Raw genomic sequence first — 57,671 nt, 5'->3', positions numbered from 1 at the left:
CAGTTCGTCGCCGTTGTAGAGGCGCCCCGCCGCGTCCACCATCTGGAGCCGATCCGCGTCACCATCCAACGCCACGCCGAAGTGCGCGTGGTTGGCCCGGACCGCCCGCACCAAGGCTTCGGGATGGGTCGCACCGACTTGGTGGTTGATGTTCAGGCCATCGGGGGAGCAGCCGATGGCCAACACTTCCGCGCCCAGTTCATGAAACACCTTGGGCGCGATGTGATACGCCGCGCCGTGGGCCGCATCCACCACGATCTTCACCCCCTTGAGGGTCAGATCCTGCGGAAACGTGCTCTTGCAAAATTCGATGTAGCGGCCTGCCGCATCCTCCAGGCGCCTCGCTTTGCCCAAAGAGGCAGAGTCCGCCCAGACGGGGGCTTCATCCAGCGCCGACTCCACCGCCATTTCCCACTCATCGGAGAGCTTCGTCCCTTGAGCGCTGAAGAACTTGATGCCATTGTCCGGATAGGCATTGTGGCTGGCGCTGATCACAACACCCAGGCTGGCGCGCTGGGCACGGGTCAGATACGCCACGCCGGGCGTGGGCAAAGGGCCCAGCAGTACCACATCCACCCCTGCAGAGTTGAAGCCGGACTCCAGCGCGCTCTCCAGCATGTAGCCGGAAATGCGCGTGTCCTTCCCGATCAACACCGTGGGCCGCTCTTCCTTGCGGCGCAAAACCCGGCCCACCGCATGCGCGAGCCGCAGCACAAAGTCGGGAGTGATGGGCGCCTGCCCTACGGTGCCGCGGATGCCATCCGTACCGAAATATCGACGTGTCATGATTTTTTGCCTCCGCCTGAAGGATATCCGCAGGCTAGAGTGAGGGTGGGGGAATTTGAGAGGCCTGCCAGACTTGCAATGCGGCGACGGTTTCGCGCACGTCGTGCACACGCACGATGCGCGCGCCACGCTCCACGGCCAACAACGCCGCGGCCACGCTCGGTACCATGCGCTCTGAAACCGGCCACTGCGTGACCGCACCGAGCGACGATTTGCGCGACCAGCCAGCCAGCCAGGGGTAGCCCGCGCGGGACAGCAAAGGCTGGCAGGCAAGGAGCGCGAAGTTCTGCTCCACAGTCTTGCCAAAGCCGATGCCGCAGTCCAGCACGATGCGACTCTTTTCGACCCCCAGCACATGTAAATCTAGGGCACATTGCTCTAAAAAAGATAGCACTTGAGAGACCACGTCTCCCTCCATCGGAGCCGCCTGCATGGTCTGGGGGTCGCGGTGCATGTGCATCAGGCACACCCCGCATGCAGGATGGCCGGCCACCACGGCCATGGCTCCGGGTTGCCGAAGGGCCCAGATGTCGTTGATGATGTCAGCGCCCAAGTCCAGCACCGCACGCATCACCTCGGGCTTGTAGGTGTCGATGGACAACGGCACGCCCAGGCCCACCGCCAACCGGACCAGAGGCAACACCCGAGCCAACTCCTCATCCAGCGAGACGGCGGGACTGCCTGGGCGGGTGGATTCCCCCCCGATGTCCAGAATGTCAGCCCCCTGCGCCAGCAGGCTTTCGCAGTGGCGCATCGCGTCCAGGGTGGTGGCGTGCCGCCCGCCATCGGAGAAGGAATCCGGAGTGGCATTCACGATACCCATGACCCGAGGCCGTGAGAGATCGATCTGGAATCGGCTGGTCTGCCAGTGCATCGACACGCTGGAATGATTTAAACGAGAAGAACACAAAAACGGGGCACACAGGCCCCGTTGTTGGTTGCAGCGTTCCGCCGCAGGCTCAAGCGGCCGAAGGAGCAGGTTCGGTCGTCACGGCCGGCGTGCCGCCGCCCGAATTATCCCCACCCGAAGATGGCGTGCGAGGCGTCCAATCCTTGGGAGGACGCGGAGGCTTGCCTGCCATGATGTCGTCGAGTTGCTCGGTGTCGATCGTCTCCCACTCCAGCAGCGCCTTGGCCATGGCATGCATCTTGTCGCTGTTGTCTTCGATCAGCTTGCGTGCCAGCGCGTATTGCTCGTCGATGATGCGGCGAACCTCGCCATCGACCTTTTCCATCGTCTGCTCGCTCATGTTGTTGGTCTTGGTCACCGAGCGGCCGAGGAAAACCTCGCCCTCGTTCTCGGCATAGACCATCGGGCCCAACGCCTCCGTCATGCCGTAACGCGTCACCATGTCCCGCGCGATCGAGGTGGCACGTTCGAAATCGTTGCTGGCGCCGGTGGTCATCTGGTTCATGAACACCTCTTCGGCAATCCGTCCGCCGAACAGCATGCTGATCTGGTTCAGCATGTACTCGCGGTCGTAGCTGTAGCGGTCCTTTTCGGGAAGGCTCATGGTCACGCCCAGTGCACGACCACGCGGAATGATGGTGACCTTGTGGACCGGATCGCACTTGGGCAGCAGCTTGCCGATCAGCGCGTGACCAGACTCGTGGTAGGCCGTATTGCGGCGCTCTTCCTCGGGCATCACCATGCTCTTGCGCTCGGGGCCCATGATGATCTTGTCCTTGGCCTTCTCGAAATCCTGCATCTCCACGGTGCGCGCACTGCGGCGTGCCGCCATCAAAGCCGCTTCGTTGCAAAGATTGGCCAGATCCGCGCCCGACATGCCGGGAGTTCCACGGGCGATGACGCTCGGGTTCACGTCCTGGCCGACGGGCACCTTTCGCATGTGCACGTTCAGAATCTGCTCACGGCCGCGGATATCGGGCAGCGTCACATACACCTGGCGGTCGAATCGGCCCGGGCGTAGCAAGGCAGCATCCAGGATGTCAGGGCGGTTGGTGGCGGCCACCACGATCACCCCGAGATTGGTCTCGAAGCCGTCCATCTCGACCAGCATCTGGTTCAAGGTCTGTTCGCGTTCGTCATTGCCACCACCCAGGCCAGCGCCGCGCTGGCGGCCCACCGCATCGATTTCATCAATGAAGATGATGCAGGGCGCATTCTTCTTGGCGTTCTCGAACATGTCGCGCACGCGGGCCGCGCCCACGCCCACGAACATTTCCACGAAGTCGGAGCCGGAAATGCTGAAGAAGGGAACCTTGGCTTCGCCGGCAATGGATTTCGCCAGCAGCGTCTTGCCCGTTCCCGGAGGGCCGACCAACAAAAGGCCCCGAGGAATGCGGCCACCGAGTTTCTGGAATTTCTGAGGGTCTTTCAGGAAGTCGACGACTTCCTTGACTTCTTCCTTGGCTTCGTCGCATCCTGCCACGTCGGCAAAGGTCACCTGATTGCTGTTCTCGTCCAGCATGCGGGCCTTGCTCTTGCCGAAGCTGAAAGCCCCGCCCTTACCGCCACCCTGCATCTGACGCATGAAGTACACCCACACGCCGATCAGCAGGAGCATGGGGCCCCAGCTGACGAGCAGGGTCATCAAAAGCGAGCCCTCTTCCCGTGGCTTGACGTCGAACTTGACGTTGTTGTTGATCAGATCGCCCACCAATCCGCGGTCCAGATAGGTCGCGGTGGTGCGCAATTTGCGGTCATCGGTGGTAGTGGCAATGATCTCCGTGCCACCCTGCCCTTCCTGGATCGTGGCGCTCTTGATCCGGTTGCTGCGCACCTCCTCCAGGAATTCGGAGTACCCCACGGAGCCCGCGCTGGCGCCTGAACGGGTGTCGAACTGTTTGAACACCGTAAAGAGCACCATGGCGATGACCAGCCACACGGCAATTTTTGAAAACCACTGATTGTTCAAGCGGGGCTCCAGAAGCAAAGGGGATAACGCCACGAACGTGTCATGGAGACGTCCTAGCGCATTTAGGGCGCATTTTAGGCGTTTCAAGGTGGAAGGCGGTGCGATTTACCCCAGCAGAGGCCATGGTCAACCCACGGGAAGACTGCATTGGCATGGGTTGTAACCGCTGACGAACCGCGTTCATACTGTTCAAGCCTGCTTTTTCAAGCCGATTCCCACCAAAAAAGTCTCGGAAGATTTGTCCCGCGAGGCTTTGGGCTTGATGGGCTTGACCACCTTGAATGTTTCCTTGAACAACTGCACCAGCTGCGCATACCCGCTGCCATGGAACAGCTTGACCACGAGCGCTCCTTCGGGTTTGAGGTGCTGCACGGCGAATTCGACAGCCAGTTCGATCAGGTGGGAAATGCGCGCCGCGTCGGCGGACTCGATTCCGGACAGATTGGGGGCCATGTCGGAAACCACCACGTCGACAGCCCGCCCCTGGACGGCTTCCTGCAACTGCGCCAGAACATCGTCCTCCCGGAAATCGCCCTGGAGAAAGCCGACCCCTTCGATCGGCTCCATGGGCAGCAGATCCAGGGCGATGATGGTGCCGTTGAGTTGGCCGACTGCCGCGCCTCCTGGCGACATGCGACGCCGCAGGTACTGGCTCCAGGCCCCTGGCGAGGAGCCCAGGTCAACCACGATGTGCCCTGGCTTGATCAGCCCCAGCTGCTCGTCGATTTCCTTGAGTTTGTAAGCGGCACGGGCGCGATAGCCCTCTTTCTGGGCGAGCTTGACGTAGGTGTCGTTGACATGGTCATGGAGCCATGCCTTGTTCACCTTCTTGCTTTTCGTGTTTGTTTTCATCCTGCCTCGATAATACGGCCCATGCCCCAAATTCAATTGACTCCCGCAGAGCGCCGGGAACACCGCGCCAATGCCCACCATCTGGACCCCGTCGTCCTGATCGGCGGCGATGGGTTGACCCCCGCTGTCCAAAAAGAAATCAACGCTGCCCTCAATGCCCACGGATTGATCAAAGTCCGCGTCTTCAGCGACGACCGGACATCGCGCGAACAGATTTACCAGACATTGGCGGCAGAACTCAACGCTGCACCCATCCAACACATCGGCAAGTTGCTGGTACTCTGGCGCCCGCAGCCTCCCAAGGAGCGCACCGTCGACGAAGATCGCATGCCCGGCCCTCGCGATGTGAAAGTGCTCAAATTCAGCAAGCGCGGCGGCCAGCGGCCCGAGATCAAGCAGTTGCGCGTCCTTGGCAACCAGCGATTGACGCCCGGCGGCCAGATCAAGCGGGCCAAGAAGCCCAAGCAGAAATCCGTCAAGAAGCGCCAGGCCGATTGATGGGCTCCAGCACGGCGCGAACGCGCCACGTGATCTGCATGAAATGGGGCACCAAATACGGCCCCGAATATGTGAACCGGCTTTACGCCATGGTCCGGCGTCATCTCACTGGCGATTTTCGCTTTGTCTGCCTGACGGATGATTCGACGAGCATCCGGGCCGAAGTGCAATGCCTTCCGATTCCCGCACTGGATCTGCCCGCCGGCATTCCGGAGCGCGGCTGGACCAAGCTCGCCACGTTCAGCGCCGATCTGCATGGCCTGTCAGGCACCGCACTGTTCCTGGACGTGGATGTCGTCGTCACCGGCAGCCTGGATGCCTTTTTCGAAGCGCCGGGCGAGTTCCTGATCATCCATGACTACAAACGGCCCTGGCGTATCACCGGCAATTCATCGGTGTATCGGTTCGAGATCGGTTCACACCCCGACGTACTCGAATACTTTCGCGGGCACTTCGATGCCATCCGCCGAAAATTTCGCAACGAACAGGCCTACCTTTCGGACTTCCTGCATCAGCAGGGCAAGCTGAGCTACTGGCCCGCAGGCTGGTGCCCCAGCTTCAAGTACCACTGCATTCCTGCTTGGCCTTCCAACTATTGGAGGCCGCCAATCATTCCGGCCGACGCGCGCATCGTGATCTTTCACGGTGAGTGCAACCCGCCCGATGCCCTGGCAGGCCGACGCAATCGCCGCTTTCGCCACATCCAGCCTGCCACCTGGGTGGCCGAGCACTGGAAAGAGTAAACGGGTAGTAAAAGGACCGTCCCCTGCGCCGAGAAATCAGCGCCGGGACGTTCGCCACAGGACGGCCAGAGCGCATCCCCACTGCAACGCGTACATCACGGTGCCCACGCTGTGCCACAGCCTTAGATTCTGGCGAGCGACGATGCGGGGCGATACGCCGTACTGCACCAGCAACGCCAGTAAAAGCCCACCGATCACGAAGACCAGCGCGGCCTGGGCCCAGTCCTCCTGCGTCTCCGCATGCCGTCGTTTGGACAACAGGAGAAGGCACACGCAGCAAGCGATCGAGACGAAGGTTTGTGCCTCGAAAAGGCGTGCGGCCATGTTGCCGGCCAGCGCCGATGTTGGCAAATGCACGAACAGGAGCGGTACGGCCAGGAACCCGATGGCCGACAGACTCCCCCACCACAATGCGGCGGCCAGAACGGGCACGCGGTCATACATGGCAGCGTCTTTCGCTCAGATGTAGCTCACGCCCACCACTTCATAGCGGCGCAGGCCACCGGGGGCCTGGACCTCGGCCGTGTCGCCCTCTTCCTTGCCGATCAGCGCGCGAGCGATGGGGCTGGACACATTGATGAGGCCCAGCTTCAGGTCGGCCTCGTCCTCGCCCACGATCTGGTAGGTGACGGCATCGCCGCTCTCTTCGTCTTCCAGCTTCACGGTGGCACCGAACACCACTTTGCCGCCCGCGTCCAGCGCGGTGGGGTCGATGATCTGCGCAGCGGACAACTTGCTCTCGACTTCCTGGATGCGGCCTTCGATGAAACCCTGTCGGTCTTTGGCGGCCTCGTACTCCGCGTTTTCGCTCAGATCGCCCTGGGCACGCGCCTCGGCGATGGCATTGATCACCGCAGGGCGTTCGACGGTCTTCAGACGGTGCAGCTCTTCCTTGAGCTTTTCAGCGCCGCGCTTGGTAATGGGAATGGTGGCCATTGAATCAGTCTCCACGTTCAATTCGACGCCGCGCAACGCGCGGCCCTCCTGGCGTCTTGCACACCCGTGGATGCACAAACGGACGCCCCAAAAGGAAACCGCCGCGCGTTGCCGCGCGGCGGTCTCTGGTCAGTGGCGATTATGCCGCGTTTGAGGCGGCCGGACGCTTGACCTGACTGTGCCGTTCAGGCCGTCAATTGCGCGTGCAGTTCCTGCACGGAATAGACGTCCAGATGGTCCAGGTGCTTCATGCCTTCCACGGCCGCCTCGGCGCCGAAGATGGTCGTGAAGGTGGTGACCCGGGCCTGCAGCGAACTCGTGCGGATCGCGCGGGAGTCGGCAATCGCATTGCGCCGCTCTTCCACCGTATTGATGACCATGACGATTTCGTCGTTCTTGATCATGTCCACGATGTGTGGGCGGCCTTCGGTCACCTTGTTCACCACGGTCACCGGCACGCCGGCCTCCGAGATCGCAGCGGCCGTGCCCTTGGTCGCCACCAGGTCGAAACCCAGGGCGACCAGTTGCCGGCCGATTTCCACCGCACGCGGCTTGTCGCTGTTCTTCACGGTGAGGAACACCTTGCCGGACGTCGGCAGCTTCGTGCCGGCCCCCAGCTGGCTCTTCACGAAAGCCTCGCCGAACGTCTTGCCCACTCCCATCACTTCGCCGGTGGACTTCATCTCCGGGCCGAGGATCGTGTCCACACCCGGGAACTTGACGAAGGGGAACACCGCCTCCTTCACGCTGAAATAAGGCGGCGTGACTTCCCGCGTGATGCCCTGGCTCGCCAGCGACTGCCCCGCCATGCAGCGGGCCGCCACCTTGGCCAACTGGATGCCCGTGGCCTTGCTGACGAAGGGCACCGTTCGGGATGCGCGCGGATTCACTTCGAGCACATAGATCACGTCCTTGCCATCCTTTTCCTGAATGGCGAACTGCACGTTCATCAAGCCCACCACGCTCAGGCCCTCGGCCATGGCCGCAGTCTGGCGCTTGAGTTCATCCACCGTGGCCTTGCTCAGGTAGTAAGGCGGCAAAGAGCAGGCCGAGTCGCCGCTGTGCACGCCGGCTTGCTCAATGTGCTCCATCACGCCCCCGATGAAAACCTTGCCTTCGGGGTCGCGCAGGCAATCCACATCGCACTCGATGGCATCGTTCAGGAAACGGTCCAGCAGCACGGGCGAGTCGTTGCTCACCTTGACGGCTTCGCGCATGTAGCGTTCCAGATCCCGCTGTTCGTGGACGATTTCCATGGCACGGCCACCCAGCACATAGCTGGGGCGCACGACCAGTGGATAGCCCAACGCGGCAGCCTTCTCCAGGGCCTCCGGCTCGGTGCGTGCCGTGGCGTTGGGCGGCTGGCGCAGCCCCAGGTCGTTGAGCAGTTTCTGAAAGCGCTCGCGGTCTTCCGCAGCATCGATCATGTCCGGGCTGGTGCCGATGATCGGCACGCCCTCGGCCTCCAGGCCGAGCGCCAGCTTCAGGGGCGTCTGACCACCATACTGCACGATCACGCCCGTGGGTTTTTCCTTGTCGACGATTTCCAGCACGTCTTCCAGCGTGAGCGGCTCGAAATAAAGCCGATCCGACGTGTCGTAGTCGGTCGAAACCGTTTCCGGATTGCAGTTGACCATGATGGTTTCATAGCCGTCCTCGCGCATGGCAAGTGCGGCGTGAACACAGCAGTAGTCGAACTCGATGCCTTGGCCGATGCGGTTGGGGCCACCGCCCAGCACCATGATCTTCTTGTTGGTGGTGGGCGCGGCTTCACACTCGTCCTCGTAGGTCGAGTACATGTAAGCCGTGTTCGTGGCGAACTCGGCGGCGCAGGTGTCCACCCGCTTGTAGACGGGACGCACGTTGAGTGCCCGGCGCGCCTCCCGCACGGCCTTTTCCTGCGTCCGCAGGAGCTTGGCCAGGCGGCGATCGGAAAAGCCCTTTTTCTTGAGCGCGCGCAGCGTACCGGCGTCGATGGCAGCCAGCGCGCCATCCCCCTTTTCATCGGTCAGCTTGTCCAGATCCAGTTCGATCTTCACGATCTCTTCGATCTGCACCAGGAACCATTTGTCGATCTTGGTGAGGTCATGCACCTCGTCGACCGACAGGCCCATGGCGAAGGCATCGCCCACATACCAGATGCGCTCGGGACCCGGCTCGCCCAGTTCCTTTTCCAGCAGTTCGCGGTCCTGCGTCTTTTCATTCATGCCGTCCACGCCGACTTCCAGGCCACGCAACGCCTTCTGGAAAGACTCCTGGAACGTGCGGCCCATGGCCATGACCTCGCCCACCGACTTCATCTGCGTGGTCAGGCGGCTGTCGGCCGTGGGGAACTTCTCGAATGCAAAACGTGGAATCTTGGTGACCACGTAGTCGATCGAGGGTTCGAACGATGCGGGCGTAGCGCCGCCCGTGATTTCGTTCTTCAGTTCGTCGAGCGTGTAGCCCACCGCGAGCTTCGCCGCGACCTTGGCGATCGGAAAGCCCGTGGCCTTCGATGCCAGGGCCGACGACCGCGATACGCGTGGATTCATCTCGATGACGATCATGCGACCGTCTTTCGGATTCACCGAGAACTGCACGTTGGAGCCACCGGTATCCACGCCGATCTCGCGCAGCACCGCGAGGGACGCGTTGCGCATGATCTGGTATTCCTTGTCGGTCAGCGTTTGCGCAGGCGCCACCGTGATCGAGTCGCCCGTGTGCACGCCCATCGGATCGAGGTTCTCGATCGAGCAGATGATGATGCAGTTGTCCGCCTTGTCGCGAACCACTTCCATCTCGTACTCTTTCCAGCCGAGCAGCGATTCTTCGATCAGCAGTTCGTTGGTGGGCGAAGCCTCCAGCCCGCGCTTGCAGATGGTCTCGAACTCTTCAGGGTTGTAGGCAATGCCGCCGCCGGTGCCGCCCAGCGTGAAGCTGGGACGGATCACCGTGGGAAAGCCCACGGTCTTTTGCACCGTCCACGCCTCGTCCATGCTGTGGGCGATGCCGGAGCGGGCCGAGCCCAGGCCAATGCGGGTCATCGCATCCTTGAACTTGAGGCGGTCTTCCGCCTTGTCGATCGCCTCGGGCGTGGCGCCAATCAGCTCCACCTTGTACTTGTGCAGCACGCCATTGCGCCACAGGTCGAGGGCGCAATTGAGCGCCGTCTGCCCGCCCATCGTCGGCAGGATCGCGTCGGGGCGCTCCTTGGCGATGATCTTCTCGACGGTCTGCCACGTGATGGGCTCGATGTAGGTCACATCGGCGGTGGCCGGGTCGGTCATGATCGTCGCAGGATTGCTGTTGATCAGGATGACTTTGTAACCTTCCTCGCGCAGGGCCTTGCAGGCCTGCACGCCGGAATAGTCGAATTCGCAGGCTTGGCCGATGATGATGGGCCCGGCGCCGATGATGAGGATCGATTTGAGGTCTGTGCGCTTCGGCATTATTTCTTCTCCATCAGCGCAGTGAAGCGGTCAAACAGGTAGGCGATGTCGTGCGGGCCGGGCGAGGCCTCGGGGTGGCCCTGGAAACAGAACGCGGGCTTGTCCGTGCGCTCCAGGCCCTGCAGCGTGCCGTCGAACAGGCTGATGTGCGTGGGGCGCAGCGTCGACGGCAGCGACTCCATCTCCACGGCAAACCCATGGTTCTGGCTGGTGATGCTGACACGGCCGTTGTCCAGGTCCTTCACGGGATGGTTCGCGCCATGGTGGCTGTTGTCCATCTTGAAGGTCTTCGCGCCGCTGGCCAGGGCCATGATCTGGTGGCCCAGGCAGATGCCGAAGGTGGGCACGCCGGCATCGATGATCTGGCGCGTGGCTTCGATGGCGTAGTCGCACGGCGCCGGATCGCCAGGGCCGTTGGACAGGAACACGCCATCGGGCTTCATGGCCAGCACCTCGGCTGCCGGGGTCTTGGCCGGAACCACGGTGAGTCGGCAGCCGCGCTCGGCCAGCATGCGCAGAATGTTCTTCTTCACGCCGTAGTCGTAGGCCACCACGTGAAAGCGCGGAGCGGCAAGGGTGCCGTAACCCGAACCGAGCTTCCACTCGGTCTGGTCCCACGGATAGGCCGCGGAGGTGCTCACCACCTGGGCCAGATCCAGGCCCTTCATGCTGGGTGCCGCCTTGGCGGCGGCCAGGGCCTCGTCGATGCGCGCCTGGGTCACCGCTTCGCCGGCCGCAAGCCCGACGATGGCGCCGTTCTGCGCTCCGTGGGTGCGCAAGATGCGCGTGAGCTTGCGGGTGTCGATGTTGGCGATGGCAACGGTCTTCTCGCGCACGAGGTACTGCGAGAGAGTTTCGGTGCTGCGGAAATTGCTGGCCAGCAACGGCAGGTCTTTGATGATCAAGCCTGCGGCATGGACCTTGTCGGCTTCGATGTCCTCGGTATTGACACCGTAGTTGCCGATGTGCGGATACGTCAGGGTGACGATCTGCTGGCAGTAGCTCGGGTCGGTGAGGATTTCCTGGTAGCCGGTGATCGCGGTGTTGAACACCACTTCGCCGACCGTGGTGCCGGTGGCACCAATCGAATTGCCGATAAAGACCGTGCCGTCTGCGAGCGCCAGGATGGCGGGCGGGAAGGATCCCTGTAGAGACAAAAGCACTGGGTTCTCCGAATGGTTACGGGTCGCCCGGAGTCCGCAGGAAGACATTCCTGAAGACTGCTGCTTGTTGGGGGATTGCTTTGGTTGCTGCCGGGCGACGTTTTTGCGGGAAAGCCTCCAATTGTAGCCTCACTGAAAGAGCATCCCGACTTCCGCGGCCCATTCAGCCCACGCAAACCGGATCCGGCGATGCAACGATCGTCAGCGAGCAGGCTCTTTTGTCCTACACCACGACGGCCGAGGCCCCCTGAAAGATCGCAGCGGTTGGCATCCTGCGGCGCCCGCCCCCCTCGCCGCTCGCCCCCTCTCCTTGCAATGCCGCTTGCCAAATCCGATGAAAGCATCCACCACGCATTCTGCCCAACACAGTCTTCAGCGGCTCGGGCAGTGGCTCACCGTCATGGGCTACCGGTTCGTCACGGTAACGCCGCTCACGCACCAGAGAGTGCTTGCAAGGCCGCACGTCCCTGAGGCTTCGGACCTGCGTGACGCATTTGGATGGAACCGACCTTTTCCAAAAGACCAGCTTCCCCCAGATCTATCAACCGCTCTGCTGGACGATGGCTGGCTGCAGTCCGCCCCAAACGGGCTGTTGCAAAGCAACGTTCGGTTCAGTTCGCTCGATGGATTCCTCTTTGCCCACTCCGCCTTTCCGACGGCGCAAGAGGATGCCGTTTTCTTCGGGCCGGACACCTACCGGTTTGCAAGTTTCATCCGCCATCAGTTGCGAATGCAGCCGCAGCCGGAATCGCCACGCATTGCCGATGTCGGGTGCGGCGCCGGGCCGGGAGGACTCGTCGCGGCGAGGGCGTGGCAGGCGCAGCCCAACGGATGCGAGATCGTCCTGGTGGACATCAATCCCAGCGCGCTCTTGCACGCGAAAGCCAATGCAGCAGTCGCCGGCTACCCCTACGCGCAGTGCGTTCAAAGTGACCTCTTCTCCGAGGTCGCCGGCAGGTTCGATCTCATCGTCTCCAACCCGCCCTACTTGGTGGACGATGCCAACCGCACGTACCGGCACGGAGGTGGACAGTTTGGAGAAGCGCTTTCCGAGCGCATTTTGAAAGAGAGCCTCGATCGCTTGACGCCCACCGGCCGCCTGCTGCTCTACACCGGCTCGACCATCGTCGAAGGACGCGATGCTTTGCGCGACTCCGTTGTCGCCTACGCCGCGGCCCACGACTGTGCGGTGCACTATGAAGAACTGGACCCCGATGTCTTCGGAGAGGAACTGGAAGGGCCGGCCTATGCCAAGGCGGATCGGATCGCGGCCGTCGGCGTGGTGGTGCAAAGGCGGGCTGCATGAGATTTCTGGGCATTGGGCAGACCAACGACCTGGCGGCCATGTATGGCGGCCTCCAGCACCGCGGCCACGAGGTGCGGGTCGTGATTAAAGACCCTGCGTGCCACGACGTCTTCCAGGGCATCCTGCAGCGCGTCGAAGGATGGGAAAGCGAACTGGGATGGATCAAGGCGGCTGGAAACGAAGGCGTGATCCTCTTCGAATCCGCGACCCAGGGCGAATTGCAGGATGCATTGCGTGCGGAAGGCTTTCAGGTCATCGGCGGCAGCGCCCTCGGCGATCGACTGGAGGCGGACCGCGCCTTCGGGCAGAGTGCCTTGCAGGCCGCGGGACTGCAGGTAGCGGGCTGCCACCGTTTCACCGACTATGGCGAAGCGATGGTGTTCCTCGATGACCATCCCGCACGTTATGTACTCAAGTTCAACGGGGCCTCCGGCGAGCGCACGCGCAACTACGTCGGCCAGTCCAGCAACGGCGCCGACGTGCGCGCCCTGCTGGCCATGCACGCGGGCAAAACCCGAGTGGACCAGGCCGAGGCACCGGACTTCATCTTGATGGAGTTCATCGATGGGATCGAGATCGGGGTCGGCGGGTATTTCAACGGCCATCACTTTCTGTCGCCCGTGTGTGTCGATTTCGAGCACAAGCGGTTTTTCCCGGGCGACCTGGGCGAACTCACCGGAGAGATGGGCACCATCGTGAGCTACCACGAAAGTGCGCGCCTGTACGACACCGTCCTGCGTCCCCTGCTGTCCATGCTGCGGGATGGCGGTTACTGTGGCTACATCAACGTGAACCTCATCGCCAACGAAAACGGGCTGTGGCCCCTCGAATTCACTTGCCGGTTCGGCTACCCGGGTTTCGCGATTTGCGAAGCGCTTCACGATGATCCGTGGGACGCCATCTTTCGCCGAATGCTGCGCCGCGACACGTTGGACTTCGGTACGAAAAAGGGTTTTGCCTGCGGCGTGGTTCTTACAGTCCCGCCGTTTCCCTACCGGCATGGGTATGCGGAACTGTCCAAGGGTTTGCCGGTGTTCCTGGATCCCTCCATCACGCAGGCACAGCGAGACAGCCTGCATTTTTCAGAGGTGGCTCTGCATCAGGGACAGCTGGTGGCGAGTGGCTCATGCGGCTACCTGGGCGTTGCCACGGGCGTGGGCGCAACAGTGCATGCCGCCAACCTGGCCGCCCTGGATTGCGTTCGCCAAGTGATCGTGCCCAACCTGCGGTACCGTAGCGACATTGGCGCGCGGCTGCACGGGGGCGAATTGCAGCAACTGCGCTCGTGGGGCTGGCTGCAGGGGAAGCCATCGGCGGCGTAGGACCTTGCCGACCGGGGTTCGCGCCATCTGGTGGTTTCTGCCTTCTTTCCAGCATCGCAGCATGGGTCCACTCCTCCAGCCCATCGCCAACGATGCTTGCACAAAAAATTCTTCCCTCCGTCGACCACCATGGCAGCCAAGCACCTCGGGCTGACGATGCGCAGCGCCCGAATGCCGCCGGCCCCTATCGCCGTCTCTACGAAGCGCTGCTCACGCCGTCCCCCACGCTGCAAACCCGCCAGCACGCCGCCCAGTGGCTGCAGCGGCTGATGGACGATAGCAAAGACGTCCCCAGCGCATTGTGCGAAGCACCCGAGGACCTGCATGCGTGGGCCCGCGCAAACGCCCAGTCTGTGGCGCAGCGCTATCAAACCTACCTGGATGGGCGGCGCGCAGGCGGCGAGCGCCAGTATTTTCACAACCGCGCCCATGCACTCAACTTTCTGGCATCGGTGGCGCCAACCAAGCTGGTGGACGGGTCCTGGCTATACGGTCTGGCGCAGCATTCATCGACTGAACGGCTGCGCCCCCTGCTCCAGACCTACCTCGAAGAACTCGGAGACGGCGTGCCGCACAAGAACCACGTCACGCTCTATCGCCAATTGATGCGCCGGCACGGCCTTCAGCAAGACCTGCAACTGGACAATGCCAATTATCTGCAGGGCGCGGTGCAATTGGCCCTGGGATGGAATGCCGAGCATTTCCTGCCGGAGGTCATCGGCTTCAACCTGGGCTATGAACAGTTGCCGCTGCACCTGCTGATCACGGCGTACGAGCTCAACGAGCTTGGGATCGACCCCTACTACTTCACGCTTCACGTCACGGTCGATAACGGCGACAGCGGCCATGCATGGCAAGCTTGCGAAGCAGTGCTTCAGATGATGGAAGTCCAGGCAGACCGCAAGCAGTTTTGGCAGCGCGTTCGCGCCGGGAGCAAGCTCGCAGACGCCGGGCGTGGCACGCAGGAGGTCATCGCATCTTTTGACGCCAGGGCCGAAGTGGTAAAAATCTTCGAAAGAAAGGCACCGGCCGGTGCAGGCATGCACTCCGACTATTGCCGCATTGGCGGGCGCACCGTCAACGATTGGCTGGGCCCCAGGGCAACATCGATGCATTGCTCGACGCGCTGGTGGACGGCGGGTGGATCCGACTCGGCGCGCCGGTGGCGCAAAGCCGATTCTGGAACCTGCTTCAAGGAGAACGCGCGGAAATGTTCGGCGTGTTCACGGGATATGAGTTGCAGGTGATCCACGACTGGATTCGTGGCGAGGACAGCCGCGACGGACAGGACTATGCCCAGCCCGCCTCGGCCAACCAGACGCGCAGACTGCCCTCGTTCAGAGCCCTGGCACGCCACCGCTCGGTGAGCCCTTTCGCGGCCAGCGCAGAGCCTGTACTGGACCCCGAACTGAATCAATTCAATGAACAACTCCAGTCACTGGAAGGAGAGCAGCGCCGACAGTTCCTCAGCGCCGCGCTGTCTCCCGCGACGCATTGGACTTCGACAGGGTTGCTGGCCACCCGGCTCTTCATCAACGAAGGCTGGGCGGCCTGACCGCTGGAGCGACCATTGCCCTGAGACGGCGGTGGACCGCAAAGACTTACGGGGGTGATGGCATCTGCAGCAACGAAGGGTCGCTGCCGATCGCATTCAACTGTCCGTCTCCGCCGATGCGAAAGTGCGCGTTCTGACCGGTCGCAATCGCCACGCAGGCGGCAAAGCAGTGGGCCGGCAAGATCAATGTGCCGATGGCGTCGGTTGTCGTGACTTCAAAGCCCGCAGGAGCCGCAGGTTCGCCGAGGGTGAACCCGATCAGCAGCATCTGCCCCAGACCTGCCACCTTGGCGCCGATAAGCTCGATGCAACCCACTGCCTGTTCGACCACCCAGCCAGAAGTGGCATAGGGGGCATGCCCGCCGAGGGCAATGGTGCGCACTCCCCGCGCTTTGATGACGCTGTACTGCTCCCACTCAGGCGCGAGATGGAGCGGAGAAAATTGCTGAAAGAGCCCGCGGTGGCGCGGGGCGCGCGTGGGGTAGTTGGTGTTCATGGATTGCCTCATGGAATAGGATTTATGGCGCGTCCCACCCTCCTGGACAGCCTACGGAACGAATGCCTGGGCTTGCGCAGGAATGCGGGTTCGACAGGTGCAGCGCTTCCAACGGCAATCGATGTGCCACCCATCTGTTTTCAGCGGTAGCCCCCGAACAAATCGTCTGCACCACAGCGCTGGATTCAACGGCTTTGGGGGCCTGAATCGCGACCTGCGCCCTGCGGCGCGCGAGTCGCTCCGTTGGGTTTCGTGCTGGAAGCGCTGTCCGACAGAGTGGCCTCCGCATCAGCTGACGCACCGGCTTTGGCACCGCCAGAATTCGAGTTGCGGCGACTATGGCTCTTGGCGCCAGCGGCGCGGGCTTCTTCGGAGGTGAACTGATGCGCCGTGCCCTTTTGATGCGCCGCCTGCCCACCCTTGCTTGAAATTTCACGTTGCTTTGCCGCATCCATGGCGGCGAAGCCACGATTGCTACTGGATGGATTGCCTTGGTTGGCCATTTCGATACTCCTTCAATGTGCTCCCGTGGAGGGGAGCGGCCCAGGCCTGGCAGTCAAACCAGGCTTGGCACGGCAGAGGCAATCGACATGCCCGGCACCTGCAGGCCCCCTTGCGCAACTACCGGTCGACGTCTGCCTGGATTGCTCGCTTGACACAACGCGCAGCCTCTTGCCTCGCATGCCTGCGGCGAGCGATACCCGCATAAAGCGTCTGCACCAGGTCAATCGCATCGCAATCCGCTTGCGCTGCACTGAACCGCATTTGCGCGCAGGCCACAGTCGTGATCCGGGGCTGCATGCCCTGCAGCACATCGACCAGCCCACACCAATGACCATCCACCGCCAACGTGCGGGAAAACAAGGTCAATCCGTCAATGGAAGCCCAGGCGAAAGCCATGATTGATCTTTGGTGAATTGGTCTTCACCCTGAGGTGCAAACCGTTGGTTCAAACGTTCCTGTGACGTTCCGGCGCCGCCGAAATGCGAAGCGCCTGCCGGTACTTGGTGACCGTGCGCCGGGCGACCGAAAACCCCTGCTGCGCCAGCAGGCCGGCAATCGCCGCATCGGACAAAGCATGTAAGGGCGACTCGGCCGCAATCAACTCCGACACCAGCTCCTTGACGGCCGCAGGAGCGCAGGTGGTGCCATTGCGCGTAGACAAGCCGCGCGAGAAAAAATACTTGAGTTCATGCAAGCCGAACGGGGTCGCCAAGAACTTGTTGTTGGTGACACGGGACACGGTGGATTCGTGCACCCCCACTTCCTGCGCGATCTGCTGCAGCTTCAGCGGTTTGAGCGCCAACGGGCCATGCTCGAAAAACGCCTGCTGGTGCCGCCCGATGGCTCGCGCCACCGCCAGGATGGTGGCAAAGCGCTGCGCCACGTTACCCACCAACCAACGCGCTTCCTGCAGGCAGGCGCTCAACGCCGCACTCTCACCATGGCGCTTGCGCTGCTGAAACATCCGCGCATAGGCGGAATGCACCCGAAGGCGAGGCATCACAGCATCGTTGAGAACCATTTGCCAACCTCTCCCGCCTCTCACAGCCACGATGTCAGGCACCGCAAGCGGCACATCGTCTTGCAGGAAGGCGCGGCAAGGACTGGGGTTGAGCGCGCGAATCTTCGCGCAAACCGCTGCTGCAGCCTCGCGCGACACCCCCAGCGCCTCGGACAGCCGTGTGGGGTCGCGCAACGCCACGGCTTTCAGGTGGCCTTCAATGGCACGACGCACCAGATCCCGGGTCGTCACGCACTCCATCGTGTGCAATTGCAATAGCAGGCAATGCCGCAGGTCCACGGCGGCAACGCCTGCTGGATCCAGCCCCTGGACCCGGCGCCACGCCATGCGGATTTCCTGCCCATCCGGTTCCGGAGACAGGGCCATGGTGTGCACCGCCTGCTCGATCTCTTCAAACCCGCCGCGCAGGTAGCCATCGTCGTCCAGCGATTCGATGACCGCCTTTGCCAACAGCAGATCCCGCTCCGGCAGACGAAGCAGGTCCAGTTGCCCATGCAAATGGGCTCGCAATGAAATGGGCGCTGCTGAACGCTCCCAGGCCCTCTCCCCATCGCTGTCGGCAGACGGGATCCGGCCGCTGCCAGATGACGGACTCCAGTCGCTCGGCGGCGCGTGCGGCACCGTCTGCATATCCCGCTGCGCATCGCCATCCTCGACTTCCAACAGCGGATTGCTCTCCACCGCCTCCCGCACGGCGCGTGCGAAATCCTGTGAGGACATCTGCAGCAGGCGCACGGCATGCTGCAAGCGGGGCGAAGCATTCTGGGTGAGTGCTGCGGAAGTGCTCAGACTAAGCTGGCTCATCGAAGATCCATGGGTTGGGGAGCATCCCATGCAACAAAGCAAGGCATATGCCACACCACGCATGGCTTGGAAAGAGCTCACCCAGCCTCGAAAACCAGCACTTGGCGCTATCCTTTAATGCAGGCATGTTGCTCAACCGGTAGAGATTGCCGCAATTCCTGCCGGTTTCGCCCACGGGTTCGTTGCCTGGCCCGGTTCTTACCGGCACTGACTGGCATGCGGCATGCTGCGGCACTGGCGCCCGGCAACACCATCACGAGCGGAACGCCCTCGCCCATCATGAATGACACCTCCACACCCATCCCGACAGCAGCGCCTCACCCCGCCGCAGCGCCCCCCGTTGCAGCGCCGCCGTGGCTTTCCATGGCTGGTGTGGGGCATGAATTGCGCACCCCGCTGGGCGCACTGTCCGCAGCGCTGGAGGTGATTGCGCTCGCCCCCCATCCAATGCCCATCCAGAGCGAAGCGTGCGCGGTGGCCGCTCGGCAGACACGGCATCTGTCTTCGCTGCTGGAAGACCTGCAGGACGTGCTGGCGGCGCGCGAGGGGCGCATGGAACTGCGGCGTGTGCCGCTGGACTTCTCGGGTCTGGTGCGGCAGGCCTGGGAGGCATTGGTGAACTCCAACAGGGGTTATGCCTGCACCCAGCAGATCGCTGCCGACCTGCGGGTCATGGCAGATCCTCGCCTGATGCGCCGGGCGATGGATCAGATGCTTTGCCGGGCGTGCAAAGCGGCGGCCCCGGGCATGCGCATGGACTTGAACGTGTTCAGGCAAGGGGACGAGGTGCGCGTGGAAGTTCGCGGCCTGCCCAACGACCACATGGAGCGGCCCTCGGGAGCCGCATGCCTGCTGGCTCTGCATGTGCGGGCCGGCGCACCTGCCACCTTGGCAGACCTTCTTGCCGACCATGTCATTGCACTGCATGGGGGACGCACTCCATCGCCCTCCGATGGACCGCTGCAGTATCTCGCGCTGCCCTGCCTCGCAGAAACGCCACCACCGCCAGCCCGACTGCGGCGCCTTAAGGTGCTTGTCGCACTGCACGGCGCGCAAGATCGCCAGACAGCAGTGCAAACTCTGGAGCGCCAGGGATATACCGTGCTGGACGGCGGGGCGACCCAGCCGGCGCTGGACCTGTTGCTGCAGCACGTGCCCGATCTGGTTCTTGCAAATGCTCAGCCTGCCAAAGAGGCGCGCGAGTTTGCAGCCGCCGCGCGGGAGACCGGGTATGCCGGCCGCATGGTGGCCGTGGCAGCCGCCATGCCTTGTGCTCAGGAAGAGGCGTTGGATGCAGCCGGCGCCCGGCGCGCAGGCTTTGACGCATGGGCCGCCTGGGGCCAGTGGCCCCAGGTGCTGACGGACGCGCTGGAACGCGGAAGCGGTTGACCGCTGTACGTTCGTTTACACCCATGGCAGCGATCGCTGCAAATAATTCCTCTTTTTCAAATTCTTACTCGGGGAGATTTGCATGGCCCATGCCCTGGTAGTGGAAGACGATGCCGACTCCGCGCGCATGCTTGCGAGCTTGTTGCACACTGGCGGATTCACGGCAGCCACGGCCTCTTCGCTCCGGGATGCGCGCCGTCAGATTGCCCTGCAGCGCCCCGACATCGTGCTGCTCGACCTGCAGTTGCCCGACGGCAATGGGCTGTCCCTGTGCGAGGAGGCCGAACTGCTCTCGTATTCGGAAGTGGTGCTGATCACTGGCCACGCCAGCCTGGACACATCGATCCAGGCCCTTCGCCTGGGCGCTGCGGATTACCTTATCAAGCCGGTGGATACGCAACGGCTCAATGCCGTGCTCTCCCGCGCTCGCTCGCCCTCCACCCTGCTGGCCGAGATTCAGGACATGCGCCTGCAGTGGGAATCGACCGGCCGCTTCGGCCACCTGCTGGGCCGGTCGCCCATCATGCGCGAGGTGTACGAGCAGATCGCATGCGTGGCCGGCACCTCGGTCTCGGTGTTCGTGACAGGGGAAAGCGGCTCTGGGAAGGAGCTGGTTGCCCGCACCCTCCATGACCTCAGCCGGCGACGCGACGGTCCTTTTCTGGCGGTGAACTGCGGCGCGATCTCGCCCCAGCTGATCGAGAGCGAAATCTTTGGCCACGAGCGGGGCAGCTTCACGGGGGCGGACCGACAGCACCTGGGGTTTTTCGAGCGCGCCAATGGCGGCACCCTTTTCCTGGACGAGATCACCGAGATGCCGCTGGAGCTGCAGGTCAAGCTCTTGCGCGTACTGGAGACCGGCACCTTCCTGCGCGTAGGCTCCACCGAGGCGCGGCACACCGATGTGCGCATCGTGGCTGCCAGCAACCGCAACCTGGCCCAGGCCGTGGTGGATGGCGCGTTGCGGGAAGACCTGCTCTACCGCCTCAACGTGTTCCCGCTGCACCTGCCGCCCCTGCGGGACCGGCTGGAAGACCTGCCCCTGCTGGCACAGCATTTCCTGGACGACATCGCAGCACGTGAGGGGGGCCGAAAGACGCTGACCGCCGCCGCCCTGGAGCGCCTGGCGGAATACCGGTGGCCCGGCAACGTGCGCGAGTTGCGCAACGTGCTGCAGCGCGCCTTCGTGATGACGCAAGAAGGGCCGGTGACCGAGCGCTGGTTGCCGCGCGACCTCGTGCCTTCGCAGCCACCGCTCCCACTGCCACCGCTTGCGCCGCAGCAACGCGAGATGGCACCGATGGCCGACGGCGCTGCCGCCTCCACCGAACTGCGGCTGCCGCTGGGCAGCTCGCTGGCGGAAGTGGAGCGGGCGCTGATCCTCGCCACCTTCGCTCACTGCGGGCAGCGGCGCGAGCAGACCGCCGCCATGCTGGGCATCAGCATGAAGACGCTGTACAACCGGCTGAAGGAATACGGCGACGGCGCCTGACCGGCTGGCGGTGGCCGTCACCAGGCCTGGCCTTCTCAAGGGCGGCAACATCGTCCGGGCTCCAAGCCTGCGGCCTGAACGCCGGTACAACCCGTTGTCCGGTCATACATCCTGAATCCAGAACCCGCCATGCGCCGGGCACACTGGGCGCGCACGCCATCGCCCGCCCCAGCAGTCCGCGCGCGTCTCCGCGCGCAGTGGCCGCTCCCCCGGCAAGCCCAACCCATATACGGCATCGAACGAACCCCGCGCATGCTTTCCGCCGTGGCCCACCAGACCACGCCGTCGAACGCGAAAGCCCACGATCGATAATCGGCATTCACTAGAAAGACGCCAACATGGATGACTCGCTGACCACCCCCGACGAAGCCGAAGAGCATGTGGGAGAGGCGCTGGACAGCGTGGCGCCGGCGCGGGCCTATCACATGTTGCCGCTGATCGGTCTGGGTGGTTCGGCGGGCAGCATCCCGGCCCTGCAGACCTTTCTGCAGTCCATGCCCGAAGACCCCGGACTGGCTTTTGTCGTCATCCTGCACCTGTCGCCCGACCACGACAGCGAGCTGGCCGAAATCCTGCAGCGCAGCACCTCCCTGCAAGTGATGCAGGTGCGCGAGACCTGCAAGGTCCAGGTCAACACCGTCTACGTCATCCCGCCTGGCAAGGTGCTGCGCACCTATGACGGCTTTCTGCAGCTGGCCGATCTGCCGAGCCCGCGCCATGGCCATGTGACCGTGGACCTGTTCTTTCGCATGCTGGCCGACACCCACGGTCCGCATGCCACGGCCATCGTGCTGTCCGGCATGGATGGCGACGGTGCCATTGGCATCAAGCGCATCAAGGAGCGGGGCGGACTCACCATCGCCCAGGACCCGGACGAGGCGGAGCACAGCAGCATGCCCCGCTCGGCGCTGGCCACCGGCATGGTGGACTGGACGCTGCCCGCGGCGGCCATGCCCGGCCGGCTGCTGGAGTACTACCGGCTGGAGCGCCGCCTGAAGCTGCCTTCGGAGAAGGGACCCCCGCCCATGGAAAACCCGATTCCCCATGGCATGGCCACAGAAGCGGCCCTGCGCGACGTGCTGATCTTCCTGCGAACGCGGACCGGCCGGGACTTCGCCTACTACAAGCGGGCCACCATCCTGCGGCGCATCGGCCGGCGCATGCAGGTCAACGGCATCGCCGATCTGCCGGGCTATCTGGATTGCCTGCGCACGCGGCCCGGTGAGGCTGGGGCGCTGCTGCAGGACCTGCTCATCAGCGTGACCAACTTCTTTCGCGATGGCGAGTGCTTCAGTGCGCTGGAGGCGCACATCGGGGGGCTGTTTGCCGGCAAGGGGCCGGGGGACTCGCTCCGTGTGTGGGTGGCCGCCTGCGCCACGGGCGAGGAGGCCTACTCCATCGCCATCTTGCTCAGTGAATACGCACGCAAGGTGGATGCAGCGCCGGTGATCCAGGTCTTCGCCAGCGATCTGGACGACGAGGCCATCGGCATCGCCCGCGAGGGGCTCTACCCCACGACCATCGAGGCCGACGTGTCGGAAGAACGGCTGCGCCGGTATTTCGTGAAGGAGCACCGCGGCTACCGGCTTCGCCGCGAAATCCGTGAAATGGTGCTGTTTGCGGTGCATGACGTGCTCAAGGATTCGCCGTTCTCGCGGCTCGACCTCGTCACCTGCCGCAACCTGCTGATCTACCTGAACCGCAACGCCCAGCACCGCGTGTTCGACACCTTCCATTTCTCGCTCAAGCCCCGCGGGCTGATGTTTCTGGGCTCGTCGGAATCCGTCGAAGACAACAGCCCCCTGTTTGTCGTGCTCGACAAGAAGCACCGCATCTACAGCCACCGCCCCGCCTCGCGCTCGGGCATGCCAGGGCACTCCGCGCCCGGCACCGTCTCGCTCGCCATGGAGGCGCAGCACGCCGCGCGGTCCGGCCCGGTGCTGGCCGGCCCGGCCTTCACCTCGACGCCCCCGGCCTCGCGCGATCTGCCGCCCCTCGATGGCCGCAGCCACAGCTGGGGTGAGCTGCATTTCCGGCTGCTGGAGAAGATCGCGCCGCCCTCCGTGCTGATCGATGCCGGCCACGACATCGTGCACCTGTCGCCCAACGCCGGCGAGTTCCTGCGCTTTCAGGGCGGCGAGCCCAGCCGCAACCTGCTGCGCGCCATCCACGAGGACCTGCGCATCGAAGTGCGCGCGGCGCTCTACCAGGCGGCGCAGCGCAAGATGGCCGTGGAGACCCCGCCCGTGGCCGTCACCCATGCCGGCAGCGAAATGGTGCTGGTGGTCCGCATCGTCCCGTTCCACGAGGCGCCGGGTTTTCATCTGGTGATCATCCAGCCCGCGTCGGCGCTGCAGCCGCTGCTGCCCATGCCGGTGCGGCCCATGTCGGTCTCCGAGCCCCTGGCGCAGCACCTGGAGCAAGAACTGGAGCGCATGAAACTGCACCTGCGCGACACGGTCGAGCAGTACGAGGTGTCCACCGAAGAACTCAAGGCCAGCAACGAAGAGCTGCAGGCCATGAACGAAGAGCTGCGCTCGGCCACCGAGGAACTCGAAACCAGCCGAGAAGAACTGCAGTCGATCAACGAAGAGCTCACCACCGTCAACCACGAGCTCAAGAGCAAGGTCGATGAACTCGGCCACTCCAACAGCGACATGCACAACCTGATGGACGCCACCGCGATCGCGACGGTGTTCCTGGACCGCGAGCTGTGCATCACCCGCTTCACCCCCTCGGCGATCACGCTGTTCAAACTGATTCCCACTGACATCGGCCGCCCGCTGTCCGATCTGGCAACCCACCTGGACTACCCGGAGATGACCTCCGATGCCCGCCGCGTCCTGGAGCGGCTGGTGCCGATGGAGCGCGAGGTCGGCAAGGGCAGCGGCCAGTGGTTCCTGGTCAGGGCCCTGCCCTACCGCACGCTGGACGACCGCATTGCCGGGGTGGTGCTCACCTTCGTGGACATCACCGAACGCAAGCACAGCCAGGAGGCCTTGCGCGTCTCGCAGGACCGATTCAGTCTCATCGTCAGCCAGGCGACGGCCGGGGTGATGGAGGTGTCGCTGGACGGGCGCATCGAATTCACCAACCGCAGCTACCGCGAACTGCTGGGCTATTCCGAGGCCGACATCGTGGGCATGTCGCTGCTCGACCTCGTCCACCCCGACGACCGGGCCGAGAGCGCACGGCTGTTCGAGAAGCTCGCCCGCCACGGCGAGCCGTTCCAGGTCGAAAAGCGCTGCCTGCGCAAGGACGGCTCAGTGATCTGGACCTTCAACAACGTGAGCCGCCTGTCGAATGTGCAAGGCCGTGCGGACGCTGCCTTGGTGATGTGCACCGACGTGACGGAACGCAAACGGGCGGAGGAAGCCCTCAGCCGCAGCGAGGAGCAGTTGCGGCTCATCGTGGAGAACGCCGTCGAGTTCGCCATCTTCTCCACCGACCCGCAGATGCGCGTGACCCGCTGGAACGTGGGCGCCGAGCGCCTGCTCGGCTACCCCGAGGCCGAGGTGCTGGGGCAGCCCGCCGACATCATCTTCACCGACGAAGACCGCGCCCTGGGCGCACCGCAGATCGAGGTGCGCCAGGCGCTGACCGATGGCCGCGCCATGGACGACCGCCTGCACCGCCGCAAAGATGGCACCACCTTCTGGGCCAGCGGGGTGTTGATGCCGATGCTCGACGATGGCGCCGTGGTCGGCTTCGTCAAGATCCTGCGCGACCAGAGCCGTGCCCGCCAGGCCCAGGAAGACCTGGAGACCAGCCGGGCCGAACTGGTCGAGGCCCTGCGGCAGAAAGAAGCCGCGCACTCGGCCTTGGAAGCCGCAGACGCTGCCAAGGACCGGTTCCTGGCCGTGCTGTCGCACGAACTGCGCAACCCTCTCGCCTCCATCCGCAATGCCGCAGAGGCGCTGCAGTCGGGGCAGTTGAACCACGAGGAGCGGGCCCAGTCGTCCAGCATCCTGGACCGGCAATCCGCCGCCATGAAGACGCTGCTGGACGACCTGCTGGACGTCTCGCGCCTGCGGCTGGGGCGCCTGGCCCTGCACCGCCGCCGCATCCTGCTGTCCGAGGTCGTGGACATGGCCATCGAAACCACCAGGCCCGCCATCGAAGCTGGCGCGCACCGGCTGGAGGTGGTGCTTCCGCACATGCCGGTGGTACTCGATGCGGACCCGGTGCGCCTCAGCCAGGTGCTGTCCAACCTGCTGGCCAACGCCGCCAAATACACCCCTCCAGGTGGCCACATCGGGGTACGGGCCCAGGTGGACCAGCGCACCGCCGTGATCGCCGTGACGGACAACGGCATCGGCATGGCAGCGGACAACATCCATAGCCTGTTCGGCATGTTCGTGCAGGAAACATCCGACCTGCCCGGCGCGCGGGGCCTGGGCATCGGGCTGGCGCTCGTGCGCAGCATCGTGGAATTGCACGGCGGCCTGGTGGAAGGCTCCAGCCCGGGCCAGGGCCAAGGCAGCACCTTCACCGTGCGCCTGCCGCTGGCGCAGGCGGAGCCCCTTGCGCCGTTGCCGGAGCCCGGGTTGCCGGCCGCATTGCGCAGTCTCTCCGCCCTGGCGCCCAAGGTGCTGGTGGCCGACGACAACGCCGATGCGGCCTGGAGCATCGCCACTCTGCTGCAAATTTCCGGTTGCGAGGTACGCACCTGTTCCGACGGTCCCGCGGCGGTCGCGGCCGCCCGCGAGGGCATGCCTGACGTGGCGGTGCTGGACATCGGCATGCCGGGCATGAGCGGGCACGAAGTGGCGCGCCAGATGCGCGCCCTGCCGGGCGGCGCGGACGTGCAGCTGATCGCGTTGACCGGCTGGGGCCAGGAAGCCGACCGGAACGCTGCCGCCGAAGCGGGGTTCGACGCACACATGGTCAAGCCCGTGGAGGTCCAGCAACTCGTCGCGCTGATCGAGGCCCGCCAGCGGGACAAGGCACCGCGCTGAGTTCACCACCAGGCGCTATGTTTTTCATAGCGACATGCCCTAGTACTTATTGCGCTGGAAGCCGTTTTGATCCACGGTGCTTCGGTGGCATCCGGAATGGCTGGGCCGGCTGACAGGCCTTGCGCCCCTGACACACCCACTGGCACGCCTCCTGCCGTGCAAAGCGGCAGCGACATGCCGGCACCATCCGACAACCGCTTCGGCCACTTGGCCGCCCAATGGTCCATTGCGGCCCGGCGAAGTCCGCGCCGGTGCCATCCACCTTTGAGGAGCGACCCCAATGAGCGTCAGGCCCAGTCAGCCACAGATTCTGGAACTCCTGTCGGTGGTGCGCGAGTTCGATGTCGAGGTCGAACTGGAGCGCCGTGTCGACTTTCTCGCCCAGTACCTGGCGCGCACCGGGCGACAGACCTACGTGCTCGGGATCAGCGGCGGCGTGGATTCGCTGGTTGCCGGCTGCCTGGCGCAACGGGCCGTGGCCCGCCTGCGGGCCTCCGGAGAAAGCGTCCGTTTCATCGCCATGCGGCTGCCGTATGGCCAGCAGCGGGACGAGGCCGAGGCAGTCAGGTGCCTCGACTTCATCGCGCCCGACGAGGTGCGCACCGTGGACATCCGCGCATCGGTCGATGCCATGCAGCAAGCGCTGATCGCCTCCGGCGTGGACCTGGGCGATGCCCCGGCGGAAGACTTTCTGGTCGGCAACATCAAGGCCCGCGCCCGCATGGTGGCGCAATACGCGGTGGCCGGCGCCACCGCCGGGCTGGTCATCGGCACCGATCATGCAGCCGAGGCACTGATGGGGTTCTTCACCAAGCATGGCGATGGAGCGGCCGATGTGCTGCCGCTGGCGGGCCTGAACAAGCGCCGCGTGCGCGCGGTGGGTTTTGCATTGGGCGCTCCCCGCGATCTGGTCATGAAAGTGCCCACGGCTGATCTGGAAACACTGGCCCCGCAACGGCCCGACGAAGACGCATTCGGGGTGAGCTACGACACCATCGACGACTTCCTGGAAGGCCTGCCCATCGATCGCGAGGTCAAGCGGATCATCGTGAACACCTACCTCGCCAGCGCCCACAAGCGCGATGCCGCCGTGACTCCAACCATGGCCCGTTCAACTCTCTAGACAGGCCCCAAGCCACGGACCGCGCCAGCGAGCGAACAGAAAAAACCGCTGCAAAATTTACCGCGCGGCATGGTCCGGGCAATCGCCCATCCGCCGCGGCACTTCGTCGCCATGGTGGCCCTGTACTGCCAGCGCCGTCCGCACCGGACTGGGCCTCTCGGGTGGGGCGCGCCAGGGAACAGGCAAGGTATATGCCGTGTTTGGTTGCGTTTCATCTTCTGCGCCGCCCTGTCCGGCATGGCCATCGGCCCATTGCCCGGCCCTTCGGCACACCGCTTGCCCAGACTCCTTCAACGCCACATGGCGTTGCCTGTCGGTGAACCCGCTGGCTCAACCCCACCAGGAGCATTCATGTTTTCTCATAACAAGCGGCTGCAATACACCGTACGAATCAGCGAAACCAATCCCGGCCTCGCCAACCTGCTGCTCGAGCAGTTTGGCGGACCCCAGGGCGAACTCGCCGCAGCCTGCCGCTATTTCACCCAGGCATTGGGCGAGGACGATCCGGGCCGCAAGGACATGCTGTTCGACATCGCGACCGAAGAGCTGAGCCATCTGGAGATCATCGGAACCATCGTGGGCATGCTCAACAAGGGCGCCAAGGGCCGACTGGCGGAAGGCGTTGAAAAAGAGGGCGACCTCTATCGGTCCATCACCGGCGCAGGCAACGACAGCCACCTCACCCAGGTGCTGTACGGGGGTGGCCCAGCGTTGATCAACTCGGCAGGCGTACCCTGGACGGCAGCGTACGTCGACACCATCGGCGAGCCCACCGCCGATCTGCGGTCGAACATCGCGGCCGAATCCCGCGCGAAGATCGTGTATGAACGCCTCATCAACCTCACGGACGACCCGGGCGTGAAGGACGCGCTGACCTTCCTCATGACGCGAGAGATCGCCCACCAGAAGTCGTTTGAAAAAGCACTCTATGCCATCGAACCGAACTTCCCTCCCGGCAAGCTGCCAGGCGATCCGCGCTTCACCAGCGTGTACTTTCGCACCTCGCAGGGCGAGCCGGAAGTGCGGGGTGCGTGGAACGAAGGAGAGCGCTGGAACGTCGTTCCCCTTCCCCAGGGCGCCGAAGCGGTGGATGGCGGCGATGGCCTGGCGACCGTGGCCCTGAACGAACTGGAAGCGCCCGCCGTGGAGCAGATGGCCGCACGCACGGCATCTCAGCCCGACATGGATCCCACCACGGGTGCCGAACTGGGCATGGGAGAAGATCTGGACCCTGTGGGTGATGCAGGCCGTTTGCGCGGCGTGCCGAAAACGCTCGAAGACTGATGGGCAGGGCAGGCTCCTGCGGCCGTGGTGATGCCCCCGATAAGGTCATTGCCGCGGCCTGGGACCGGCCCTGAATGCCTTCTTATGGGTTTTCCCGACGGATGCGGTGGCCCCGACGGGCCGCAGCGCAGCCCACGGCAAGCCCCGCGGCGAAAGTCGCATAAAGCGTTGCCATAGACTGCTGAGAGCCGCCATGCACAAGGCCTGGAGTGCCATCAGTCGGCTCGACCCACCGCTCCAACATGCCAGCTTTGCCAGGCCCGCTGCGCCCCCGCCAAGCAAGCACCATCGTCGATGCGACGCTTGCCAAAGTCCCAGCCATCAGCCCTATGCTGATCACCGAGCGTGCAGTGGCATGCGGGCCGTGGTGGCCATGCGGCAGGCATTGCAAATCCGACGTCGGCAGAACGTGGACCTGCGTCAAAGCGATCGACAAAGGATCGCTGGCAGGAAACGACTCCTCTATTCCATGATCGAGGGCAGGCTCCGTGTGCGCGGGATTGGCCGCAGGTCTCAACGCCGGAGCAGTGCCTTCAGGCGGAGGACAAGGATGGCTTTCAGATGTCGGAAAGGGAAAGGCATCAGGGCTGCGGGTGTTCATGGGAGGACTTCTTCCAGAGACGACGACGGATGGATGAATGGGTGGCGGCGCACTGAAGGCCGTCTGGCTAGCCGTTTCGACGGGGGTCTGACGGCTCGCGGGAATCCGCAATGCCACCGCCGTCTTCCCCCTCCTTTTGCGGTGCAGGCCCTTTCTGCGGCATGCGCTGCATTGCGGGATCTGTTTCGACCAATGCCGGGCTGGGACGACCGGGGTCCTTGCGCGGCTTACCGTCCGGGGAGTCGACCTGGTTCACCATGGCTGTACCTCCGGCATGTCGGCCAATGCCACCTGGCAGGGCTGCGTTCCTGTGGCGATGCGCGTCGTGGCCGGTACCGCGTTGACGGTGCTTGAAATACCGGCTGGTCTGGTGGTTTGCATGAATTTCCTTTCCAAGGAGAAATCAGTTTGCGAACCCCTGTTCGATGCGGGTGTAGGACTGCAGCGCTCATGCCGCAGTGGCACCACAGGCCGTGATACCGAGGGCAGAACGGTTTTCGATGCACGTCCGCGGAGTCGACACGGACATGCCGGGCACGTCCACGCTCGATGGCGTATCGGCAATTGCAGTAACCAGCACGTGGGACTCGCGGGCCATTTCGATGCGATGGGCGCGACACCCACAAAGCGCTGGGCAAGAAAAAACCGCCACAGCCTGACGGTGTCAGAGTGTGGCGGTATCCTGAGTGGTGGAGCTGGCGGGAATTGAACCCGCGTCCGCAAGCCTTCTTCGGGCAGATCTACATGTTTAGCGGTCTGTTTTGATTCTCATGGCCCACGTCGCGCAGTCGCACGCTACGTGGGACACCAGTACCCTTGGATCTTGCTCCATGCCAAGGTACCCGGCACGGAACCAGCCAGCGTGAATAACCTTGCAGCCGGGAGGTCTTGCGACCCCCTTGCCCAGCCCGCTAGCATGCTGTTGCAAGGCTCACCGGTGTTTAAGCGGCGAGTGCGAAACGTTCGTCGTTTGCAGTTAGTTTTTTGAATGCAGATTTACGAGCGCCACTCAAGCTCGACATGCACCACACCGATTCCGAACCCACGTCGAAACCAGGGCAGCCCCAAGCCTCGTATTTTAAGGCGCAGAGATCAATTGCAAGACCTCGAGCGGAGATTTAATTACGGCCTGTGCGCCCCACTCGTGCACAGCGGTTTGCGTGCCGAGGTAGCCGTACAACGCAGCCACGGTGCGCATGCCGGCCGCGAGGCCCGCGACGATATCGCGCTCATCGTCGCCGACGTAGATGCAATGCGCTGGTTCGATATCCAGGCGTCTGGCCGCTTCGAGCAGGGGCTCGGGGTGCGGCTTGCTGTGTGCGGTGGTGTCGCCACTGATCACCGCACCGGCGCTACTGAACAGTGGCGTGGCCGCCACCAGCACATCCGTGAACCTTGCCGCCTTGTTGGTGACGATGCCCCAAGGCATGCCACGCCGGGTCAACTCGGCGATCATTGACTCCACACCATCGAACACTTTCGTGCGCTGCTGAATGCAGGCCTCGTAGTTGACGAAGAACTCTTCTCGCAACGCCGGAAAGTCGGGATGGGCCGTATCCATGTCGAATGCCACTGACAGCATGCCCCTGGCTCCAGCCCCTGCCATGGGCCGATACCGATCGGCAGGCAGAGACGGCAAGCCACGGTCCGTTCGCAATTTGTCGGCGGCAGCACCCAGGTCGGGAGCACTATCGATCAATGTGCCGTCGAGATCGAACAAGACGGCACGAACATGGGTAAAGACAGGTGAACTCATAAGGCGGCGCGGCGTGCAGCGAGCATGTAGTTGACCGAGGTGTCGGCACTCAGCCAATAGCGCTTGGTCAGCGGGTTGTACTCCAGTCCCCGACTGTGAACGATATCGAGGCCCGCCAGCCGACTGGCGGACGCCAATTCGCTGGGCTTGATGAATTTCGCATACTCGTGCGTGCCTTTGGGCAGCATGCCCAAAATGTATTCGGCGCCGACGACTGCCAGCATGAACGCCTTGGCATTGCGATTGATGGTGGAAAAAAAGACCCAGCCACCCGGCTTGACCAGACGCGCGCACGCTTGAATCACGGAGGCGGGGTCCGGCACGTGCTCCAGCATTTCCATGCATGTGACAGTATCGAAGGTGCCAGGTACTTCCGCGGCCAAGTCCTCCACGCTGACTTCACGGTACTGCACATGGGGTGTCCCGGTTTCCAAGGCATGCAGTTGCGCGATTCGCAATGATTTGCTGGCCAGATCAATGCCTGTTACCTGCGCGCCTTTTCTGGCCATCGAATCCGTGAGGATGCCGCCACCACATCCCACATCCAGCACCTGCTGCCCTTCTAAAGGCGATATGCCATTGATCCATTCCAGGCGCAGCGGATTAATCTGGTGCAATGGGCGAAATTCACTTTCCGGATCCCACCAGCGGTGGGCAAGTGCGGAAAATTTGGCCAGCTCTGCTGGATCGGCATTAATGTGATCGCTCATGTGGGTAGGTGCTCCAAAAGAGATGGCCCATAAAAAAAGCCCCGTTTCCGGGGCTTTTTCATGACTGATTCGGAAATCAGTTAGAAGCGCGGGTACCGACCACTTCGATTTCCACGCGACGGTTCTTCGCACGGCCTTCCTTGGTCTTGTTGTCGGCGACTGGTTGCTTCTCGCCCTTGCCTTCAGTGTAAACGCGGTTCTTTTCGATGCCCTTGGACACCAGATAAGCCTTCACAGCTTCAGCGCGGCGAACCGACAGCTTCTGGTTGTAGGCATCCGTACCGACGGAGTCGGTATGACCCACGGCGATGATGACTTCCAGGTTCACGCTCTTGACCTTGGAAACCAGGTCATCCAGCTTGGCCTTGCCTTCTGGCTTGAGCACGGACTTGTCAAAGTCGAAGAACGCATCGGCAGCGTACGTCACCTTGCTGGCCACTGCGGGAGCAGGAGGCGCTGCAGGGGCAGGCGTTGCAGCAGGTGCGGGAGCAGCAGCGGCAGGGGTAGAAGCAGGAGCCTGAGCAACCAGAGCACCATCACAACCGACAGCAGCGGTAGCAGGGGTCCAGTTGGCATCGCGCCAGCACAGTTCGTTCGTGCCGTTCTTCCACACCAGTTCGCCGGTACCGTTCTGCCAGTTGTCAACAACCTTGCCGCCGTCGGCTGCTTTGACTTGAGCGCCAGCCGAGGTAGCAAGCACAGCAGAGGCCAACAACATCGCCACTTTGTTCAGTTTCTTCATGGTTCTCCTCTTGGGGAAAAAGCCGCAGCCGCGCTGCGAATATGGACGTCATCAGTGACCATCACTAAAAACGTTGAAATGATTGTGCCATACGTAACAACGCAAAGTGGTTGCAGACGGGGCGCGCACGGTAGGACAAAAGCGCTTTACCCCTGATGTGTTGCGCACTTGCGACAAGACGTTCCGCCTAGAATGGCCCTCCTCCGCCGTCCACGCAGTTCTCCATGACACAGTTCGCCAAAGAAACCCTGCCCATCAGCCTTGAAGAGGAAATGCGGCGAAGTTATCTCGATTACGCCATGAGCGTAATTGTGGGTCGCGCGCTGCCCGATGCGCGCGACGGCCTCAAGCCGGTGCACCGGCGCGTGCTGTTCGCCATGCACGAACTCAACAACGATTGGAACCGGCCTTATAAGAAGTCCGCCCGTATCGTGGGCGACGTGATCGGTAAATACCACCCGCACGGCGATCAATCGGTGTACGACACGATTGTGCGCATGGCGCAAGACTTCTCCATGCGCCATCTGCTCGTCGATGGCCAGGGCAACTTCGGCTCGGTGGACGGCGACAACGCGGCCGCGATGCGTTACACCGAAATCCGCTTGGCGAAGATCGCCCATGAAATGCTGGCGGACATCGACAAAGAAACCGTCGACTTTGGCCCCAACTACGACGGCAGCGAAAGAGAACCGCTGGTGCTTCCCAGCAAGTTGCCCAACCTGCTGGTCAATGGCTCCGGCGGGATCGCCGTGGGCATGGCCACCAACATCCCCCCGCACAACCTCAATGAAGTGGTGGATGGCTGCCTGCACCTGCTGCACCACCCCGATGCGTCCATCGACGATCTGATGGAGATCATTCCCGCTCCTGACTTCCCCACGGCAGGGATCATCTACGGCATCAATGGCGTGAAGGACGGCTACCGCACGGGCCGGGGCAAGGTGGTCATGCGCGCACGCTGCCACTTCGAGGACATCGACCGTGGCCAGCGCCAGGCCATCATCGTGGACGAGCTGCCCTACCAGGTCAACAAAAAAGACGCTGCAGGAGCGCATGGCCGAGCTGGTGCACGAAAAGAAGATCGAAGGCATCAGCCACATCCAGGACGAATCCGACAAGTCGGGCATGCGCCTGGTGGTCGAACTCAAGCGCGGCGAAGTGCCCGAGGTGGTCCTAAACAACCTTTACAAGCAAACGCAGCTGCAGGACACGTTCGGCATGAACATGGTGGCCCTGGTGAACGGGCAGCCGCGGCTTTGCAACCTGAAGGAACTGGTCAGCGTCTTTCTGCAGCACCGCCGCGAAGTGGTGACGCGCCGCACGGTCTTCGAACTGCGCAAGGCACGCGAACGCGGCCACGTGCTGGAAGGGCTGGCGGTGGCGCTGGCCAACATCGACGACTTCATCCGGATCATCCGCGAATCGCCGACACCCCCGGTGGCCAAGGCGGAACTGATGACCCGCTCGTGGGACAGCAAACTGGTGCGCGAGATGCTCACGCGCACCCGGGCCGACGGTGGCACCGTGAATGCGGACGACTACCGGCCGGAAGGGCTGGAGCGTGAATACGGAATGGGCCAGGACGGCCTGTACCGGCTGTCCGACACCCAGGCGCAGGAAATTTTGCAGATGCGCCTGCAGCGCCTGACCGGCCTGGAGCAGGACAAGATCGTTTCCGAATACCGGGACGTGATGGCGGTGATCGAAGACCTGCTGGACATCCTGGCCAAGCCAGAACGCGTCTCCGTCATCATTGGCGAAGAGCTGACGTCCATCAAGCAGGAGTTCGGCCAGCACAAGCTCGGGGCGCGGCGCAGCGTGGTCGAATACAGTGCGCAGGACCTGTCGACCGAAGACCTGATCACGCCCACCGACATGGTGGTCACGCTCAGCCACACGGGCTACATCAAGAGCCAGCCGCTGTCCGAATACCGGGCGCAAAAGCGCGGCGGCCGCGGCAAGCAGGCGACGGCCACCAAGGAAGACGACTGGATCGACCAGCTCTTCATCGCCAACACGCACGACTACATCCTGTGCTTTTCCAACCGTGGTCGCCTCTACTGGCTCAAGGTGTGGGAAGTTCCGGCCGGCTCCCGTGGCTCGCGCGGCCGCCCGATCGTCAACATGTTCCCGCTGCAAGAAGGCGAAAAGATCAATGTGGTTCTGCCGCTGACCGGCGACATGCGGACGTTCCCGGCCGATCGCTACGTGTTCATGGCCACGAGCATGGGCACCGTGAAGAAGACGGCGCTCGATGAATTCAGCAACCCCCGCAAGGGCGGAATCATCGCCGTCAACCTGGACGATGGCGACTACCTGATCGGCGCGGCGCTCACCGACGGTGCGCACGACGTCATGCTGTTCAGCGATGGCGGCAAGGCGGTGCGTTTCGACGAAAACGACGTGCGCCCCCTGGGCCGCCAGGCCCGCGGCGTGCGCGGCATGATGCTGGAAGACGGGCAGAGCGTGATCGCCATGCTGGTGGCCGAAGACGAGACCCAGAGCGTGCTCACCGCCACCGCGAACGGCTACGGCAAGCGCACCAGCATTGTCGAATACACGCGCCATGGCCGGGGCACCAAGGGAATGATCGCGATCCAGCAGAGCGAGCGCAACGGCAAGGTCGTGGCGGCCACGCTGGTCCACGCCGATGACGAGATCATGCTGATCACCGACAAGGGTGTGCTGGTTCGCACCCGCGTGTCGGAGATCCGCGAACTCGGCCGCGCCACCCAAGGCGTGACGCTGATCGCGCTGGACGAAGGCTCGCAGTTGAGCGGCCTGCAACGCATCGTGGAAAACGACGCCAATGTGCCGGATATCGACGCCGATGAAGAAGGTGGCACGCCGCCCGCAGAAGCCTGATCCCTGCCCCATGCAAAGCGCTCCGATGGACGCTTTGCTATCACAATCATAGCAATCAGCCCTAGATAAATATGCGCTGAGGCCCTCTTTCACTTGAAACCATGAATCGCCCGTACAACTTCTCCGCCGGCCCGGCCGCCATTCCCGCCGAAGTCCTGCAGCAAGCGGCTGCCGAAATGCTGGACTGGCACGGAAGCGGCATGGGCGTCATGGAGATGAGCCACCGCGGCAAGGAGTTCTTGTCGATCTACGAACAGGCCGAAGCCGACCTTCGTGAGCTGCTGGCGGTGCCTTCGCAGTTCAAGATCCTGTTCATGCAGGGGGGCGGTCTGGCTGAGAACGCCATCGTGCCGCTGAACCTCTCGCGCGCAGCGACGGTGGACATGGTCGTCACCGGCAGCTGGAGCCAGAAGTCGGTGAAAGAGGCCCGCAAATATGCAGCGGAAGTGCATGTGGCCGCGTCGGGCGAGACCAGCCACTTCACCACGCTTCCCGAGCCAGCCAGCTGGCAGCTGAGCCGCGGCGCGAGCTACCTGCACCTGTGCAGCAACGAGACCATCCACGGCATTGAATTCCACGAACTGCCCGACCTGAAGGCGCTGGGCAGCGATGCGCCCCTGGTCATCGATTTTTCTTCCCATGTGGCATCGCGCGCCGTCGACTGGTCGCGCGTGGGCCTGGCGTTCGGTGGAGCGCAGAAGAACCTGGGCCCTGCCGGCCTCACGCTGGTGGTGGTGCGGGAGGATCTGCTGGGGCACGCCCTGCCCGCCTGCCCCAGCGCCTTCGACTACAAGATCGTGGCGGACAACCAGTCCATGTTCAACACCCCGCCCACCTGGGGCATCTACGTGGCCGGCCTGACCTTCCAGTGGCTCAAGCGCCAGCGCGAGGGCGAACTGAGCGGGATCGCGGCGCTGGAGCATCGGAACATCGCAAAGGCCCGGCTGCTGTACGACACCATCGACCAGTCGCAGTTCTATGTGAACAAGGTGTCGGAGAACGCCCGGTCCCGCATGAACATTCCGTTCTTCCTGCGCGACGAATCGCGCAACGATGCCTTCCTGGCAGGCGCCAAGGAACGCGGGCTGCTGCAGCTCAAGGGGCACAAATCGGTGGGCGGCATGCGCGCCAGCCTGTACAACGCCATGCCCCTGTCGGGCGTCGAGGCCCTGGTGGCCTACATGCGAGAATTTGAACGCAAGCACGCCTGAAGCCCTGACAGTCCAGAGAAAACGCCCCCACACCTTTCATGACCATCCCGCAAGCCTCTCCGGACCTCGCCAGCCTGCGCGTCCAAATCGACAACATCGACCAGCAGCTGCTCACGCTGCTGAACCAGCGCGCCCTGGTCGCCGAACGGGTGGGCGAGATCAAGAAGCGCGAAGGCACGCCCTTCTTCCGCCCCGACCGGGTGGCCCAGGTCATCGAGAAGATCCAGACCGCCAATCCCGGCCCATTGAAGGGGCCGCATGTCGCGGCCATCTGGCGCGAGATCATGTCCGCCTGCTTGGCACTCGAGTCACCGCAGCGGGTGGCCGTGCTCGGCCCGGCCGGCACCTTCTGTGAGCAGGCGGCCGTGGAGTTCTTCGGTGGCGCGGCCGACCTCATGTACTGCGCCAATTTTGACGAAGTGTTCCACGCCACGGCGGCAGGCAGCGCGCAATACGGTGTGGTCGGCGTGGAAAATTCGGTCGAGGGCGTGGTGACCCGATCGCTCGATCTGTTCCTGCACACGCCTTGCCACGTGGTCGGCGAAGTGAGCCTGCTCGTGCGCCACAACCTGATGCGGCAGTCCGACTCGCTCGAAGGCATCGAGGCGGTGCTGGCACACCCGCAGGCGCTGGCGCAATGCCAGGGATGGCTGTCCAAGCACCTGCCCCACGCAGAGCGCCGCCCGGTATCCAGCAATGCGGAAGGGGCCCGGCTGGCCGCGACCAATCCGGCGTGGGCGGGCATTGCGAGCGAACGGGCCGCCACGCAATTCGGCCTGCATCTGGTCGCGCATGCCATTCAGGACGATGCCTACAACCGCACCCGGTTCGCCATCATCTGCCTGCCGCACACGCTGCAGACGCCACCACCGTCGGGCAAGGACTGCACCAGCCTGGTCATCTCGGTGCCCAACCGGCCCGGCGCGGTCCACGACCTGCTGGTGCCGCTCAAGACACACGGGGTGTCGATGACCCGGTTCGAATCCCGCCCCGCCCGCACAGGCCAGTGGGAGTATTACTTCTACATCGACCTCGACGGCCACCCGTCCCTGCCCCATGTGGCACGGGCCCTCGAAGAACTGCGTGCGCTGTGTGCGTTCTACAAGGTGCTGGGCACCTACCCGGTCGCGCCATGAGCGGGCCCGCCATGTTTGAACAGCTGGGGTTGATCGGCTGCGGCCTGATGGGAGGGTCGTTCGCTCTGGCCATGAAGAAGGCCGGCCTCGTCAAGCGCGTGGTCGGGTACAGCAAGTCGCCGTCCACCACCGACCGCGCCCGCCAGATGGGCGTGATCGATGTCGAGGCACCGTCCGCGTTGCTCGCCGTGGCGGGCGCCGACATCGTGCTCGTGGCCGTCCCCGTGGCCGCGACCGAGGCCACGCTCAAGGCCATCAAGCACCTCGTCACACCGCAGATGCTGATCATGGACGTGGGCTCGACCAAGGCCGACGTGGTGCAGGCCGCACGCCGCGCCCTCCGCGACCAGGTGGGATCCTTCGTTCCGGCCCACCCGATCACCGGGCGCGAGGTGTCCGGCGTGGAATACGCGGAAGCCGAGCTGTACAGCGGGCGCCAGGTCATCCTCACGCCGACCGAGCGCACCTTGACCGCCCATCTGCAAAAGGCCGAAGAAGTGTGGCGCACGCTGGGCTGCCGGGTGCAAAGCATGTCGCCCGAATCGCACGACGCTGCCTTTGCGTCCGTCAGCCACCTGCCTCATTTGCTGGCCTTCGCCATGATGAACAGCATCACGGCGCAAGACCATGGCGATATGTTCCTGTCCCTGGCAGGCCCGGGCTTTCGCGATTTCACCCGCATCGCGGCCAGCGACCCCAAGGTCTGGCGAGACATTCTGTTGTCCAACCGCGAAGAGCTTCTGGCACAGTCGCGGCTTTTCCAGCAGGCGTTGCAGCAGTTGGAGCAGACCATGCAGCAGGGCAATCCCCAGGCGCTGGAAGACCTGATCACCCTGGCCAGCGAAACCCGCGCGCACTGGCGCATGGGCGCCCAACGCACCCCCACCCCCAATTCCTGATGTTCAGCACCGAGTTTCTCGACCTCCCGCCGCTGTCCACGGCGGGCGGCGCCATACAGCTTCCAGGCTCCAAGAGCATCTCCAACCGTGTTTTGCTGCTGGCGGCACTGAGCGAAGGCACCACCGAAATCCACGACCTGCTGGCATCCGATGACACCCGGGTCATGCTCGATGCACTGCGGCAACTGGGTTGCACGGTGGACGAGCAAGGCGCCAGCGTGCGCATCACGGGGCTGGGCACCCAACCCGCGAACGCCCCGGCCGCCCTTTTCCTGGGCAATGCCGGCACGGCGATGCGCCCGCTGACGGCCGCGCTGGCGCTGCTGGGCGGCGAGTTCGAGTTGTCCGGCGTGCCGCGCATGCACGAGCGGCCCATCGGCGACCTGGTGGATGCGCTGCGCCAGCTCGGTTGCCGCATCGACTACCTGGGCAACGAAGGGTTTCCACCCCTTCGCATTGCACACGCCCAAGGCGTGCCGCCGCTATCGCTGTCCAGGCCCATTTCCGTGCGCGGTGACGTGTCGAGCCAGTTCCTCACCGCCCTGCTGATGGCGCTTCCACTGGTCGCGGTCGAGCAAGACGTGGTGATCGAGGTGGTGGGCGAGCTGATCTCGCGGCCCTACATCCACATCACGCTGCAGTTGCTGGCGCGGTTCGGCATCGATGTACAGCATGACCGGTGGCAGCGGTTCACCATCCCGGCCCGCAGCCGATACCGTTCGCCCGGGAGCATCCACGTCGAGGCCGACGCGTCTTCGGCCAGCTATTTCATTGCGCTGGGCGCCATCGCCGGCGTTGCCGAGCACGACGACGGCGTGCAGATCCTGGGCGTGGGGCAAGACTCCATCCAGGGGGATATCCGCTTCATCGAGGCCGCGCAGGCCATGGGCGCACAGGTCACGGGCGGGCCCAACTGGCTGAAGATCCGCCGCGGCGCATGGCCGCTCAAGGCCATCGATCTGGACTGCAACCACATTCCCGACGCCGCCATGACGCTGGCCGTCATGGCCCTCTATGCCGAAGGCACGACCACGCTGCGCAACATCGCCAGCTGGCGCGTCAAGGAAACCGACCGCCTGACCGCCATGGCGACCGAGCTGCGCAAACTCGGCGCCACGGTGGAGGAAGGCGCGGACTTCCTGCGCGTCACGCCCCCGGCTGCGCCTGCCGGCTGGCGGGCCGCCAGCATCCACACCTACGATGACCACCGCGTGGCCATGTGCTTTTCACTGGCGGCCTTCAATCCGGCGGCGCTGCCCGTTCGCATCCAAGACCCCAAGTGCGTGGCCAAGACGTTTCCGGATTATTTCGAGGCACTGTTTTCCGTCACGCAAACCCCCACGGAACGCATTCCGGTGATCTGCATCGACGGCCCGACCGCATCCGGCAAGGGCACCGTGGCCGCCGCCGTGGCGCAGCGACTGGGGTACCGGTTTCTGGACTCAGGCGCCATGTACCGCATCGCGGCGCTGGCGGCCTTGCGGGCGGGCCTGCAGATCGATGCGGCGCACGAGCCGCGCATCGCGACGCTCGCACGCGGGCTGCCCGTGCGATTCGAAGGCGGGCGGATCTGGCTCGGCGCCGATGATGTGACCGATACCATCCGCACCGAAGAAGCGGGCATGAATGCGTCGCGCGTCTCCGCACTGCCCGCCGTGCGGGAGGCCCTGGTGGCCCTACAACACAGCTTTCGGCGGCTTCCGGGACTCGTGGCGGACGGGCGCGACATGGGCACCGTGATCTTTCCCCAGGCCGCCTTGAAGGTCTACTTGACCGCCAGCGCGGCATGCCGGGCCGAACGCCGGCATAAACAGTTGATTTCAAAGGGGATTTCGGCTAGCATCGCAGACCTTCGCGCCGATTTGGAGGCGCGCGACGCCCGGGACAGTTCCCGCAGCGTTGCGCCCTTGAAGCCGGCGCAGGATGCCCTGGTTCTGGACAACTCCTCGCTCACGGTCGATGCGGCTGTCGAGCAGGTACTTGCCTGGTGGCAGGAACGACAGCCCTTCGCCACCTAGGCACGGGGTTGCAAGCCGAGGCTCACGCCCCGGACAGGCCCGCCCGGCCCCACAGGCACCCAGTGCCCAGGCCGTGCGGTTCTCCAACCTAACCGCGGTTTTGCCGCAAAAAACCTCCGCAGGCAGCTTTAAAAACGATGGCGATGGTGCTGTCGGAACCCTGTTTGCGGCTTTAGGAAATACATGTCTGAATCTTTTGCCGCCCTTTTCGAAGAGTCCTTGACACGCACCGAAATGCGTCCGGGCGAAGTGATCACCGCCGAAGTCGTGCGCGTGGAACACAACTTCGTCGTGGTGAACGCCGGCCTCAAGTCCGAAGCCTACGTGCCCCTGGAAGAGTTCAAGAACGACAAGGGCGAAGTCGAAGTCCAGGTGGGCGATTTCGTCTCCGTGGCCATCGGCTCGATCGAAAACGGTTACGGCGACACCATCCTGTCGCGTGACACCGCCAAGCGCCTGGCCTCCTGGCTGGCGCTGGAAAAGGCCCTGGAATCCGGCGAATTCGTCACCGGCACGACCAGCGGCAAGGTCAAGGGTGGCCTCACGGTGCTGGTCAACGGCATCCGCGCCTTCCTGCCAGGTTCGCTGATCGACACGCGTCCGATCAAGGACCTGACGCCTTACGAAAACAAGACCCTGGAATTCAAGGTCATCAAGCTCGACCGCAAGCGCAACAACGTGGTGCTGTCGCGCCGCGCGGTGGTGGAAGCCTCCATGGGCGAAGAGCGCGCCAAGCTGATGGAAACCCTGAAGGAAGGCTCCATCGTCCAGGGCGTGGTCAAGAACATCACCGAATACGGTGCGTTCGTGGACCTGGGCGGCATCGACGGCCTGCTGCACATCACCGACATGGCATGGCGCCGCGTTCGCCATCCTTCGGAAGTGGTCACGGCCGGTCAGGAAATCACGGCCAAGATCCTCAAGTTCGACACCGAAAAGAACCGCGTGTCCCTGGGCCTCAAGCAAATGGGCGACGATCCCTGGATGGGCGTTTCGCGCCGCTATCCTTCGGGCACCCGCCTGTTCGGCAAGGTCACGAACATTGCCGACTACGGCGCATTCGTGGAACTGGAACCCGGCATCGAAGGCCTGGTGCACGTCTCCGAAATGGACTGGACCAACAAGAACATCGCTCCTTCCAAGCTCGTATCGCTGGGTGACGAAGTCGAAGTCATGGTCCTCGAGATCGACGAAGACAAGCGCCGCATCAGCCTGGGCATGAAGCAGTGCAAGGCCAACCCATGGCAAGAGTTCGCGCAGAACACCAAGCGCGGCGACCGCGTCAAGGGCCCGATCAAGTCGATCACCGACTTCGGCGTGTTCGTGGGTCTGGCTGCCGGCATCGACGGCCTGGTGCACCTGTCCGACCTGTCGTGGAACGAAACCGGCGAAGCCGCCGTTCGCAACTACAAGAAGGGCCAGGAAGTCGAAGCGATCGTGCTGGCCGTGGACGTGGACCGCGAACGCATCTCGCTGGGCATCAAGCAGCTCGACGGCGACCCATTCACCACCTTCGTGACGGTGAACGACAAGGGCCAGACGGTGACCGGCAAGGTCAAGACCGTGGACGCCCGTGGCGCTGAAATCGACCTCGGCGAAGACATCATCGGCTACCTGCGCGCTTCGGAAATCTCCCGCGACCGCGTGGAAGATGCCCGCAATGTGCTCAAGGAAGGCGACGAAGTCACGGCCGTGGTGGTGAACGTGGACCGCAAGACCCGCAACATCCAGCTGTCCATCAAGCAAAAGGACATGGCCGACGAGCAAGGCGCCATGGCCAACCTGAGCCAGCAATCGAGCCGCGAAAGCGCCGGCACGACCAGCCTGGGCGCCCTGCTGCGCGCCAAGCTGGACAACTCGGACAAGTAATCCGAGAGTCAGGCAACGACCGCTTCGGCGGTTGTGAATGGCGGGCGCCTCGTGCGCCCGCTTCTTTTTGTTCTGTTTCCCAGGTTGCAAAGACTAGGATTCCATGACCCGATCAGACCTCGTTGAAGAACTGGCGGCACGGTTCAGCCAGCTCACCCAGCGCGATGCCGAATACGCCGTCAAGACCATTCTGGACGCCGTGGGCGACGCATTGGTGCGTGGCCACCGCATCGAGATCCGGGGTTTTGGCAGCTTTTCGGTCAACCGCCGCCCGCCCCGCATGGGCCGCAATCCCCGCAGCGGCGAAGCCGTGGCGATCCCGGAAAAGCGCGTGCCCCACTTCAAGCCCGGCAAGGCCCTGCGCGAAGCCGTAGACCAGCGCACGGTCGAAATGGGCATCGTCGATGCACCGTCGCAAAAACATCAAAATTGATAGCTGCCTGCGCTTGGCTGTCAAGCGCCGGGAGCCCGTGGCACGGGTATCGGCGCAGATGGCAGACGCGCCACGGCGTGCCCGTAGAATGCCCCCACACCACCGGGGAGACGCATGAAATACCTCCTGTGGCTGCTCAAGGCAGCCATTTTTTTTTACCCTGTTCGCTTTTGCACTGAACAACCAGCAAGACGCCACCGTGCACTTCTTTTTCGGCACGCACTGGAGCGCCCCCCTGGTGCTCGTCGTGCTGACGGCCTTCGCGGCCGGGGTCGTCGTGGGCGTGCTGGGCATGGTGCCCCGCTGGTGGAAGCACCGCAGCGCCGCCCGGCGCGCACAGGCCGCGTTGCCGGCTGAAGCCCCGGCCCCCGCACCGGTCGCGGCTCCAGCCGTGCCGGACCTGCAACAACAACCGCCCTCCATCCATGGAATTTGATTTCAGCTGGCTGCTGCTGGGCCTGCCGCTGGCGTTCGTGCTGGGGTGGTTCGCCTCCCGCTTCGACCTGCGGCAATTGCGCGAGGAGAACCGCCGCGCGCCCAAGGCCTATTTCAAAGGCCTGAACTTTCTGCTCAACGAGCAGCAGGACCAGGCGATCGATGCGTTCATCGAGGCGGTGCAGAACGATCCGGACACGTCCGAGCTGCATTTCGCGCTGGGCAACCTCTTTCGCCGCCGTGGCGAGTACAACCGTGCCGTCCGAGTGCACGAGCACTTGCTGTCGCGCGGCGACCTGAGCCGCACCGACCGCGACCGGGCGCAGCATGCGCTGGCCCTGGACTTCCTCAAGGCCGGCCTGCTCGACCGCGCCGAAGATGCCCTGCGGCGGCTGGAGAACACGCCGTTCGAGAGCCAGTCGCGCCTGGCCCTGCTGGCCATCTACGAACGCTCGCGCGACTGGCCGCAGGCGGCGGCCATCGCCCGCAAGATGCACGGATCGCACCAGGGCGACTTCAGCACGCGGCAGGCCCACTACCTGTGCGAACAGGCCATCGCGCGGGCCGCGCAAGGCGACCAGGAAGCCGCGCAGGCGCAGTTCGAAGAGGCCGTGGCCGCCGCGCCCCACGCGCCCCGCCCGCGCATCGAACTGGCCCGCCTGCACCACCGCTGCGGCCGGCCGGAACAGGCGTTTTCCACGCTGCTGGAGCTTTCGCGCGAATCGCCCGGCGCCCTGCCCCTGGCCGCCCCGTTGCTGGTCGAGGTGGGCGCAGCCACCCAGCGCGCCGAGGAAACCTACCAGTTGCTGCTGGGCCATTACGAGCGGGCGCCGTCGCTGGACATGCTGGAGGCCATCGTGTCGATGGACGCCGCCTCGGGCGACGCGTCACGCCCGGGCCGCAGTGGTACGTGCGCCATCTGGACAAGGAGCCCTCGCTGGTGGCGGCCGCGAAGTGGCTGGCGCAGGAAACACTGGAGCACGAGCAGTTCCATCCCCAGGTGCAAAAGGCGCTGGACCAGGCGACCAAGCCGCTCACCCGCTACCGCTGCGCGGCCTGCGGCTTCGAGGCCCGGCAGCATTTTTGGCAGTGCCCCGGCTGCCAGACCTGGGACAGCTACCCCGCCCGGCGCGTGGAAGAGCTATGAGGCTGCGGGGGACCAAGGCCCTGCTGATCGCCATGGCCATGGCCGCAGCCGTTCACTGCGTCGCCGCCGTGGCGGCGGTGGAGGTCAACACGGCGTCCGTCGCCGACCTCGACGGGGTCAAAGGCATCGGCCCGGCGCTGTCGGCCAGGATTCTCCAGGCCCGGGAGAAGGGTCCGTTCCAGAACTGGCCGGACCTCGTCGGCCGCGTCCCGGGCCTGGGCAAGGCCTCTGCCGCGCGCCTGTCCAGCGAAGGCCTCACGGTGAACGGTGCCGCGTTCGACGGCGCACCGGCCGCAGCCGTTCCATCGCCGCCCATGGCGGGCGCGTCGCGTTAGACACCCAACGGATTGCGAGCCCGCAGCACGCCCAATCTCCGGGCTCTGCTAGGGTATTCATAGCATGTCCGAAAGGCATGCCCGTAGAATCGTTCGGGCATGCCCCTGATCCTCCTCGTCCTCCTCCCCTTCATCGGCAGCCTGCTGGCGGCGGTGCTGCCGTCGAACGCGCGCAACACCGAATCCACGCTCGCCGGTGCGATCGCGCTGTTCTGTGCGGTGCAGGCTGCGCTGTACTTTCCGGAGATCGCCGCGGGCGGGGTGCTGCGCCAGGAAATCCCCTGGCTGCCCGCGCTGGGGCTGAACCTGGTGATCCGCATGGACGGATTCGCCTGGATGTTCTGCATGCTGATCCTGGGCATCGGCTCGCTGGTGGTGCTGTATGCGCGCTACTACATGTCGCCGGCCGATCCGGTGCCGCGCTTCTTCTCGTTCTTCCTGGCGTTCATGGGCGCCATGGCCGGCGTGGTGCTGTCGGGCAACATCATCCAGCTGGCCTTCTTCTGGGAGCTCACCAGCCTGTTCTCCTTCCTGCTGATCGGCTACTGGTACCACCGCCAGGACGCGCGCCGGGGCGCTCGCATGGCGCTCACCGTGACGGGCACGGGCGGGCTGTGCATGCTGGCAGGCATGCTGGTGATCGGGCACATCGTGGGCAGCTACGACCTCGACCATGTGCTGGCAGCCGGCGAGCAGATCCGCAACCACCCGTGGTACCTGGCGGCCCTGGTGCTGGTGCTGCTGGGTGCGCTGACCAAGAGCGCGCAGTTTCCCTTCCACTTCTGGCTGCCCAACGCCATGGCCGCGCCGACGCCCGTGTCGGCCTATCTGCACTCGGCCACGATGGTCAAGGCGGGCGTCTTCCTGCTGGCGCGCATGTGGCCCGTGATGGGCGGCACCGAGCCCTGGTTCTGGCTGGTGGGCGGCGCGGGCGTGTGCACGCTGCTGGTGGGCGGCTACGCGGCCATGTTCCAGAACGACCTCAAGGGGCTGCTGGCGTATTCCACCATCTCGCACCTGGGCCTGATCACGCTGCTGCTGGGGCTGAACAGCCCACTGGCGGCGGTGGCGGCGGTGTTCCACATCATGAACCACGCCACCTTCAAGGCCTCGCTCTTCATGGCGGCGGGCATCGTGGACCATGAAAGCGGCACGCGCGACATCCGGCGCCTGTCCGGGCTGCGCACCATGATGCCGGTGACGGCCACCCTGGCGATGGTGGCCAGCGCTTCCATGGCGGGCGTGCCGCTGCTCAACGGCTTTCTGTCCAAGGAAATGTTCTTCGCCGAGACGGTGTTCCTCGACGCCTCGCCGCTGGTGGCGACCGTGCTGCCAGTCGCCGCCACTCTGGCCGGCGTGTTCAGCGTGGCCTACTCGCTGCGGTTCATCGTGGACGTGTTCTGGGGCCCGCGCGCGCAAGACCTGCCGCGCCAGCCGCACGAGCCGCCGCACTGGATGCGCGTGCCGGTGGAACTGCTGGTGCTGGCCTGCCTGGTGGTCGGCATCTTTCCCGCGTGGTCGGTCGGCCAGTACCTGGACGCGGCGGCGCGGCCGGTGGTCGGTGGCCCGTTGCCCGAGTTCAGCCTGGCCATCTGGCACGGCTTCAATACCCCCTTCGTGATGAGCCTGGTCGCCCTGGGCGGCGGCACCGCGCTCTACCTTCTGCTGCGCCGCCAGCGCGCCGCCGGCAAGGTGGATGCGCCCCCGCTCATCTACCGCGTGAGCGGACGGCGCCTGTTCGAGATCGCCCTCACCTGGCTCACGCTGTGCGGGCACAACGGGCGGCGGCTGATGGCCACGCCGCGACTGCAGTGGCAAATGCTGTGGCTGGTGCTGGCGGCGCTGGCCGGCGCGGCCCTGCCGCTGTGGACACAGGGCCTGCAGCTCGGCGACCGCGGCACGCTGCCCCTGTCGCCGGCCTTCGTCGTGCTGTGGACGCTGGGCTCGATCTGCGCGGTGGCCGCCGCGTGGCAGGCCAAGTACCACCGGCTGGCGGCGCTGACACTGATGGGCGGCGCGGGCCTGTGCACCTGCATCACCTTTTTGTGGTTCTCGGCGCCCGACCTGGCGCTCACGCAGATCGTGGTGGAGATCGTCACCACCGTGCTCGTGCTGCTGGGCCTGCGCTGGCTGCCACGGCGCGACGAGCGGCTGCGCGGCGTGGACACCACCCACCCGGGCATCGTGCGGGCACGGCGGCTGCGCGACATGGCGGTGGCGCTGGCCGCCGGCGGCGGCATGGCCTGGCTGGCCTTCACCATGATGAGCCGGCCGTTCCCCGAAAGCACCTCCACCTTCTTCCTGGAGCGCGCGCAGACCGAGGGCGGCGGCACCAACGTGGTCAACGTGATGCTGGTGGACTTTCGCGGCTTCGACACCTTCGGCGAGATCGTGGTGCTGGGCATCGTCGCCCTGACGGTGTATGCGCTGCTGCGCCGCTTCCGCCCCGCGCGCGAGACCATGGACCTGCCCGAGCAGCAGCGCAACATGCCGGCCGATCTGCAGACCGACCTGCTCAACCCGCGCAATGCGGCCGACACCGCCATCGGCTACCTGATGGTGCCCGCCGTGCTGGTGCGGCTGCTGCTGCCATTCACGGCCCTGGTGTCGTTCTACATGTTCATGCGCGGCCACAACGAGCCGGGCGGCGGCTTCGTGGCCGGGCTGGTGCTGTCGGTGGGGCTGCTGCTGCAATACATCATCTCGGGCACGCACTGGGTCGAGGCGCATCTGCCGCTGTACCCGCGCCGCTGGATCGGCACGGGGTTGCTGTTCGCCCTGGGCACCGGGCTGGGCGCCATCGCGCTGGGCTATCCGTTCCTGACCAGCCACACCGCGCACCTGCACCTGCCGGTGATCGGCGAGATCCACATCGCCAGCGCGCTGTTCTTCGACATCGGCGTCTTCACCCTGGTCGTCGGCTCGACGCTGCTGATCCTCACCGCCATCGCCCACCAATCGGTGCGGGGCCACCGCTACCACGCGCGCCTGGCCGAGGAGCGCGAGGCCGAACTGGCGGCCAGCCCCGACGCCACCGCCCCCGAAGGAGGACCCCGCTGATGGAAATCGTTCTCGCCATTGCCATCGGCGTGCTCACCGGCTCCGGCGTGTGGCTGCTGCTGCGCCCGCGGACCTTCCAGGTCATCATGGGCCTGGCCCTGCTGTCGTATGCGGTCAACCTGTTCATCTTCAGCATGGGCCGCCTGGGCCTGGCCATCAACAAGGAGCCCGTGCTGGTGGAAGGTGTTCCGAAGGACCTGCTGCACTATGCCGACCCCATGCCGCAGGCACTGGTGCTGACCGCCATCGTGATCGGCTTCGCCATGACGGCGCTGTTCCTCGTGGTGCTGCTGGCATCGCGCGGCATGTCGGGCACCGACCATGTGGACGGCACGCGCTCGCACGACGTGCAGGAGATGCCGTGACCCCGGCCCTCGCGCACGCCCTTTCCGCATGGATGCCGCACCTGATGCTGGTGCCCATCGTGCTGCCGCTGCTCACCGCCGCGCTGATGCTGCTGCTGCGCGAAGAGCGCCAGCGGCTCAAGCTGGGCCTGAACATCGCATCCACCTTCCTCGGCCTGCTGGTGGCCACGGCGCTGCTGCTGTGGACGGCCCAGGCCACCGTGCCAACCACCATGGGCGTGTACCTGCCGGGCAACTGGCCCGCGCCGTTCGGCATCGTGCTGGCGCTGGACCGGCTCTCGGCCATGATGTTGGTGCTGACCAGTGCCGTCGCCCTGTGCTCCATCGTCTTCGCGGCCGCGCGCTGGCACCGCGCCGGGGTGCACTACCACCCGCTGTTCCAGTTCCAGCTGATGGGGCTGGCGGGCGCGTTCCTCACCGCCGACCTGTTCAACCTGTTCGTGTTCTTCGAGATCATGCTGGCCGCCTCCTACGGGCTGCTGCTGCACGGCTCCGGACGCACTCGGGTACAGGCCGGGCTGCACTACATCGCCATCAACCTGGCGGCCTCGTCGCTGTTCCTCATCGGCGTGTCGATGCTGTACGGCATCACCGGCACGCTGAACATGGCCGATCTGGCGCAGAGCATTCCCAAGGTGGCGGCGGCGGACCGGGGCCTGCTGCACGCAGCGGCGGCCATCCTGGCCACGGCCTTCCTCATCAAGGCCGCGATGTGGCCGCTCAACTTCTGGCTGGTGCCGGCCTACAGCGCCGCCACCGCGCCGGCGGGCGCGCTGTTCGCGCTGATGACCAAGGTGGGCGTGTACACCATCCTGCGGCTGTGGACGCTCATGTTCAGCAGCGAGGCCGGCGCCTCCGCGCTGTTCGGCAGCCTGTGGCTGATCGGCGGCGGCATGATCACCATGGCCTTCGGCGGCATCGGCATGCTGGGGTCGCAGCGGCTCACGCACCTGGCGGGCTATGCGGCCATTCTTTCGTCCGGCACGCTGCTGGCGGCGGCCGGCTTCGGGCAGAACGTGCTGACCGCCGGGCTGCTGTACTACCTGCCCAGCTCCACGCTCGCGATCAGCGCGATGTTCCTGCTGGGCGACCTGATCGACCGCTGGCGCAACGACGGCGCCACGCTCGCGCCGCACGAGCGGCACGACGACGCGCCCTTCCTCACGGCCGAGCTGGTGCCCGCCGCGGGCCTGAACCTCGACGAGGACGAGACCGTGCTGATCGGCCGGGTCATTCCCGCCGCCGCCGCCTTCCTGGGCCTGGCCTACCTGCTGTGCACGCTGGTGATCGCCGGGCTGCCGCCGCTGTCGGGCTTCGTGGGCAAGTTCGCCATGCTGACGGCGCTGCTCAACCCGCTGGGCCTGGGCTCGTCGTCCGGCTACCAGCCCGGCACGCCGGGATGGGTGCTGCTGGCGCTGATGATCGTCACCGGCCTGTTCGCGCTGATCGCCCTCACCCGCACCGGCATCCGCTATTTCTGGACCACGCACGACCGCCGCCCGCCCCAGCTGCGCGTGCTGGAAGGCCTGCCGATCGCGCTGCTGCTGGCCGGGTGCATCGGCCTCACGCTGTACGCCGGCGCGGTGATGCGGTTCACGCAGGCCACCGCCAACGCGTTGCACACACCGTCCAGCTACATCCGCGCGGTGATGTCGGCGCGGCCCGTGCCCGGCCCGGTCACGCCGGCGCAGCCGCCCGCGAAGGAGACGCCATGAAGCGGCTGTTCCCGGCCCCGCTGCTGTCCGTGGCGCTGTTCGTGATGTGGCTGATGCTCAACCGCTCGGTGAGCGCCGGGCAGCTCGTGCTGGCGGCGTGCGTGGCCATCGCCATCCCGGTGCTCACGCGTGGCCTGCGGCCCCTGCCGGTGCGCATCCGCAGGCCCGGCACCGTGCTGCGGCTGGTGGCGTCCGTCATCGCCGACAGCGTGGTGTCCAACCTGCGTCTGCTGCGCTTTCTGGCGACGCCATCGGGCCACCGGCCGCACCCGCCGGGCTTCGTGCAGATTCCACTGGAGATGCGCGACCCGAACGCCCTGGCGGTGCTGGCGATGATCGTGTGCATCACCCCCGGCACGTCGTGGGCCGAACTGTCGCTGGACCGTTCGGTGCTGATGCTGCACGTGCTGGAGCTGGACGACAAGCAGGCCGCCATCGATCACGTCAAAACGCGCTACGAGCGCCCCCTGATGGAGATTTTCGAATCATGACCAACGGTTCCATCCTGTCCATCGCACTGCCGGTCGCCGTCTTCCTGCTGGTGCTGGCGATGTCCTGCGCCCTGGTGCGCATGCTCAAGGGCCCGTCGGCGCAGGACCGGGTGCTGGCCCTGGACTGCATGTACCTGAACGGCATGCTGTGCATGCTGGTGCTGGGCATCTACTACGGCAGCACGAACTACTTCGAGGCGGCGCTGCTGATCGCGCTGCTGGGCTTTGCCAGCTCCACGGCGATGGCCAAGTTCCTGCTGCGCGGCGAGGTGATCGAATGACCGCCACCACCCTGCCCCTGTGGGCCGAGATCGCCATCGCGGCCCTGGTGCTGGCCGGGTGCGGCATCGCCCTGCTGGGGTCGCTCGGGCTGCTGCGCCTGCCGACCTACTTCGAGCGGGTTCACGCGCCGTCCGTGATCGCCACGCTCGGGTGCTGGTGCATCGTGCTGGCCACGCTGCTGTACTTTTCGGTCCAGGGCGCCGGGCTGGCGCTGCACGCGCTGCTCATCGGCCTGTTCGTGGCGGTCACCGTGCCGGTGACCAACATCTTCCTGATGCGCGCCGCCCTGTTCCGCGCGCGCCGGGCCGGCCAGAACGTGCCGCCCAGCCTGAGCCGCCTGCACGAGAGCACCGACCGAGACTCCTGAGGCGATCGTCGGCGCATCTTCTCGGCGCGTTTCTCGGCGTAGCTTCTCGGCGTAGCTTCTCGGCGCCTCCTTCGACGCATTTGCTACCAAATTTATAGCAATATACCCTAGAAGAACATGCCGCCACGGCCTGTTTGACCACATGCCGAACGGTCCGTACCGGACGAGCGGCATCGGTGGCTGGACACAGCCGAACGCTACCAATTCAATAGCATGATGCCCTAGTGGAATATGCGCTGGCGGCCTTTTCCGCTCGAATCAAGAACCCGCCCCGCCGAAGCCGCCGCCACCCGGCGTGTGCACCTCGAACACATCGCCCGGCTCCATCTGCGCCTGGCCGATGTGCTCCAGCATCTCCACCCGGCCGTCCGCACGCACCACGCGGTTGATGCCCGGCTGCCCCGGCTGGCCGCCCGCCATGCCGAACGCGCCGTGGCGGCGCCCGTTGGAGAGGATGCCAGCCGTCATGGGTTCGAGAAAACGCACCCGGCGCACGCCGCCGTTGCCGCCCTTCCAGCGCCCCGCCCCGCCCGAATCGGCGCGGATGGCGTAGCTCTCCAGCCGCACCGGAAAGCGGAACTCCAGGATCTCGGGATCGGTCAGGCGCGAGTTGGTCATGTGCGTCTGCACGACACCGGTGCCGTCGAAACCCTCCACCAGTTCCCCTCCGTCGCCGAACACCCCACCGGCGCCGCTGCCGCCCGAGATGGTCTCGTAGTACTGGTGGCGATCGTTGCCAAAGGTGAAGTTGTTCATCGTGCACTGGCTGCCCGCCGACACGCCCAAAGCGCCCAGCAGCGCGTTGGTGATGCAGGTGGAGGTCTCCACGTTGCCCGCCACCACGGACGCCGGCGGCAGGGGGTTGAGCATGGAGCCGGGCGGGATGATGACCTCCAGCGGCTTGAGGCAGCCGGCGTTCAGCGGAATGTCGTCGTCCACCAGCGAGCGGAACACGTACAGCACCGCGGCCATGCACACCGCGGTGGGGGCATTGAAGTTGTTGGCCTGCTGCGCCGAGGTGCCGGTGAAGTCGATCACCGCGCTGCGGGCGGCGGCGTCCACGCGCACCGCGACCTGGATCTGCGCGCCGTTGTCCAGCGGCAGCGTGAAGGCACCGTTCTGGAGCCGGGCGGCCAGGCGGGCGATGGCGCGGCGCACCGACTCCTCGGCGTTGTCCTGCACATGGCCCATGTAGGCCTGCACCACGGGCAGGCCGAACTGCTGCACCATGCGCCGCAGTTCCTGCACGCCCTTTTCGTTGGCGGCGATCTGCGCCTTCAGGTCGGCCAGGTTCTGCTGCGGGTTGCGGCTGGGGTATTCGCCGCTTTGCAGCAGGGCTGTCATTTCGGCCTCGCGCAGCACGCCGCGCTCCACCAGCTTGACGTTGTCGATCTGCACGCCCTCTTCCTCGATGCGCGTGGAAAACGGCGGCATCGACCCGGGGGTGGTGCCGCCCACGTCGGCATGGTGGCCGCGGCTGCCGACGTAGAACGTGGGCTCGGCCTCTTCGGCCAGGTACACGGGGGTGATGACGGTGATGTCCGGCAGGTGCGTGCCGCCGTGATACGGGTCGTTCAGCACGTACACGTCGCCCGGCTGCATGCGCCCGGCATTGCGGTGGATGACCGCCTTGATGCTTTCGCCCATCGAGCCCAGGTGCACCGGCATGTGGGGCGCGTTGGCGATCAGGTGGCCTTCGGCGTCGAACAGTGCGCAGCTGAAATCCAGGCGCTCCTTGATGTTCACCGAGTGCGCGGTGTTCTGCAGCTGCAGCCCCATCTGTTCGGCGATGTTCATGAAGAGGTTGTTGAACACCTCCAGCAGCACCGGGTCCACCGTGGTGCCCAGCGCATGCCGCACGCTGCGCGCGGTGGTGCGGTCGATCACCAGGTGGTCGAGGGCCGTCAGCGCGGCCTGCCAGCCCGGCTCCACCACGGTGGTGGCGTTCTTCTCGGCAATGATGGCCGGGCCGGCGATCACGTCGCCGGGGCGCAGGTCCTCGCGCACCACCAGGGCCGCGTCGTGCCACGCGGGCACGCCGTCCACGCCCACGGTGTACATGCGCACGGTGCCACGGCGCGGCGCCTCGCGCGGCGGTTGCAGGGCCTGCATCGGCTCGACCGGCGCGTCGCCGGCCACCACCGCCTCGACCGAGACCGCCTCCACGATCAACGCCCGGCCCCGCATGAGAAAGGCGAAGCGCTGGCGGTAGGCGGCCTCGAAACCCGCCGTGATGGCCGCCACCTCCGGCACCTCGCCGACGGGCACGACCAGCGCCGCGTCCGAGCCCTCGTACCGCACATGCACCCGGCGGCGCACCGACACCGGCGCACCGCCTTGCTGCTGCTGTGCCATTTCGGCCCGGGCCGCCTCGGCCAGCGTATCCAGCGTGTGGGCGATGCCGCCCAGGGCCTCGGGCGACAGGCGCGCCTCCACCGCCTGTTCGCGGATCAGGTTCTGGTCGGCCAGGCCCATGCCATAGGCCGACAGCACGCCGGCCAGCGGGTGCACGAACACGCGCTGCATGCCCAGCGCATCGGCCACCAGGCAGGCATGCTGCCCGCCCGCGCCGCCGAAGCACTGCAGGGTGTAGCGCGTGACGTCGTAGCCCCGTGCGACCGAGATCTTCTTGATGGCATTGGCCATCTGCTGCACCGCGATCTGGATGAAGCCGTGGGCCACGTCGTGCGCGGGGCGGCCGGCCTGCGCCGCCAGGTCAGCAAAGCGGGCCTGCACCACGCCCGCATCGAGCGGCTCGTTGCCGCCGTGGCCGAACACGTGCGGAAAGTGCGCGGGCTGGATCTTGCCGACCATCACGTTGGCATCGGTCACGGCCAGCGGCCCGCCCCGGCGGTAGCTGGCCGGCCCCGGGTTGGCGCCCGCGCTCTGCGGGCCCACGCGAAAGCGCGCGCCGTCGTATTCCAGCAGCGAGCCGCCGCCGGCGGCCACGGTGTGGATGCTCATCATCGGCGCGCGCATGCGCACGCCCGCCACCTGGGTTTCGAACTCGCGCTCGAACTCGCCCGCGTAGTGGCTCACGTCGGTGGAGGTGCCGCCCATGTCGAAACCGATCACGCGCACCGAATCCCCAGGGCCCGCGGCCCCGCCTGCACCTCCTGCGCCGCCTGCCTCGCCCGCGAAGGCCAGCTCCGCCGTGCGCGCCATCCCCACGATCCCGCCGGCCGGGCCGGAGAGGATCGCGTCCTTGCCCTGGAAACGGTGCGCATCGGTGAGCCCGCCCGACGACTGCATGAAGTACAGCGGCACGCCCGGCATCTCGGCGGCCACCTGCTCCACGTAGCGGCGCAGGATGGGCGACAGGTAGGCATCCACCACCGTGGTGTCGCCCCGGCTCACGAACTTCATCAGCGGGCTGGTGCCGTGCGAGGTGCTCACCTGCGTGAAGCCTGCCTCTCGCGCGAGCCGCGCCGCCGCCTGCTCGTGCGCGGTGTAGCGGTAGCCATGCATGAACACGATGGCCACGCTGCGCAGGCCCGCGTCGTGGGCGGCCCACAGGCGCTCGCGCAGGTGGGCCTCGTCCAGCGCCTGCTCGACCTCGCCATGGGCGCCCACGCGCTCCTGCGCCTCGATCACGCGGCTGTACAGCAGCTCGGGCAGCACGATGCGGCGCTCGAACAGGCGGGGGCGGTTCTGGTAGGCGATGCGCAGCGCATCGCGAAAGCCCCGCGTGGTCACCAGCAGCGTGGGCTCTCCCTTGCGCTCCAGCAGCGCGTTGGTGGCCACGGTGGTGCCCATCTTCACGCACTCCACCTGCGTGGGTGACACGGGCGCGCCGGGCTGCAGGCCCAGCAGGTGGCGGATGCCGGCCACCGCGGCATCGCGATAGTGCCCGGGGTTTTCGGACAGCAGCTTGTGCGTGACCAGGGTGCCGTCGGGCCGGCGGCCCACCACGTCGGTGAAGGTGCCGCCACGGTCCACCCAGAACTGCCACAGTTGCGTTGCCATGTCGATGCTTTCCTCAGCCTGTTACGAATGAAATGGTTGGACAACATTGACGCAGGCATCACCTGCGAGACAGGAGAGCATCCACGATCTGCCGACCTTTTTCGATGATATCTTCGGCCCGCGGCACGCCGCTGCGGCCCGCTTGCATTCATTGCGTGGGCGATTTCGGCGCCCCGCCCCCTCAACGAACCAGCCCATTCCAACGACTGCGGCAGCCACCGATCCCCTTCATCCACCAGACATGCCAGAACAAATCGACTATGCCTTCCTGAGCGCCCTGGAGGGCGGCTCGCTGACCACCGGCTACGTGCCGGCGGCCAACGTGAGCAAGAGCGGGGTGACCATCGCGACCGGGTTCGACCTGGGCCAGCGCTCCGAGAGCGATCTGAAGAACCTGGGCCTGGCCAGCGGCCTGGTCACCAAGCTCAAACCCTACCTCGGCACCAAGGGCGCGGATGCCAAGACGCTGATCGAGAAGACCCCGCTGACGATCACTGCCGCCGAGGCCGAATCCATCGACAAGGCCACCAAGGCCAGCCACATCGCGAGCGTGAAGCTCAAATACGATTCGGCCACGGCCGCCAAGAAGAACTTCATCGACCTGCCGGCGGAAGCGCAGACCGTCATCGCGTCGGTGTCGTTCCAGTACGGCGTCAACCTGGATGCCGCCACGCCGAAGTTCTGGAAGGCCGTCACCGAACAGGACTGGACCGAAGCGGTCAAGCTGCTCAAGAACTTCGGGGATGTGTATCCCACCCGCCGCGGCAAGGAAGCCGCCCTGCTGGAGAAAGTCAAATGAAACGATGGATCGCCCTGGCCAGCGCCGCGATGGCTTGCGCCACCCTGCATGCTGCACCTGCCAACCCTGGCGCCGACCACGCGGTCGGTGTGGTGCATGTCACCAACCCGGAACTGCTCTCGGCGCTGCAGAACCTCAAGGCCTCGCTCACGGCAGAGCGCACGCCGCTCGCGTTCGACAATGGCGCTTCGGCCAAGAACTGCCTCGAATATTCGGACCTGCTGCCGAAGAGCCAGCCGGTCGAGTCGACCCGCAACTTCGAGATCCGCAGCGAATACCGGCTGTGCGACAGCATCCGCGTGATCACCGGCAAGCCCTTCGTCGCGCAGAAGGCCGCCGCCTCCGGCAAGCAGGGCAAAACCCTGTATGAAAAACTGGACCTGCGGTCGTTCCCCTCGTCGCTGCGCAATCGCGCCGATGGCAAGAAGCACACGCTCCGGGCGCTGCTGCCCGGCACGCACCAGTCCGAAGGCAGCGCCGTCCAGGTGGAAACCCCGGAGCAGTTCTTCCGCCTGGAGGTCGTGGGCACCATCGACCACGGCAGGGGCCACCCGCCCGAATGGATCGTCTGGGTGACGGACGAGCTCAAGAACGGCACCTACCGCGGGTACAGCAACATCGTCGTGCATCCGCCCCGTGCGGCGTCCGGCCTGTACACCGCGGCGGCATCGCCCCGATGACAATGGGCGGTCCTTTCCTTTAGCCCCGTCACCGGGGCGCCGCAGGTACCGAATCGCATGGCCTCTTTCGTCCCCCACCGTCCCTTGCTGGACCAGACCTTTCCCCGCACCCTGTCCGCCTGGGTGGAGCGTTTCGGCCAACCCGTGTCTCGCGGCGCCCGCATCGAAGGCTGGCTGTTCGAGGGCGTGGTCGCACGGCGCGCGGCCGAGCAACGCCTTGCGGCGGTGGGCGTGGTGGCGCGGTTTCGCAGTGCCTACAAGCCCCTGGTGCACTACTTTCTGGAAGAGGTCGATACCGCCCAGCTGGCCGCCGCCACGGTGCGCTACCCAGTGCCGGCCACCGGCTCGCCCGGGCGTTTTCTGCTGGAGGCCTATCCGCTGGCCGACCTCCTGGCCGGGTGCGACCTGCGGTTCGAACCCGGGGCCGACGACCTGCACTACGGCGTGGCGCTGCGCTTTCGCGATGGCCGCGAAACGGTCGATCGGGTCTTCGCACCCAACCGGGTGCACGAAGACCCCACCAGCCCGGACCCGCTGCTGTCGCCCACGGGCTGGCTGCGCGTGGACGCGTCCGGTGCGCCGGACAGCAACCAGGATGCGGCCGAATCCACCGATTTCGAAGACCTCTTCGCGCACGCCATGCGCACGCTGCGGGAGCATGCCTGGCCCGCGCAGGAGCCCTATTTCGAACGGCTGGACATCCGCGTCGACCTGCCGGGCTTCGAGCAGCCGCTGTCCACGCCGCACGAATGCATGAGCCTGCACGAGGCCCTGCACGAAGACCTGTATTTTTCGCTGCTCGAGTTCTTTCAGCAGCACTCCGGCCGCCCTGCGGGCGACCGCCGGCTGCAGCCCGGGCAGATCGTGCCCGACATCCGCCAACACGACGGCCCGCCACGCCTGCGCATCGCGCTGCGCGCCTTCGACGTGGCCGCACAGGACGCGGGCGCCTGGGCGGACACCACGGCCGGACAGGCCCTGGACGACATGGGCCAGGCTCCGCCGCCCGAGCGCATCGCACAAGCGATGGCGCGGCTGGGCGGCCAGCGCTTTTCCGCGCGCAGCCGCCAGGGGCGCGAGGTGCTGGGCCTGTACCGCACCGGCACCGAGGCCCCGATCCTGCTGAGCGGCGGCCAGCACGCCAACGAAACCTCCGGCGTCGTGGGGGCCCTGCGCGCGGCCGAGGCGCTGCATGCGCGGCCCGGCGCGCACTTCGCCCTCATCGCGCTGGAGAACCCGACGCTATG

Annotated in this window: 43 protein-coding genes, 1 other RNA gene and 5 pseudogenes (1 of these 49 running past the window's edge); 31 read left to right on the top strand and 18 right to left on the bottom strand. The window is 65.2% G+C overall.

Going from position 1 to position 57,671, the window contains the following annotated elements; all coding sequences use genetic code 11:
- The 4 genes from glmM to AC27IO_RS00760 form a co-directional block, all read right to left on the bottom strand.
- Window positions 1–786: the 5' portion of a phosphoglucosamine mutase gene (gene glmM / locus AC27IO_RS00775; protein ID WP_284428549.1), read on the bottom strand. It extends 549 nt beyond the left edge of the window; 786 of the gene's 1,335 nt are visible here — the first part of the coding sequence; the start codon lies at window positions 784–786; its stop codon lies off the left edge, out of view.
- Window positions 787–820: 34 nt separating this feature from the next.
- Window positions 821–1,660, bottom strand: a complete 840-nt coding sequence (gene folP, locus AC27IO_RS00770; RefSeq protein WP_498736730.1) for a dihydropteroate synthase — start codon at window positions 1,658–1,660, stop codon at window positions 821–823.
- An 85-nt stretch (window positions 1,661–1,745) separates the two neighbouring features.
- Window positions 1,746–3,665, bottom strand: a complete 1,920-nt coding sequence (ftsH, locus tag AC27IO_RS00765; protein ID WP_487112476.1) for an ATP-dependent zinc metalloprotease FtsH — start codon at window positions 3,663–3,665, stop codon at window positions 1,746–1,748.
- A gap of 189 nt (window positions 3,666–3,854) precedes the next feature.
- On the bottom strand, window positions 3,855–4,517 hold the full coding sequence (locus tag AC27IO_RS00760; RefSeq protein ID WP_284428552.1) for an RlmE family RNA methyltransferase: 663 nt from the start codon (window positions 4,515–4,517) through the stop codon (window positions 3,855–3,857).
- A 21-nt stretch (window positions 4,518–4,538) separates the two neighbouring features.
- Here AC27IO_RS00760 and AC27IO_RS00755 point away from each other — a divergent pair, with 21 nt between their 5' ends.
- Both AC27IO_RS00755 and AC27IO_RS00750 read left to right on the top strand, forming a co-directional pair.
- Window positions 4,539–5,015, top strand: coding sequence for a YhbY family RNA-binding protein (locus AC27IO_RS00755; RefSeq protein WP_272568941.1), 477 nt, complete (start codon window positions 4,539–4,541; stop codon window positions 5,013–5,015).
- Window positions 5,015–5,758 (top strand): glycosyltransferase, encoded by a 744-nt coding sequence (locus AC27IO_RS00750; RefSeq protein WP_498736727.1) that lies wholly within the window; start codon window positions 5,015–5,017, stop codon window positions 5,756–5,758. The genes AC27IO_RS00755 and AC27IO_RS00750 overlap by 1 nt, the downstream gene beginning before the upstream one ends.
- A gap of 36 nt (window positions 5,759–5,794) precedes the next feature.
- On the opposite strand, the gene AC27IO_RS00745 is transcribed toward AC27IO_RS00750, so the two are convergent.
- The 4 genes from AC27IO_RS00745 to carA form a co-directional block, all read right to left on the bottom strand.
- The gene (locus AC27IO_RS00745; RefSeq protein ID WP_498736725.1) at window positions 5,795–6,202 is read right to left on the bottom strand and encodes a DUF4149 domain-containing protein; all 408 of its coding nucleotides are present in this window, start codon (window positions 6,200–6,202) and stop codon (window positions 5,795–5,797) included.
- A gap of 15 nt (window positions 6,203–6,217) precedes the next feature.
- On the bottom strand, window positions 6,218–6,694 hold the full coding sequence (greA, locus tag AC27IO_RS00740; protein ID WP_272568938.1) for a transcription elongation factor GreA: 477 nt from the start codon (window positions 6,692–6,694) through the stop codon (window positions 6,218–6,220).
- Window positions 6,695–6,879: 185 nt separating this feature from the next.
- Window positions 6,880–10,125: a carbamoyl-phosphate synthase large subunit gene (carB, locus tag AC27IO_RS00735; protein WP_498736722.1), complete on the bottom strand. Its 3,246-nt coding sequence runs from the start codon at window positions 10,123–10,125 to the stop codon at window positions 6,880–6,882.
- Complete coding sequence (carA, locus tag AC27IO_RS00730) at window positions 10,125–11,288, bottom strand: glutamine-hydrolyzing carbamoyl-phosphate synthase small subunit (RefSeq protein ID WP_487087438.1); 1,164 nt, start codon at window positions 11,286–11,288, stop codon at window positions 10,125–10,127. The genes carB and carA overlap by 1 nt, the downstream gene beginning before the upstream one ends.
- Before the next feature lie 334 nt (window positions 11,289–11,622).
- Here carA and AC27IO_RS00725 point away from each other — a divergent pair, with 334 nt between their 5' ends.
- From AC27IO_RS00725 to AC27IO_RS00710, 4 genes are all read left to right on the top strand, one after another.
- Entirely contained in the window at window positions 11,623–12,594 is a 972-nt protein-coding gene (locus AC27IO_RS00725; protein WP_498736720.1) for a methyltransferase, read from the top strand.
- On the top strand, window positions 12,591–13,916 hold the full coding sequence (locus tag AC27IO_RS00720) for a phosphoribosylamine--glycine ligase (RefSeq protein WP_498736718.1): 1,326 nt from the start codon (window positions 12,591–12,593) through the stop codon (window positions 13,914–13,916). Before AC27IO_RS00725 ends, AC27IO_RS00720 begins: the two co-directional genes overlap by 4 nt.
- Window positions 13,917–14,008: 92 nt before the next feature.
- Window positions 14,009–15,163 carry an iron-containing redox enzyme family protein gene (locus AC27IO_RS00715; protein WP_498736716.1) on the top strand — a complete coding sequence of 385 codons (1,155 nt, stop codon included), beginning with the start codon at window positions 14,009–14,011 and terminating at the stop codon, window positions 15,161–15,163.
- Window positions 15,127–15,471 (top strand): hypothetical protein, encoded by a 345-nt coding sequence (locus tag AC27IO_RS00710; RefSeq protein ID WP_498736714.1) that lies wholly within the window; start codon window positions 15,127–15,129, stop codon window positions 15,469–15,471. The genes AC27IO_RS00715 and AC27IO_RS00710 overlap by 37 nt, the downstream gene beginning before the upstream one ends.
- A gap of 46 nt (window positions 15,472–15,517) precedes the next feature.
- Here the strand turns inward: AC27IO_RS00710 and AC27IO_RS00705 are convergent, their stop codons facing one another.
- The 4 genes from AC27IO_RS00705 to rpoN form a co-directional block, all read right to left on the bottom strand.
- Window positions 15,518–15,967, bottom strand: coding sequence for a hypothetical protein (locus tag AC27IO_RS00705; protein WP_498736712.1), 450 nt, complete (start codon window positions 15,965–15,967; stop codon window positions 15,518–15,520).
- Window positions 15,968–16,152: 185 nt separating this feature from the next.
- Entirely contained in the window at window positions 16,153–16,470 is a 318-nt protein-coding gene (locus AC27IO_RS00700) for a KGG domain-containing protein (RefSeq protein WP_317357723.1), read from the bottom strand.
- Between the two features lie 118 nt (window positions 16,471–16,588).
- Window positions 16,589–16,867, bottom strand: a complete 279-nt coding sequence (locus AC27IO_RS00695) for a hypothetical protein (protein ID WP_317357720.1) — start codon at window positions 16,865–16,867, stop codon at window positions 16,589–16,591.
- Between the two features lie 49 nt (window positions 16,868–16,916).
- The gene (gene rpoN, locus AC27IO_RS00690) at window positions 16,917–18,296 is read right to left on the bottom strand and encodes an RNA polymerase factor sigma-54 (protein ID WP_498736709.1); all 1,380 of its coding nucleotides are present in this window, start codon (window positions 18,294–18,296) and stop codon (window positions 16,917–16,919) included.
- Between rpoN and AC27IO_RS00685 the strand changes: the two are divergent.
- The 6 genes and pseudogenes from AC27IO_RS00685 to AC27IO_RS00660 form a co-directional block, all read left to right on the top strand.
- Window positions 18,231–18,812, top strand: a pseudogene (locus AC27IO_RS00685) (hypothetical protein); the annotation flags it as partial. The gene rpoN and the pseudogene AC27IO_RS00685 sit on opposite strands and share 66 nt — an antisense overlap.
- Before the next feature lie 12 nt (window positions 18,813–18,824).
- The gene (locus tag AC27IO_RS00680; RefSeq protein WP_498736756.1) at window positions 18,825–19,685 is read left to right on the top strand and encodes a histidine kinase; all 861 of its coding nucleotides are present in this window, start codon (window positions 18,825–18,827) and stop codon (window positions 19,683–19,685) included.
- Window positions 19,686–19,767: 82 nt separating this feature from the next.
- On the top strand, window positions 19,768–21,177 hold the full coding sequence (locus AC27IO_RS00675; RefSeq protein ID WP_317357713.1) for a sigma-54-dependent transcriptional regulator: 1,410 nt from the start codon (window positions 19,768–19,770) through the stop codon (window positions 21,175–21,177).
- A 338-nt stretch (window positions 21,178–21,515) separates the two neighbouring features.
- On the top strand, window positions 21,516–26,135 hold the full coding sequence (locus tag AC27IO_RS00670; RefSeq protein ID WP_498736706.1) for a PAS domain S-box protein: 4,620 nt from the start codon (window positions 21,516–21,518) through the stop codon (window positions 26,133–26,135).
- Between the two features lie 280 nt (window positions 26,136–26,415).
- Window positions 26,416–27,258, top strand: coding sequence for an NAD(+) synthase (gene nadE, locus AC27IO_RS00665; protein ID WP_498736704.1), 843 nt, complete (start codon window positions 26,416–26,418; stop codon window positions 27,256–27,258).
- A gap of 351 nt (window positions 27,259–27,609) precedes the next feature.
- On the top strand, window positions 27,610–28,542 hold the full coding sequence (locus AC27IO_RS00660; protein ID WP_317357703.1) for a manganese catalase family protein: 933 nt from the start codon (window positions 27,610–27,612) through the stop codon (window positions 28,540–28,542).
- A gap of 853 nt (window positions 28,543–29,395) precedes the next feature.
- Here AC27IO_RS00660 and AC27IO_RS00655 read toward each other — a convergent pair.
- The 5 genes from AC27IO_RS00655 to ompA all read right to left on the bottom strand — a co-directional run bounded on the left by AC27IO_RS00655 (window position 29,396) and on the right by ompA (window position 32,351).
- Window positions 29,396–29,524 (bottom strand): hypothetical protein, encoded by a 129-nt coding sequence (locus AC27IO_RS00655; RefSeq protein WP_498736702.1) that lies wholly within the window; start codon window positions 29,522–29,524, stop codon window positions 29,396–29,398.
- Between the two features lie 306 nt (window positions 29,525–29,830).
- Window positions 29,831–30,209, bottom strand: a transfer-messenger RNA (tmRNA) gene (gene ssrA, locus AC27IO_RS00650).
- Window positions 30,210–30,221: 12 nt separating this feature from the next.
- Window positions 30,222–30,899, bottom strand: coding sequence for a phosphoglycolate phosphatase (gene gph / locus AC27IO_RS00645; RefSeq protein WP_284428656.1), 678 nt, complete (start codon window positions 30,897–30,899; stop codon window positions 30,222–30,224).
- Complete coding sequence (gene ubiG, locus AC27IO_RS00640; protein WP_284428657.1) at window positions 30,896–31,609, bottom strand: bifunctional 2-polyprenyl-6-hydroxyphenol methylase/3-demethylubiquinol 3-O-methyltransferase UbiG; 714 nt, start codon at window positions 31,607–31,609, stop codon at window positions 30,896–30,898. The genes gph and ubiG overlap by 4 nt, the downstream gene beginning before the upstream one ends.
- Before the next feature lie 76 nt (window positions 31,610–31,685).
- The gene (gene ompA, locus AC27IO_RS00635; protein WP_272568896.1) at window positions 31,686–32,351 is read right to left on the bottom strand and encodes an outer membrane protein OmpA; all 666 of its coding nucleotides are present in this window, start codon (window positions 32,349–32,351) and stop codon (window positions 31,686–31,688) included.
- A 224-nt stretch (window positions 32,352–32,575) separates the two neighbouring features.
- On the opposite strand from ompA, the pseudogene gyrA reads away from it, so the two are divergent.
- From gyrA to mnhG, 16 genes and pseudogenes are all read left to right on the top strand, one after another.
- Window positions 32,576–35,216 (top strand): annotated as a pseudogene (gene gyrA, locus AC27IO_RS00630) (DNA gyrase subunit A).
- Between the two features lie 101 nt (window positions 35,217–35,317).
- Window positions 35,318–36,427, top strand: coding sequence for a 3-phosphoserine/phosphohydroxythreonine transaminase (gene serC, locus AC27IO_RS00625; RefSeq protein ID WP_487087414.1), 1,110 nt, complete (start codon window positions 35,318–35,320; stop codon window positions 36,425–36,427).
- A gap of 38 nt (window positions 36,428–36,465) precedes the next feature.
- Window positions 36,466–37,563 carry a prephenate dehydratase gene (gene pheA, locus AC27IO_RS00620; RefSeq protein ID WP_284428660.1) on the top strand — a complete coding sequence of 366 codons (1,098 nt, stop codon included), beginning with the start codon at window positions 36,466–36,468 and terminating at the stop codon, window positions 37,561–37,563.
- An 11-nt stretch (window positions 37,564–37,574) separates the two neighbouring features.
- Entirely contained in the window at window positions 37,575–38,462 is an 888-nt protein-coding gene (locus tag AC27IO_RS00615) for a prephenate dehydrogenase (protein WP_284415064.1), read from the top strand.
- Complete coding sequence (locus tag AC27IO_RS00610) at window positions 38,462–40,480, top strand: bifunctional 3-phosphoshikimate 1-carboxyvinyltransferase/cytidylate kinase (protein WP_498736697.1); 2,019 nt, start codon at window positions 38,462–38,464, stop codon at window positions 40,478–40,480. The genes AC27IO_RS00615 and AC27IO_RS00610 overlap by 1 nt, the downstream gene beginning before the upstream one ends.
- Before the next feature lie 183 nt (window positions 40,481–40,663).
- Window positions 40,664–42,349, top strand: coding sequence for a 30S ribosomal protein S1 (gene rpsA, locus AC27IO_RS00605; RefSeq protein WP_092739611.1), 1,686 nt, complete (start codon window positions 40,664–40,666; stop codon window positions 42,347–42,349).
- Between the two features lie 103 nt (window positions 42,350–42,452).
- Window positions 42,453–42,782: an integration host factor subunit beta gene (locus AC27IO_RS00600; protein ID WP_284415059.1), complete on the top strand. Its 330-nt coding sequence runs from the start codon at window positions 42,453–42,455 to the stop codon at window positions 42,780–42,782.
- Window positions 42,783–42,896: 114 nt separating this feature from the next.
- Window positions 42,897–43,218: pseudogene (locus tag AC27IO_RS00595) on the top strand (LapA family protein).
- Window positions 43,208–44,364: pseudogene (gene lapB, locus AC27IO_RS00590) on the top strand (lipopolysaccharide assembly protein LapB). The pseudogenes AC27IO_RS00595 and lapB overlap by 11 nt, the downstream one beginning before the upstream one ends.
- Window positions 44,361–44,699 (top strand): ComEA family DNA-binding protein, encoded by a 339-nt coding sequence (locus AC27IO_RS00585; RefSeq protein ID WP_498736693.1) that lies wholly within the window; start codon window positions 44,361–44,363, stop codon window positions 44,697–44,699. The pseudogene lapB and the gene AC27IO_RS00585 overlap by 4 nt, the downstream one beginning before the upstream one ends.
- 99 nt (window positions 44,700–44,798) lie before the next feature.
- Window positions 44,799–47,759: a monovalent cation/H+ antiporter subunit A gene (locus AC27IO_RS00580; RefSeq protein ID WP_498736691.1), complete on the top strand. Its 2,961-nt coding sequence runs from the start codon at window positions 44,799–44,801 to the stop codon at window positions 47,757–47,759.
- Window positions 47,759–48,124 carry a Na+/H+ antiporter subunit C gene (locus AC27IO_RS00575; RefSeq protein WP_272568874.1) on the top strand — a complete coding sequence of 122 codons (366 nt, stop codon included), beginning with the start codon at window positions 47,759–47,761 and terminating at the stop codon, window positions 48,122–48,124. The genes AC27IO_RS00580 and AC27IO_RS00575 overlap by 1 nt, the downstream gene beginning before the upstream one ends.
- A 32-nt stretch (window positions 48,125–48,156) precedes the next feature.
- Entirely contained in the window at window positions 48,157–49,839 is a 1,683-nt protein-coding gene (locus AC27IO_RS00570) for a monovalent cation/H+ antiporter subunit D (protein WP_284415099.1), read from the top strand.
- Window positions 49,836–50,330 carry a Na+/H+ antiporter subunit E gene (locus AC27IO_RS00565; protein WP_284401041.1) on the top strand — a complete coding sequence of 165 codons (495 nt, stop codon included), beginning with the start codon at window positions 49,836–49,838 and terminating at the stop codon, window positions 50,328–50,330. The genes AC27IO_RS00570 and AC27IO_RS00565 overlap by 4 nt, the downstream gene beginning before the upstream one ends.
- Complete coding sequence (locus tag AC27IO_RS00560) at window positions 50,327–50,611, top strand: K+/H+ antiporter subunit F (protein ID WP_284415051.1); 285 nt, start codon at window positions 50,327–50,329, stop codon at window positions 50,609–50,611. The genes AC27IO_RS00565 and AC27IO_RS00560 overlap by 4 nt, the downstream gene beginning before the upstream one ends.
- Complete coding sequence (gene mnhG, locus AC27IO_RS00555) at window positions 50,608–50,979, top strand: monovalent cation/H(+) antiporter subunit G (protein ID WP_284401042.1); 372 nt, start codon at window positions 50,608–50,610, stop codon at window positions 50,977–50,979. The genes AC27IO_RS00560 and mnhG overlap by 4 nt, the downstream gene beginning before the upstream one ends.
- Before the next feature lie 258 nt (window positions 50,980–51,237).
- Here mnhG and AC27IO_RS00550 read toward each other — a convergent pair whose 3' ends face one another.
- Window positions 51,238–54,945, bottom strand: a complete 3,708-nt coding sequence (locus tag AC27IO_RS00550; protein ID WP_498736688.1) for a hydantoinase B/oxoprolinase family protein — start codon at window positions 54,943–54,945, stop codon at window positions 51,238–51,240.
- 241 nt (window positions 54,946–55,186) lie between these two features.
- Here AC27IO_RS00550 and AC27IO_RS00545 point away from each other — a divergent pair, with 241 nt between their 5' ends.
- The 3 genes and pseudogenes from AC27IO_RS00545 to AC27IO_RS00535 all read left to right on the top strand — a co-directional run.
- Entirely contained in the window at window positions 55,187–55,744 is a 558-nt protein-coding gene (locus AC27IO_RS00545) for a pesticin C-terminus-like muramidase (RefSeq protein WP_284403732.1), read from the top strand.
- Entirely contained in the window at window positions 55,741–56,424 is a 684-nt protein-coding gene (locus AC27IO_RS00540; protein WP_498736685.1) for a hypothetical protein, read from the top strand. Before AC27IO_RS00545 ends, AC27IO_RS00540 begins: the two co-directional genes overlap by 4 nt.
- Window positions 56,425–56,481: 57 nt before the next feature.
- A pseudogene (locus AC27IO_RS00535) lies at window positions 56,482–57,671 on the top strand (M14 family metallopeptidase); the annotation flags it as partial.

Source organism: Acidovorax sp. KNOB132, assembly GCF_057541515.1.
The sequence above is the reverse complement of the archived record's forward strand: the minus strand, read 5'-3'. Positions and strand labels throughout refer to the sequence as shown.

Coding starts and splice junctions, on each gene's coding strand:
- AC27IO_RS00560 (WP_284415051.1), top strand. CDS start 50,327: ATGACCAACGGTTCCATCCTGTCCATCGCACTGCCGGTCGCCGTCTTC.
- AC27IO_RS00550 (WP_498736688.1), bottom strand. CDS start 54,945: ATGGCAACGCAACTGTGGCAGTTCTGGGTGGACCGTGGCGGCACCTTC.
- AC27IO_RS00610 (WP_498736697.1), top strand. CDS start 38,462: ATGTTCAGCACCGAGTTTCTCGACCTCCCGCCGCTGTCCACGGCGGGC.
- mnhG (WP_284401042.1), top strand. CDS start 50,608: ATGACCGCCACCACCCTGCCCCTGTGGGCCGAGATCGCCATCGCGGCC.
- AC27IO_RS00585 (WP_498736693.1), top strand. CDS start 44,361: ATGAGGCTGCGGGGGACCAAGGCCCTGCTGATCGCCATGGCCATGGCC.
- AC27IO_RS00720 (WP_498736718.1), top strand. CDS start 12,591: ATGAGATTTCTGGGCATTGGGCAGACCAACGACCTGGCGGCCATGTAT.
- AC27IO_RS00600 (WP_284415059.1), top strand. CDS start 42,453: ATGACCCGATCAGACCTCGTTGAAGAACTGGCGGCACGGTTCAGCCAG.
- ompA (WP_272568896.1), bottom strand. CDS start 32,351: ATGAAGAAACTGAACAAAGTGGCGATGTTGTTGGCCTCTGCTGTGCTT.
- folP (WP_498736730.1), bottom strand. CDS start 1,660: ATGCACTGGCAGACCAGCCGATTCCAGATCGATCTCTCACGGCCTCGG.
- AC27IO_RS00750 (WP_498736727.1), top strand. CDS start 5,015: ATGGGCTCCAGCACGGCGCGAACGCGCCACGTGATCTGCATGAAATGG.
- carB (WP_498736722.1), bottom strand. CDS start 10,125: ATGCCGAAGCGCACAGACCTCAAATCGATCCTCATCATCGGCGCCGGG.
- greA (WP_272568938.1), bottom strand. CDS start 6,694: ATGGCCACCATTCCCATTACCAAGCGCGGCGCTGAAAAGCTCAAGGAA.
- rpsA (WP_092739611.1), top strand. CDS start 40,664: ATGTCTGAATCTTTTGCCGCCCTTTTCGAAGAGTCCTTGACACGCACC.
- rpoN (WP_498736709.1), bottom strand. CDS start 18,296: ATGAGCCAGCTTAGTCTGAGCACTTCCGCAGCACTCACCCAGAATGCT.
- AC27IO_RS00655 (WP_498736702.1), bottom strand. CDS start 29,524: ATGCAAACCACCAGACCAGCCGGTATTTCAAGCACCGTCAACGCGGTA.
- serC (WP_487087414.1), top strand. CDS start 35,318: ATGAATCGCCCGTACAACTTCTCCGCCGGCCCGGCCGCCATTCCCGCC.
- gph (WP_284428656.1), bottom strand. CDS start 30,899: ATGAGTTCACCTGTCTTTACCCATGTTCGTGCCGTCTTGTTCGATCTC.
- nadE (WP_498736704.1), top strand. CDS start 26,416: ATGAGCGTCAGGCCCAGTCAGCCACAGATTCTGGAACTCCTGTCGGTG.
- AC27IO_RS00570 (WP_284415099.1), top strand. CDS start 48,157: ATGCCGCACCTGATGCTGGTGCCCATCGTGCTGCCGCTGCTCACCGCC.
- AC27IO_RS00745 (WP_498736725.1), bottom strand. CDS start 6,202: ATGTATGACCGCGTGCCCGTTCTGGCCGCCGCATTGTGGTGGGGGAGT.
- AC27IO_RS00545 (WP_284403732.1), top strand. CDS start 55,187: ATGCCAGAACAAATCGACTATGCCTTCCTGAGCGCCCTGGAGGGCGGC.
- AC27IO_RS00710 (WP_498736714.1), top strand. CDS start 15,127: ATGTTCGGCGTGTTCACGGGATATGAGTTGCAGGTGATCCACGACTGG.
- pheA (WP_284428660.1), top strand. CDS start 36,466: ATGACCATCCCGCAAGCCTCTCCGGACCTCGCCAGCCTGCGCGTCCAA.
- AC27IO_RS00705 (WP_498736712.1), bottom strand. CDS start 15,967: ATGAACACCAACTACCCCACGCGCGCCCCGCGCCACCGCGGGCTCTTT.
- AC27IO_RS00695 (WP_317357720.1), bottom strand. CDS start 16,867: ATGGCTTTCGCCTGGGCTTCCATTGACGGATTGACCTTGTTTTCCCGC.
- AC27IO_RS00715 (WP_498736716.1), top strand. CDS start 14,009: ATGCTTGCACAAAAAATTCTTCCCTCCGTCGACCACCATGGCAGCCAA.
- ubiG (WP_284428657.1), bottom strand. CDS start 31,609: ATGAGCGATCACATTAATGCCGATCCAGCAGAGCTGGCCAAATTTTCC.
- AC27IO_RS00670 (WP_498736706.1), top strand. CDS start 21,516: ATGGATGACTCGCTGACCACCCCCGACGAAGCCGAAGAGCATGTGGGA.
- AC27IO_RS00660 (WP_317357703.1), top strand. CDS start 27,610: ATGTTTTCTCATAACAAGCGGCTGCAATACACCGTACGAATCAGCGAA.
- AC27IO_RS00580 (WP_498736691.1), top strand. CDS start 44,799: ATGCCCCTGATCCTCCTCGTCCTCCTCCCCTTCATCGGCAGCCTGCTG.
- AC27IO_RS00725 (WP_498736720.1), top strand. CDS start 11,623: ATGAAAGCATCCACCACGCATTCTGCCCAACACAGTCTTCAGCGGCTC.
- AC27IO_RS00675 (WP_317357713.1), top strand. CDS start 19,768: ATGGCCCATGCCCTGGTAGTGGAAGACGATGCCGACTCCGCGCGCATG.
- AC27IO_RS00615 (WP_284415064.1), top strand. CDS start 37,575: ATGTTTGAACAGCTGGGGTTGATCGGCTGCGGCCTGATGGGAGGGTCG.
- AC27IO_RS00565 (WP_284401041.1), top strand. CDS start 49,836: ATGAAGCGGCTGTTCCCGGCCCCGCTGCTGTCCGTGGCGCTGTTCGTG.
- AC27IO_RS00755 (WP_272568941.1), top strand. CDS start 4,539: ATGCCCCAAATTCAATTGACTCCCGCAGAGCGCCGGGAACACCGCGCC.
- AC27IO_RS00760 (WP_284428552.1), bottom strand. CDS start 4,517: ATGAAAACAAACACGAAAAGCAAGAAGGTGAACAAGGCATGGCTCCAT.
- AC27IO_RS00575 (WP_272568874.1), top strand. CDS start 47,759: ATGGAAATCGTTCTCGCCATTGCCATCGGCGTGCTCACCGGCTCCGGC.
- AC27IO_RS00700 (WP_317357723.1), bottom strand. CDS start 16,470: ATGGCCAACCAAGGCAATCCATCCAGTAGCAATCGTGGCTTCGCCGCC.
- AC27IO_RS00540 (WP_498736685.1), top strand. CDS start 55,741: ATGAAACGATGGATCGCCCTGGCCAGCGCCGCGATGGCTTGCGCCACC.